The following is a 57,671-nucleotide window of genomic DNA, read 5'->3' as shown; positions in this document are numbered from 1 at the left end:
CAATAATTGATACAATTGCTTTGGCATTTTCATCAATTTCTGAAGTTATAATGGCATAAATAGTTTTACCGTTTTTATGGGTAAATTGTGTTTCGCTAATAAATTCTTTTTGGTTAGAGTAAACGGCAATTAATTCCTCTCTTAAAACTTTATAAGATACGCTGGTATTGGTTTGTTTTAATAGTTTATTTAATTCATTTAAATTGCTAACGCCTAATAAATTTAAGGTACTTTGATTTACTGATAGGGTTTTAATTTTATTTAAACATTCAACAAAAAAACCATGATTTTTTATAAAATAGGCATCTAAATCTTCGGATTTAATTCCTTTTTTAGCAATGTGTTTTTTTACTTCTTGAAAATCTTCTTCCCAAAGTGAAACCGGACTATTTTCAAATAAGTTTCTATACTTATTTTCACTATTTGCTAAGAGCTCATTTTTTTTAGAGAGCTCATTAGAAATAGTTTGTAATTCTTTGTTTTTAGTTTCTAATTTTAGCTGTGCTTCTTTTATTTTGTTAATGTTGGTAATAAGTGCAAAGGAACCAACAAATTGATTTTTTTTATTATAAATAGGAGAAGTTTTAAATAAGCAAGTAATTAAGTTTTGATTGTTCTTTAAAAGGTCTACTTCATAGGTGTTTGAAAGACCTTTTTGCCTGTTTATAAGTTCTCGTTTAAAAATTTCACTACCTTTTTTATCTACAAAATTAAAAATGCTTTTATTTATAATTTCTTGATGCTCTTTACCTAATATGGTACATAATTTATCATTTATATCTATAATATTTCCTTGCGGATTTATAATCCAATATCCTTCATTTGCTGTTTTTAATATTTTGGTTAAATAATCTTCTTTTTCTTTAATTATTTTATAAGCTCTTTTAAGTTCAGATTCTGCTTTTTTACGTACTGTAATATCTTCTTTTATAGCTAAATAATTGAGCGTTTCTCCCAAGCCATTTTTTATAGGTGTAATTGTTGCTTGTTCCCAATAAATTTGCCCATGCTTATTAATATTTTGGAATTCACCTTTCCAAATTTCTCCTTTTGTAATGGTTTCCCATAAAATTCGGTAATATTCTTTAGGCATATTTCCAGAGCTTAGGATGCTAGGGTTTTTACCTTTTACTTCTTCAAATGTATAGCCGGTTATTTTTGTAAACTTTGGGTTTACATACTCAATTTCACCTTTTAAATTGGTTATTAAAACAGTATTTTCGCTTTGTTCTACAGCTGTGGAAAGTTTATTATTTTCAGCTTCACGTATTTTTTTGTTAGTAATATCTTTAGCCAAACCAAAAATTAAATTTTGACCATCAATTTGTATAATTACAGCTCTAACTTCAACATTAAGAATTGTTCCATCTTTTCTCTTATGAAGTGTTTCAACGGTTTTGGGTTCGTTAGGCTTTAGGTCTCCCCAAAATTCTTGCATAGCTTCTAAAGAAGGCGCTTTTACATCTATGTCTTTAACATTCATTAAAAGCAGTTCTTCTTTAGTGTATAAAGTTTGCTCTGTTGATTTTTGGTTGATTTCTAAAATTTCTCCATTAAAATCAGATAAATACAAAGCATCACCTGTATGCTCCATTAATGTTTTAAACCTAAAATTGCTGTCTTTAATTTCTTTTTCTGCTTTCTTTTTAAAGGTTAGGTCTCTAAAAGCGGCTACTCTATTGTTGGTGTTTTTGTAAAAGATATTACGTGCTTCAATTTCTACTGGAAATTTCACACCGTTTTTTTTAATTCCTTCTACTTCATACGGTTCTAATAAACCAGTTTGGATTTTTTTTGTAAATATTTTTTGAGATTTTTTTGAGAACAATATTGGTTGAATATCTTTCCCTATAAGTTCTTCTTTTTTATAGCCAAACATTTTTTCAAATGCTTGGTTAACCTCAACTACAATACCGTTTTTATGTACTAAAATTCCTTCAAAAGTAAGATTTGATATTGTTGTTAATTGCTTTTCTTTTTGTTTTGTTATAGTTTCAAACGTTAAGTTTTCAAGTACCTTTTCAATTTTAAGCGCAATAATTTTAAGTAATATTTCAATGGTTTCTACCTGTTCAAATGGTTTGGTATCCATAAAAGCTATGAGGCCAATAGGTTCTTTATGTGAGTTCCATAAAGGAAATCCAATATAACTTTTTATATTATTGTCAACTATAAAAGAATCTTTAGAAAATGTTTTTTGTAGGTTGGTTGAATAATGACATAACGCTTTATTAATTACATTTTCACAAGGTGTATTTTTTAAATTATAATAAAATGATGGTTTAAAATTACCGTTGTTGTATAATATTATGGCTTCGGCTTGTGTGGGGTTTTCATTTGAATATTTATTAATTAAAACATAGTTAACATTTAATAATTGCGCTAAAAATGAAGAAATTTCTTTTAAGAATTCAAAGCTTGAAGTTTGGTAGCCTTGTGATGAAATAAAATCTAATGTTTTATGTACATAATTCTGATTAATTGACATTAGTAGGGCTTATTTTTAATAAATAAATGAAAGCAAAACGTGAAACTTTTTTGTATTTATTAGGGTTGTTATCTATCAAAAATATAAATTTTTTATGTGCAGTTTACTGATATTTATCAATGTTTAATTACATAAAGTTATTTATACTAGGTATTTACCGTATTTATTTTCAGCTTATTTGTGGTGTTATTAGTGTGTATTAATGCAAATATTATTGAAACTTAACCTTCAGAATATAACCAATTTAAGTACCTTAGCTATTCAAATTTATTTTATGAAAACAGTTTTTACAGTGTTATTTGTATTTATTTCACAAATTATTGTGGCACAACATGTACCACTTTATGTTGGTAGTTATACAAATACCGAGAGTGAAGGTATTTATTACTATAGTTTTAATACAAATACGGGAACATTAAGCAATAAAAAACTTGCCGTAAAAGCTGAAAATCCATCATTTATTACCTTTTCAGCAAATAAAGATTTTTTATATGCGGTGAGCGAATCTGACAAAGAAAGTACTGTTGCATCTTATGCCGTTACAGAAAATGGAACGTTAAACCTTTTAAATAAAGTAAGTAGTAATGGTAGTGGTCCTTGTCACATACAATTGAACCAAAGTAGTACTAAAGCTGTAGTTTCAAATTATGGAGGTGGAACCGTTTCTATATATAACCTTCAAAAAAATGGAAGTTTTATTAATGCATTTCAGGTTGTAAATAATAATATACCTGGTGTGCCAGCACACGCACATTCGGGAAAATTTTATAATAATGAATTGTTTGTTGCTGACCTTGGACGTAACTTTTTATCTCAATATGTTGAAAAAGACAATACATATGTTTTAAAAAAGAATTATATGATGGCTAAAAAAGCCGGTCCTCGCCATTTTGAAATTTCAAAGAATGGAAGCTTTATTTATGTAATTAACGAGCTAAATTCAACTATAACGGCTTTAAAAAGGGTAGAAGACACGTATACTGAAATTCAAACTATAAGTACCTTAAAAGACGGGTTTATTGGAATGAATGCTTGTGCAGATATTCATTTATCAAACAATCAACAGTTTTTATATGGATCAAATAGAGGTGAGAACACCATTGTTGTTTACAAACGAAATTTAGAAACCGGATTGTTAAGTAAAATTCAATCTATTTTTGTTGAAGGAGATTGGCCACGAAATTTTACGCTTTCTCCAAACGGAAAATTTTTATTAGTAGCAAACCAACGAAGTAACAATATAAGCGTTTACAACGTGCAAAAAGAGACCGGTAAGTTAACTTTTATGTATAGTGAAGCTTGTGTTTCACCAGTTTGTTTATTGTTTTAATACAAAGTAATAAATATTATCATTACTATTATACCTAAACGAAGTAAGGTATCCACTTCTATCTGAATCAAATTGAACACCTAATTCATCAAATTCAGAATTAAATTCTTGTGCTTTTATTGGAATTCCCCATCTATCATCAACTCGTTTTATTTTATAAATATTAAAATCTCCAACTTCTCTGTTCACTTTATCTATTGATATTTCACCCTTTTCATTTTTAACATAAACAACACCGGTAATTTCACCTTTTGAAATATTTGATGAAAAATAAATAGTGTTTTCGTCAAAATAAGTTGGGTTTATAATATCAAAATTTGGATTAGAAATATAAACAAGCCCTTTTTTAATCCATTTTCCAAGGTCATTTTTCATATATTCCATAATATGAATAACCGCTCTTTCAGTACTTACTACAAGTAAATTTTTTCCGTCTTTTGAAATACAAGGATCGGTATATGAAAAGTTTTTATTGCAAAATGCTAAAGGTTCAATAGCTGAAACTTTAAAATTATTGATTTTACCTTTGTAAATTGTAGAATTGTAAAAACCTTTAGCATCGGGTTTTTTTGAAATTCCTGTAAAATAAATAGTATTTTCAAAAGTAGTGGCTGCACCAAAATCAAATTTAGAACCTAAGCCTATTTTTTTTGGTTTTGACTGTAAATCTGAATAATATAAATTGTAGTTATTTTGTTTGTAATCAGACACATAAATAAGTCCATTGTTAAACGGCGTAGGAAATATATTTCCAGTAGAAATATTAGATAAATAGGTTTCAAAAAGTTGAATACTATCTGTTTCTTCAATTAAAAATTTCTCTTGTGCTTGTATTTGAAACGCAAAAAATAAGATGTATAAAAAGGTGTAAGTAATTTTCATTAATGCTTATCAATTAATTGATAATTCAAAGATAGTAAACATTTGCGTAGCATTACAATTGGCAAACTTGTTCTGCAAAAGCAGTTACTTTGTTCCAATTGGTATATTCAATTTTGGTATTTTTATTAGTTGGCCCTTTGGTAATCCACATAATAAACTGAATCATAAGCCTGTCAAAAAATGGATATTTTTTATAATCTAACATACCTGCAAAAACGGTTTTTACAGTAGGTTTCCAATCTATATTTTTAAAAAATTTAACCACATACGGATTGGTTTCTGGGGTGTTTTTTTCAGGTTTTCTGGCTACTAAATTTACTGAGAAAAAAGCTGTTTTAATATGGTCAAGCTCCTTTTTATGTGTATTTATAAAAGCAATTATTTGTTTGTTATGAAGCCCGTATCTAATGCTTGAACCAATAATAAATTTATTATAATCTTGAATGTTTTTGTTGAAATTATCAATTGAAAAAAGGTCAATTTGAAGGTTGTTTTTTTTAAATACAGCCAAAATTTCTTGGCATATTTTTAAAGTGTGACCATCTACAGTTGAATACAAAAGAGCTGTTTTATTACTCATATGCAATTGAGTTAAATTTTATATTTAACACTATCAAAGTTAAAAAAAAGTAGCTTACTTGTATAATTTATATGAAGTTAAAATTAAAATAAAGCATAAAAAAACGCCTCTAAAAAGAGGCGTTAGTTTTCTAAAAAGTTTTAAAATACTATAAATTATAGTACTTTCACGTTTATTGCGTTTAAACCTTTTTTACCTTCTTTAAGTTCAAATTCAACTACGTCACCTTCTCTAATTTCATCAATTAATCCTGAGATGTGAACAAAATAATCTGTGTTTGATCCGTCTTCAATAATAAATCCAAAACCTTTAGATTCGTTGAAAAATTTTACTGTACCTTTTTTCATTGTTAAAAAATAATATTGTTAAAATGCAAATGTACATTTATTATAACGCATTGTTCATTATTATTTGAAAAATATTGAAAATCAATGATTAATCTAATTGTTCAGTTAATCTTTTGAATACCGTTTTTGGGTTTTTATTTTGATATAATATGGCATAAACAGCATCAATAATTGGTGTTTTAGCCGGATTTATTTTATTTAATAATTGTGCACTTTTTGAAGCATAATAACCTTCAGCAATCATACTCATTTCCATCATAGCGCTTTTAACGGTATATCCTTTCCCAATCATATTTCCAAACATTCTATTTCTACTAAAAATTGAATATCCGGTTACTAATAAATCACCTAAATAAGCTGAATTATTGATATTTCGTTTCATTTTATGACGTTTTTTAATAAAACGTTTCATTTCACGAATAGAATTTGACATTAATACAGATTGAAAATTATCACCATAACCTAAACCATGTGCAATACCTGCGGCAATGGCAAAAATATTTTTAAGCATAGCGGCATATTCAGTTCCAATAATATCGTCTGAAGTTTTTGTTTTTATATAATGACTAGATAAGCAGTTGCTAATAAGTTCGGCCTTTTCAGTATCTCTACAAGCTATGGTAAGGTATGAAAGGCGTTCCATTGCAACTTCTTCAGCATGACAAGGTCCTGAGATTACACCAATATTATTTAATGGTACATTTAATTTTTGATTGAAGTGTTCACCTACAATTAATCCACTTTCAGGTATAATTCCTTTAATGGCTGAAAATATAATTTTTGAAGAATATTCTTCAGTAATCTTATCTAATTCAGTTTTTATAAATGCTGATGGTATAGCAAAAATTAATACATCAGCGTAAGCAACCATTTTGTTAATATCACTTGATAAATTAAGTTGCTCAATATTAAATTGAGCAGAACTTAAGTAATTTGGATTGTGTTCGTTTTCTTTAATATAGTCAATAGTGGTTTCATTGCGTACATACCAACCTACTTGATCTAAATTTTCACAGAGCATTTTTACAATTGCAGTAGCCCAACTTCCTCCTCCAAACACGGCAACTTTAGGGTATTTACTCATAATTTTATTTATTTTAGGCGGTAAAAGTAACCAATTTGGACAAATAGCTCTCTTAAAATTTAGTTATAATATCTTCTATACTTTTTAAGTATGGGTTTCCAAAAAGGTTTAAATGAACTAATAAAGGATACAAATTATAAAAGTTTGTTCTTAAGTTAAAACAAGGAGCTAAAGGATAAATTTCATTATATTTTTTATAAAATTGTTGTGGAAAACCTCCAAAAAGTTGGGTCATTGCAATGTCAATTTCTCTGTGTCCATAATACACAGCAGGGTCTATTAAAATGGCCTTTTCTTGTGCAGAACATATGTAATTTCCACTCCATAAATCTCCGTGAATAGCTGCAGGTTTTTCATCAGGAAATATAGCATTCAAATCAGTATATAAAATTTCAAATTGTGCTAAGTGTTTTTGTTCAATTTTATGTGAATCAAAAGCCAATTTTACTTGAGGTTTTAACCTGTTTTCAATAAAAAAAGTAGTAAAATCGTTAAAATGGCTATTGTTTTGATGTAATTGCCCCATAAAATTTGAATATTCTAGTCCAAATTGTGTTCCTTTTTGGGTATGCAAGTTGGCCAAGTTTTGAGCAAAATTATCCCAAAATAAGTTGCTTTCTTTGCCTTTCTCAATCCATTCTAAAATTAAGAAGATATCGTTTTGAAAACTGCCTTCAGCAATAATTTTTGGAATAAAAGCCTTGTTTTTTTCTAAAAATTGAAGGCCTAAAACTTCTTCTTTAAAACCATTTTTAAAAACAGCTATTGTGTTTGTTTTTATAAAATAAGTGTTGGTATTTGTGGTAATTTTATATGTTTTATTTATGGAACCTCCTGCAACAGGTTGCCATTTAAAAGTATTATTTGTTGAAACTAGAGATTGTAATTGGTGTTCAATATGTTGTTGAAGTTCTGTATTCATTGGTCAAAAATACAATATAATTCAATAAAATTTTATTGTTGTATTCCATGAATACTTTTGTACTTTTATGCATTAACTTTAGGCACTTTTGAGTACACTTAAACGATTTTTTCAAGACACCGTTATATATGGAATTGCAGCAGTTTTACCGCGTGTAATTAATTTTTTATTAGTGCGTGTGCATACAGATGCACTTGCTGCAGATAAGTATGCTGTAAATAGTGATTTTTATATTTGGGCAGCACTTTTTGCAGTGTTTCTTACTTTTGGAATGGAAACGGCTTTTTTTAGGTTTTACAATACAGAAAAGAAAAAAGATAAACTTATTTCTACAACGTTTGTAAGTATGCTGTTTTCTGCCACAGTTTTAATAGTTGTTATATCTGTTTTCTTTGACTTTTTTGAGCAATTTTTAGACTTTGAACATAACCCTTTACGATTAAAATTATTTGTTGGAATTTTAGCTTTAGACACTATTTCTATGGTACCATTTGCTTATTTGAGGGTTACAAATAGACCTATTAGATACGCTGCAATAAAATTGGTAAACGTAGGTGTAATTGTAGTTGTTAATTTGTTGTTTTTAAGATATATACCTTATTTTTTAAACAAAGGAATTGAGCTTCCTTTAGTTGTTAAAAACATATACAATGGTACAGCAACGGTTAATTTTATTTTTATAGCTAATATTTTAGGAAGTGCTATTTCGTTTTTATTATTACTGCCGTATTTAATGAAATTTAAGTTTCAATTTGATGTACAGTTATTAAAGAAAATTTTAGCATATAGTTGGCCAATTATGGTGGCTGGTTTAGCGTATGTTATTAATGAAAATTTAGATAAATTTTTAATCAAGCGAATAGTTGGAGAAGCCGAAATGGGAATTTATAGCGCGTGTTATAAATTGGCTATTTTTATGAATTTATACATAATGGCATTTCGTTTAGGAGCAGAGCCTTTCTTTTTCAATCAATCATCTAAAAAAAATGCCAAACATACTTATGCTTTAATTATGAATTATTTTATAATTATTGGCTCGTTGGTATTTATTGGTATTGTTGGTTTTATTGATATATTAAAATATTTTATCAATCCAAATTATTGGGCAGATTTGGCTATTGTGCCTATAATTTTATTGGCAAACTTATTTTTAGGAATTTATTACAATTTGGCTATTTGGTATAAATTAACAGATAAAACTAGATACGGCATGTATTTCTCTATTATTGGAGCGCTTTTAACTATTGTATTAAATGTTTGGCTTATTCCGATAATTGGTATTATGGCGGCTGCATATGCCACATTAATTGCGTACGGCTGTATGACAGTTGTTTCTTATTTATTTGGAAAAAAGCATTACCCAATACAGTATAACCTTCAAAAAATTGCAGTGTATTTAATAGCGTCAGTTGTTATTAGTTGGATTTCTTTTAATTATTTTAGAGGTAATTTTTGGGTTTCAACTTTATTAATTACGTGTTTTGCTGCAATTATTTATGTTAAGGAAAAAAAAGAATTAACAGCTATTTTAAAAAGAAGACGATAACCATAAAAATACTTTATAACATTAGATTATTATGAACATACAAATTATTAACAAATCTAAACACGAATTGCCTAGCTATGAAACCATTGCTTCTGCAGGAATGGATTTACGAGCAAACATTTCAGAATCAATTACATTAAAACCGTTAGAACGTACAATTGTAAAAACAGGTTTATTTATTGCCTTGCCTGTAGGAAGCGAAGCGCAAGTACGCCCGCGTAGTGGTTTGGCAGCTAAAAAAGGAATTACAGTTTTAAATGCTCCAGGAACTGTTGATGCAGATTATAGAGGTGAAATTGGTGTAATTTTGGCTAATATTTCTAATGAAGACTTTGTAATAAATGATGGTGAACGTATTGCACAGTTAGTAATAGCAAAGCATGAACGTGCAGTTTGGGAAGAAGTTGAGGTGTTGAGTGAAACTGAGCGTGGCGCTGGTGGATTTGGATCTACTGGAGTTTAATAAATCAAATAAAAAACCTAACAGATAATAAAATCTGTTAGGTTTTTTATTTCAAATAAGTATGAGATTCTGAAATTAAATTCAGGAATCTGATTATGAATTACAATGCTTCAATAGCATTATTTATTCTGTCAATGGTTGCTTGTTTGCCAATCATTTCAGCAATATCAAATAGGTGAGGACCTTTCATTGCTCCAACCAAACTTAACCTAAAAGGTTGCATTACTTTTCCAAAACCAATTTCTTTTGAAGTAATCCATTCCTTTACAATAGTTTCAATATTTTGAGAATTAAAATCGTTAACACTTTCAATAATTGTAACTAATTCTTTCATTAATTCAGGCGTACCTTCTTTCCATTGTTTTTTAGAAGCTTTTGCGTCGTATTCTGTAGGATTTTCAAAAAAGAAGTTTCCTAATTCCCAAAAATCAGCTACAAATGTGGCACGTTCTTTTATCAATGACACTACTTTTTCAGTATAAGCTAATTCAGAAGTAATTCCTTTTTCAACAAGTATATCATTAAAAATATCTGCTAATTCAGCATCACTTTTTGTCATCATATATTGTTGGTTAAACCACTTTGTTTTGTCTGGACTAAATTTAGCACCACTTTTACTTACGCGTTCTAGGCTAAATTCAGCACATAACTCTTCTAAATTAAAAAGCTCTTGTTCTGTTCCAGGATTCCAACCCAACAAAGCAAGCATATTTATAAAAGCATCGTTAAAATAACCATCTTCTTTATAACCACGAGAAATGTCTCCGGTTGCTTCATTTTTATATTCTAAAGGAAATACTGGGAACCCTAATTTATCACCATCACGTTTGCTTAATTTCCCTTTTCCTACAGGTTTTAAAATTAGTGGTAAGTGGGCAAATTTTGGTGCTTCCCAATCAAAAGCTTGGTACAATGCAACGTGTAGTGGAAGTGAAGGCAACCATTCTTCACCGCGAATTACGTGGCTAATTTGCATTAAATGGTCATCTACAATATTTGCCAAATGGTAAGTTGGCATTCCATCGCTTTTAAAAATAATTTTATCATCTAAAATAGCAGTTTTAAAGCTAACAGTTCCACGAATAATATCATTTGCTGAAATTACTGTTTCTTCAGTATCAGTGGCTGGATTGTGCATTTTAAAACGTACCACATATTTTTCACCGTTGGCAATTCGTTGTTCAACTTCTTCTTTTGAAAGCGTTAATGATGTTGTTAACTTTTCACGATTGTGCCAGTTATAAATAAATGTTTTTCCTTTTTCTTCGTGATCTTTTCTATGGAAGTCTAACGTTTCAGCAGTATCAAAAGCGTAGTATGCTTTTCCTTTAGCAATTAATTCTTCGGCATATTGCTTGTATATTTCTTTTCGTTCAGATTGGCGGTAAGGTCCAAACTTTTCGTTTTTCCCTGGCCCTTCATCAAAAGGAATGTTACACCAATTTAAGGCATCAATAATATATTGTTCGGCATTGGCAACATATCTAGTTTGATCAGTATCTTCAATACGTAACACAAAGGTTCCGTTGTGTTTTTTAGCAAATAAATAGTTAAAAAGTGCAGTTCTTACACCACCAATATGCAAAGGTCCTGTTGGACTAGGAGCAAAGCGTACTCTTACATTTTCCATTTTCTGAATAATTTTAGGCTGCAAAGATAATTGAACCTATGTAATAAGGAAGTTTTAACGTAAAAAAAAGGCTGTAATAAATTACAACCTTTTTGAAATTTGCCCAATTTCGATTTTAATATCCCTTAGAATGTAATTTAGGGATGTTTGGGGGACACCGTTTCTTTTATTGGTAAACCATCATGTTCCTGTCAACGCGTTCGTGTTGATCTACTTGTTCAGGCGAACCTGAGAATACCCTGTTTATTACGTATAAATTTATCACAACTAACACTCCTAACAGTAAAGTTATAAGTAGTAGTTTTAAGCTTTTTGCGTTTAAATTTCTTGTAATTTCCATTTTGCCGTACTTTTAGTGTTGTAAAAGTATATGATGTTTTAAATTTTTTATGAGGGAAAACACCTATTTTTTAAAGGGGATATTTCCCCTTTTTTATATTTTTCAAACTAAGTTTAAATAGTTAGCTTTATGCAGTACTAAAAAAAACATAAAAATGAAAAGAATTACACCAGAAGAGGCAAAAGAACTGAATCAAAATTTTGTAAAAACACGTTCTAAAAAATTAAATAAAATTGTTGAAGAAGAAGAAGGGCACCCGCACGAAAAAGATGCAATTTCTAGTTGGTTTTCTTTAGATGAAATAAAAGAATATATTGCCTATGTTGAAAAACAAGGAAAAGAAAAAGGAATTGATATAAACGGGTTACGTGTTTATTTTGGATCGTATGGTGCAAAAGATAAAAAAACGGCAAACAAAGGTTTGTCAACTGTGTTTTTTGTTCCAACAAAAGCTAGAGTAGGAGCTAAACTAAAAGGTGAATTAGTAAGTGTTGATGGGAACGCTGATGTTGATGGTATTGATGGAATGAATTCTGGTGGTTTAGGTCAACCACCAAGTGCAACTTATCCTCAATAATAAATAATGCGATACGTTTTTTTGCAACTTGTAACTTAATAAAGTAGCAGTTGCTTTTATAAAAATTCAATAAAATTTACAATTAGTATTTCCAATGTGGTTATTTATATATCCTTTAATTTACTTTATTACTATAGCTGTTGGGCTCATATTTTATTCAAAATATAAACATCAAAAGTCCTCGTTATTTTTTTTAGCTTTCTTAATTTATTCTTTTTTTACTGAAGTAATTGGGAATTATTGTTCACGCCTTTTAGCTATGAATACCTTTTATATTTATAATACGTGGCATTTAGTTAATCACTTGTTTTATATGCTTTTCTTTTTAAATTTAATGAAGGATTCTTTTAAGAGAAATTTTTTAAAATTGTTATTGGCTACGTATATTGTTATTGTGGCTATTGATGTTATTTTTATTGAAAATTTTATAACAGAAGGGCTTATTAATATTATGATTATTGGAAGTTTATTTGTTGTAATTTCAGTAATGTTATTTTTTGTTGAATTAATAAACAGAGACGAAATATTAGAGATTCAAAACAGTTTAATATTTTGGATTTCAATAGGTGTGTTATTGTTTAATATTGGCTTTATTCCCATAATTATTATTGCTGAATTTATTGCTTACAGAGGTGTTTTTAGCTACATAATTTTAACATTAAATATTATTATGAGTTTATGTTTTATTACGGGTTTTTTAGTGAGTAAAAAAGAGTTTAATAATTAGATTATGGATCAAACCGAAATACAATTATTGGTTTTTGTAATTACAATTATTGTTTTAATATTGGCAATAACATTAATTGTTTTCTTTTTTTATTTTCAACAAAAAAAGACAGCGTATTTAATAAAACAGCGCGAAACTCAAAAGCGTTTTCAAGAAGAAATAAACAAGTCGCGTTTAGAAATTCAGGAACAAGCTTTGCAAAATATAAGTTGGGAAATTCACGACAATGTTGGGCAATTGTTATCTACTGCAAAAATGCAGCTAAATATGGTGCAATTTGGTTTGCCCGAAGAACATCAGGCAAGTATTCAAGAACCTAGTGATATTGTTGGAAAAAGCTTACAAGAGCTGCGAGGTCTTGCAAAGTCATTAAACCCTGAAACCATAAAAAATAAAGGTTTAATTACTTCAATAACGCAAGAAATAGAACGCTTTAATCGTTTAAATTTTATCAATGCTTCTGTTGAAGTTGTAGGTGAATATTATGATTTAAGCAATGAAAAAGAAATTATTTTATTTCGAATTTTACAAGAATTTTGCAATAACACTTTAAAATATGCAAAAGCTAAAGATTTATCTATTTCACTTAACTTTAATGAAGATGCATTGCTTATTACTGCAAAAGATAACGGTATTGGTTTTGATGTTACAGATACTTCAAAAAATACAGGTATCGGTTTAGTAAATATGAGAAGTAGGTGTGAACTTATTAATGCAAAAATTGAGTTAGAATCATCCAAAAATAATGGAACGAAGTTATATATTAGTTGTCCCAAATAAAGCTTATGAATAAAATAGATGTTATAATAGTAGACGATCATATGTTGTTTTCTCAGGCGCTAAACAGTTTGGTGTCTAAATTTGATGAATTTAATGTTATTAAAGTTCTAAATGATGGGGCTGAAGTGGTTGATTATTTTAAGAACAATAATCCAGCTCCTGATGTAATTTTAATGGATATTCAAATGCCAATAATGAATGGTATTGAAGCTACAAGTTGGTTAAAAAATAACAAACCTGCTATGAAAGTAATTGCACTTTCTATGGAGTGTGAAGAAGAAACTATTTTAGCAATGTTAAGAGCTGGTGCTAAAGGTTATTTATTAAAAGATATTCATCCTTCCGTTTTAAAACATGCAATTTGTGAGGTACATAAAAACGGATTTTATTATACTGAAAATGTTACAAGTACGTTGTTAAACGCAAATACTATTTCAAGCACAAAAAACACGATTGTTTTAAAGGAACGAGAATTAGAATTTTTAAAATTAGCTTGTTCAGAATTAACATATAAACAAATTGCTGAAAAAATGTTTTTAAGTCCAAAAACCGTTGAAAATTATAGAGAAGCTTTGTTTGAAAAGTTAGAAGCAAAAACACGTATTGGTCTAGTTTTATACGCAATAAAACAAAAGATAGTTATACTGTAATCAATTTTCGTTAATTTTAGCCAATCTATAACGGTAAAATAACAAATTGAACAATTATAAACACATACAACACAAACTACACCAATTTATTCAGAAATATTATGTGAATGAATTGATTAAAGGGGTTTTGTTGTTTTTTTCAATAGGTTTACTATACTTTATTTTTACACTTTTAGTTGAGTATTTCTTTTGGCTAAAACCTTTAGCCAGAACGGTGTTGTTTGTACTTTTTATTGGGGTAGAAGTAGCCTTGGTGGTGTTTTATATTTTGTTTCCTATTTTTAAATTATGGGGTTTAAAAAATGGAATTAATGAACTTGAAGCTTCTAAAATTATTGGTAATCATTTTCCTGAAGTGAATGATAAGTTACTGAATATGATTCAGTTAAAAAACAATAAGCAAGGTTCAGAATTAATTGAAGCAAGTATTGAACAGAAATCTAGTGAATTAAAATTAGTACCCTTTAAACGCGCTGTAGATTTTTCAACCAATACAAAATACATTAAGTACGCATTAATTCCGGTGATTATTTGGTTGCTTTTTTTTATAACTGGTAACATTACCATTTTTAATGATAGTTTTTCGCGGGTTGTTCATTACAACAAGCAATACCAACCACCAGCACCGTTTTCTTATCATATTTTAAATACTTCATTTGATGTTATAGAAGGGGAGTCTTTTACAGTTCAAATAGAAACAGTTGGTGATGTTGTACCAAACGACGCTAAAATTTATTTTTTAAATGAAAATTACTTTTTAGAAAATGTAGGCTTCGGTAAATTTCAGTATACTTTTTCTAACATTCATACTTCTTTAAATTTTTATGTTGAAGCCAATGGAGTAAGTTCTAAAACTTATCAAATTAATGTAATTCCAACTCCAATAATTACCAATTTATCCATGGCTTTAAAGTATCCTAGTTATACTGGTAAATCAAATGAAGTTATTACAAATACCGGAAATGCAATTGTTCCACAGGGAACAGTGATAGAGTGGGAGATTAAAACACACCAAACCAATGAAGTTTCTTTTTTAGAGAAAGACACCGTTTTTAGTTTTAAGAATTCAAATACAGATTATTTTAATTTTCAAAAAAGAATGCTTCATTCTGTAAATTATAAAATTACCACATCTAATCAACAATTAAAAAATCATGAAGCTTTAGATTTTTCTGTTGAGGTTATAAAAGACGAATTGCCAAAAATTATAGTGCAATCAAATATTGATTCTGTAAGTAGCGGTCCTGTGCAATTTATAGGGCAATTAAGCGACGATTATGGTGTTGAAAAACTTCAGTTGGTGTATTATGATAAAAACAGTCCAAAAAATGCTAAAAAGCACAATATTTTAATTTCAAAGTCTTCATTTACAGATTTTTATTACATTTTTCCTGAAGGAATTACTCCTGAAGAAGGTGTTGCTTACGAGTTTTATTTTGAAGTGTTTGATAACGACCGAGTAAACGGTTCAAAAAAGGCAAAAAGTAGAACGTTTAGTTATTATAATAAAACAAACAAAGAACTAAATGAAGATTTGTTGAAAGAGCAAAAGGAAACAATTAATACTATTTCTAATTCCTTAGAAAATTCGAAAAAGGAAAATGCTGAATTGAAAAAGTTTCAGAATGAAATGCAGCGAAAAGCTGACATTAATTGGAATGATACTAAAAAATTAGAGGAATTTGTGAAGCGACAAAATCAGTATCAAGAAATGTTTGAAAAACAAACTGAACAATTAGAAAATAATTTAAATGAAAAGGAAGTTAGTGAAGATTTACAAGAGAAAAAAGAAGCACTTCAAAAACGTATAGAAGAAACAAAAAAATTAGCTCAACAAAAAAAGTTATTGGATGAATTAAATAAGTTGTCTGAAAAAATTGAGAAAGAAGATTTAATTGAAAAGTTAAAAGATATTGCAAAACAGAATAAACAAAATGAGCAAAGTTTAGAACGTATTTTAGAATTGACCAAACGTTTTTATGTTGAACAAAAAGCGAATCAAATTGCTGAAAAATTATCAAGTTTAGGTGAAGAAGAAGCGGAGCTTTCAAAAGAAAATGAAGATACAAATACACCTGAAAAACAAAATGAGTTAACAGAAAAGTTTAACAATATAAAAGAAGAATTGAAGGAGTTGAATGAAATGAACAATCAATTAAAACGTTCCATGAAACTTCCAGACTCTGAAGATATGTTAAATGATATTGACGAAGATTTGGATAAAGCAATGGATGCTTTAAAAAATAAAGATGCTAATTCTGCTCAAAAAAATCAAAAGCAAGCTTCAAATAAAATGAAGCAACTTGGAAAATCTATGGAGTCTTCAATGGAAGCTATGGAAGGTGAAATGATTGATGAGAATATTGAAGATTTACGTAAAATTGTTGAAAATTTAATTGAGTTTTCATTTCAGCAAGAGGCTGTTTTAAATAAATTTTCAAACAATGATTTAAATAATCCTGAGTTTGCAAAAAACCTAAAAGATCAGCATACGCTGAAAGAATATTTTGAGCATATTGATGATAGTTTGTACGTGTTGTCTTTACGCTTGGTAAAAATGGGTAGTGAAATTCAAAAAGAAGTTTCAGATGTGCATTACAATATGGATCGTTCTTTAGAAAGTTTATCCGACAATTATTTAGAGCAAGGAATTTCACACCAACATTTTGTGTTAACTGGCGCAAATAATTTAGCTAATAACTTAAGTGATTTGTTAGAGAGTTTAATGAATGCTTCTGCCAATATGGGAAAAGGAAATCAGTCTCAGCCAGGTTTTTCACTTCCAGATATAATTAAAAAGCATGGTGAGCTTAGTGATAAAATGAAGGAGGGAATGAAAAAAGGGAAATCTCCTAGTGAACAAAAAGGAGGTGAAGATGGCGAAAAGGAAGGTGGAAATGGTGAAGGTACAAGTGAGCAAATGAGTGATGAGTTGTATGAAATATATAAACAACAAGAACAATTGAAACAGGCTTTAAAAGAAATGATGGGTGGGGAACAAGGCAATTCAAAAAATGGAAATGGTGATGCTGTAAAACAAATGGAAGAATTGCAAAAGGAAATGTTAGAGCAAGGTTTTACAAAAGAGGTGGTTGAAAAAATGGAGCAATTACAGTATGAACTACTAAAATTGGAAGAAGCTGAATTAAAGCAAGGAAAAGATAAAGACCGTAAATCTGAAACAAATATCCAAACTTTTGAAGAACGTACAATTCAAAAATTGAAACTCCAAAATCAGTATTTTAATTATAACGAAATATTAAACAGACAATCATTACCTTTGCGCACTATTTATAAAAAGAAAGTGCAGGATTATTTTAAAACTGTTCAATAATATTATGATTCAATTTAACTACGAAACCGATTTTAATTTAGAGAATGAAGAAGCTATGGAAGCTTGGATTTCTTCTTGTATTACAAAGTATGATTTTACTGAAGGTGAAATTAATTATATTTTTTGTGATGATGCATATTTATTAAAATTGAATGTTGAGTTTTTAGAACATGATACATTTACGGATATAATTAGCTTTGATTATACACTTGGTAAACTAATTAGTGGGGATATTTTTATTTCTGTTGAAAGAGTGCGTGAAAATGCTAAAAAATTTAGTCAACCATTTGAGAATGAGTTAAATAGAGTTGTTATTCACGGTATTTTGCATTATTGTGGCTTTAAAGATAAATCTGCTAGTGATAAGGAAGTAATGCGTGCTGAAGAAGATAATTGTTTGAGTTTATTTAAATCTTAATTTAACGTTCCACGTGGAACACAATACATATTTTTATGTTTAATACTGTTTATGATGTTATAGTTGTTGGTGGAGGTCATGCAGGTGGTGAAGCAGCTGCCGCTAGTGCCAATATGGGTGCAAAAACATTATTAATTTCAATGAGTTTGCAAAATATAGCACAAATGAGTTGTAATCCTGCGATGGGTGGAATAGCCAAAGGACAAATTGTTCGAGAAATTGATGCTTTGGGTGGTTATAGTGCAATTGTTACTGATGAAACTGCTATTCAATTTAAAATGTTGAATAAATCTAAGGGTCCTGCAATGTGGAGTCCAAGAGCGCAAAGTGATCGTATGCGATTCGCTGAAACTTGGAGAAATATGCTTGAGAAAACTGATAATTTAGATTTCTTTCAAGACATGGTTAACGGGTTGTTGTTTGATGGTGATAAAATTGTTGGGGTAAAAACTACGCTAGGAATTGAAATAAAAGCTAAGGCTGTTATTATAACTGCTGGTACTTTTTTAAATGGATTAATTCATATTGGTGATAAAACTTTTGGTGGTGGTAGAGCAGGGGAAAGTGCTTCTGTTGGTATTACAGAAGATTTAGTAAAAGTTGGGTTTGAGGCTGGTAGAATGAAAACTGGAACGCCTCCAAGAGTTGATGGAAGATCGTTAGATTATTCTAAAATGATAGAGCAACCTGGTGATGAGAATCCTGAAAAGTTTTCATATTTGGAAAGTACAAAACCATTGGCTAAACAACGCTCTTGTTATATGAGTTATACTTCTTTGGAAGTGCATGATTTGTTGCGTACTGGTTTTGATCGTTCACCAATGTTTAATGGTAGAATACAAAGTATTGGTCCTAGATATTGTCCGTCTATTGAAGATAAAATTGATCGTTTTGCAACGAAAGAAAGACATCAGATTTTTGTTGAGCCTGAAGGTTGGAACACAGTTGAAGTGTATGTGAATGGTTTTTCAACATCGTTACCTGAGGATGTTCAAGACAAAGCTTTGCGAAAAGTTCCTGGCTTTGAAAATGTGAAGTTCTTTAGGTTTGGTTATGCTATTGAATATGATTTTTTCCAGCCTACACAATTACAACATACATTAGAAACAAAGTTGATTAAAGGGTTGTATTTTGCTGGTCAAATTAATGGTACAACAGGTTACGAAGAAGCCGCTGCTCAAGGTTTAATGGCGGGTATAAATGCTGCTTTAAAAATTCAAAATAAAGAGCCTTTTATTTTAAAAAGAAACGAAGCTTATATTGGTGTTTTAATTGATGACTTAATTACAAAAGGAACTGAAGAGCCGTATAGAATGTTTACATCAAGAGCTGAATATAGAACTTTATTACGTCAAGATAATGCTGATTTAAGATTAACACCTTTATCTTTTGACTTAGGTTTGGCGTCTAAAGAAAGAATGGATCGTGTTATTGAAAAGCAACGTAAAACAGATTTGTTTGTGAAGTTTTTAATTGAAACTAGTGTGAAGCCTGAAGTGATAAATCCTATTTTAGAAGAGAATAATACTGCGGTGGTTTCACAGTCTATGAAGATGTTTAAAATTGCTGCACGTCCGCAATTAGACTTTCAAGATTTACAAAGAATTCCTGCTGTTGCTGATTTTATTTTACGTGAAGATATTGATCATGAAATTATTGAGCAGACTGAAGTTCACGTAAAATATGCAGGTTATATTGAGAAGGAAAAGAATCAAGCAGATAAATTAAATCGTTTAGAGAATGTTTCAATTCCTCCTAATTTCGATTATTTTAAAGTGGCGTCATTATCAATTGAAGCGCGTCAAAAATTAACAAAAATTAAGCCGGTTACTATTTCACAAGCGAGTAGAATTAGTGGAGTTTCTCCTAGTGATATTTCTGTTTTATTGGTGTATATGGGTCGATAATTTTTAAGCGTTCCACGTGGAACATTTAAAATAGTTGATTTATTTTACCTTGAAATTAAGCTAAAATCTATTGGGAATTTTAAGTGCTCGCTACGTAGCGTAGAAGTGAAAACGGGAATACAAACTAAGGTGTTATTTGTAATAAAAAATAAATATAGAATCCTGTTTACGTAGGTGTAAAAACCATTAATATTTTTTAAATGAATTCTGAAAAACAACCTTTTTTTACCTGTGTAGATTATACAGTATCTCATCAAAAATTTGATTTATTGTATAATGCTAATTATAGAATGTTAGAAACTTTTCCGAAACCAGAAGGAGAAGAGTTGGCTAAATATTACGAAAGTTCAGACTATATTTCGCATACAGATTCAAAAGCATCTTTTACAGATAAATTATATCAAGCGGTAAAAAGTGTTGCCTTAAAAAATAAATTGAAGCTTATTAATTCTTTTCAAACAGAAGACAAAAAGTTGTTAGATGTTGGTTGTGGTACCGGTGAATTTTTATTAACGTGTAAACATAATGGTTGGAATGTATTAGGTGTAGAGCCAAATAAAAATGCGCAAGCATTGGCAATTTCAAAATTAGCTCAACATAATTCTACAGCTGTTGTTGATGAGCTTCAAGAAATTTCATCTGAAAAATTTGATGTAATTACTTTATGGCATGTGTTAGAACATGTACCAGATTTAAATAGTTATATTTTTAAACTGAAATCATTATTAAAACCAAATGGTGTTTTAGTGGTAGCTGTTCCAAATTATAAAAGTTTTGATGCTACTTATTACAAACAGTTTTGGGCTGCTTTTGATGTGCCAAGACATTTATGGCACTTTTCTAAAAAATCAATTGAGTTGATATTTTCAGAATTTGATATGAAAGTAGATACAATACTTCCAATGAAGTTTGATTCGTTTTATGTTTCTTTGTTAAGTGAAAAGTACAAAACTGGAAAATCTAATTTTTTAAAGGCATTTTATGTTGGTTTGCTTTCTAATGTAAAGGCAATGCGAACTAAAGAGTATTCTTCTTTAATTTACGTGCTTAAAAACAGCTAAAAAGCATTTTAAAGCGTTTTAACGCATTTTTTAAAAGTAAGCATAAAATATATGTGGAAATTTTTAATTCAGCCTTAAAACAAGCTTATTTTAATCCTTTTTCAATAGAGTATTTTTATTTTTTAGTTGTAAATTATAAATAAAGCTAATACTTATAAATATTATAACCTTCTTTAATATTTGTTACTATATTCGCAGTTAAAATAAAAATCAACCTTAAAATTTAAAACATGAAAAAACTTATACTAGTTGCCTTTGCAATTGTATTATCATCTTGTACTCAAACTAAAATTGCTTACATTGATGTTGCTGATGTAATGAGTGAATATAAAGCAATGATTGCTTTAGAAGAAGAAATGACTACAAAGCAACAACAAATTGCAGGAGAGTTACAAGGTGCTCAAAGTGCTTTTCAAGCAAAAGTACAAGAGTATTACAAAAATGCTCCTAAAATGTCTTCAGCAAAAAAACAAGCTGCAGAACAAGCATTGCAACAAGAAGGTCAAATGTTACAAGGACAGCAACAACAAGCTAGTCAAATGTTAGAGCAAGAAAACCAAGCTAAAAGTGAGGTTTTAATTAAAACGATTGATAGTATTGTTGCAAATTATTCAAAATCTAAAGGTTTAGGTATTGTTTTAGGAACTCAAGGAAATGGTACTGTAATGTATGGAGATGATGCTTTAAATGTTACAGCTGATGTAATTGAAATGTTAAATGCAGATTACGATAAAAAAGAACCTGTTGTGCCTGCTGAAGAAACTGAAGCGAAATAAGTGTAATTCTTTTCAATAAATTAAAAAGCCTTTAACAAACGTTAAAGGCTTTTTTTTATTTAGATTTTGCACCTGAAAATTGATGTTCTTTAAGTTTAAATAATACATTAAAAGTAGTGAGGCTACCATAAATTCTTGTAATATATTGTTGCAAATCTACTTTGTCTTGATCGTCTAATAATTTACTAGCATTTATTTTTTGTTCCATTACACGAACACGATCTCTAACCATAACAATTTTATGAAAAAAAGTATCAATCGGAATTTCTTTGCTTGCTAGGTTGGTGTCTTTTGGTTCTATAATTAATTTTCCACCTTTGTAACGATCGGCAATTGGTATAATTTCTGAAATATCAGACCATTGTTTCAACATATTTTTTAAAATGGTTTCTACTTCATAAAAGCTAACACTATCTACTTCGTCTTCAACAGCTTCAATAACTTCAAATTCGTTATTAATTTCAATAGTTTCTAATCCGGTTTCAATAAAAGTAACCCAATAATGTTTTGCAGTTACATTGGTTACAACTCCTGCACCAAATTCTGGGTGATTTATACGTGAACCTATACCTAATAGTTTCATAATCAATAAATTAAGTTAATAAATAAATGCCTATAATGTTTAATATAAAGTATACTGTAATGTTCATTGCGCCAGGATAATCTTTCGCTATTCGTTGTCCTGCTAAAAATTGAAGTAATGTTAAAGCAGACATTTCTAATCCAATTAATGCAATAGTTGAAGTGTTTTCTTTTACCAAAAAATACAATCCTAAACTTATAAAAATGAGTGTTGCTATTTCAGAAATAACAATCTGTAACAATAGTAAAGAAATCATTTTATGTAAAATGGTTTTTTTGAAATGCGCTTCATAATACGCTACAGTTCCTTTCCAATCACTTAGTTTTTCTAATACCGACATAAAGTAAGTAATTATAAAAAAAAGTAAAATTAGTATTTGTGCAGAATTTTGATTGAATAAAGACATTTATGCTTGTTCTTTTGTATGCAGTAATCTGGTTAGTTTTATAGATAAATCTAATAATATAATCTTCGGATTTCCATTTCTTTCAATATGGTAAATTGCATCATTCAACTCTTTGTTAATTTCAACAATATTTCTGCTGTGAATATAAGGAGCAAAATTTTCTAGCTTAAAACTAGGAGATGTTGGCTCTAAAAACACCAAAGAATCTGCATTGTAATTTAGCAATAATGCTTGTCTAAAAAACTGCAAACAATAATTTAAAAAACGTTTTTGAGTTTCTCTACCGCTTTTTGCAATGGTTTCACTCCATTCAATTAATTCTTGAATAACGGTGGCATTTCCTTTTGCTTTAAATGCGGCTCTTACCCAAACAATAAACCATTGCTCAAATTGTTTGTCTGAATTATCGTTGTGTAATAAATGCAATGCTTTATTAAAATTACCGTCTGCTTGTTGTGCAATTTGTGCAGCTATTGGCGGATCGGTGCCTTCAAAATCTACTAAACCTTTTACAATATGAGCTTCAGAAAGCAATGGAAATTGCAGAATTTGACACCTTGATTTTATGGTTGAAATAATTTGCTCTTCGTTTTCAGCAGTTAAAATAAAAACAGTTTTTTCAGGCGGTTCTTCTAAAAGTTTCAACAATTTATTTGCTGCAGATGTGTGCATTTTTTCGGCCATCCAAATAATCATAATTTTGTAACCGCCTTCAAAGCTTTTTAACTTCAAACTTTTTACAATATCTTCAGCTTCATCAACACCAATTTGCCCTTGTTTATTTTCAATACCTATTGATTGTAACCATTCAAATAAATTACCATACGGAGTTGTATTTACAAAAGCTCTCCATTCTTTTAAAAATAGCTTGCTTACAGGGTGACTTTTAATTTTATCATTTGAAGCAACCGGAAACGCAAAATGCAAATCGGGGTGCATTAATTTCTCACATTTTAACGCGCAGCTTTCTTTATTGTCACTTGTGCTGCATAAAATGTATTGCGCATAGGCAATTGCCATTGGTAATACTCCAGAGCCTTCTTTACCTACAAATAATTGTGCGTGTGAAATACGACCGTTATCAGTAGATTTTATTAAATGATTCTTTAAATGCTGTTGGCCTAAAATGTTAGAAAAATTCATAAAAACAAAGATAGTACAAATTTAGTTTTAATTGCTATTTTGCTAGGTGCAGCTTGTATTGCGAATCTTTGAGTGTGTAAAGGCTTTTTCAATCTTTTAATTTTGAAGCTATTAATTCTATGTATATGAAATCGCTTTCGTAAAAAACTAAAAGTGTTTAATGATTTTAGTTATATTTGTACAACAAAATATATAATGATGAAAACAATACAAGACATAGATTTTAAAGGTAAAAAAGCGTTAATTCGTGTAGATTTTAATGTTCCTTTAGATGAAGATTTTAATGTAACGGATGCAACAAGAATTCAAGCTGCAAAACCTACAATTATTAAAATTTTAGAAGATGGTGGTGCGGTTATTTTAATGTCGCATTTAGGAAGACCAAAAGGAGTTGAAGACAAATTTTCTTTAAAACATATTGCAGAAAAAGTTTCTGAAATAATTGGCGTTGACGTAAAGTTTTCTTCAAATTGTGTTGGTGAAGAAGCTGAAACTGCTGCTGCTAACTTACAAATGGGAGAAGTATTATTATTAGAAAATTTACGTTTCCATGCTGAAGAAAAAAGTGGTGATGTTGACTTTGCTGAACAATTATCTAAGTTAGGTGATGTTTATGTAAACGATGCTTTTGGTACTGCGCATAGAGCACACGCTTCAACAACTATTGTAGCTCAATTTTTTCCAGAAAATAAATGCTTTGGAAACCTTTTAGCACAAGAAATTATTAGTTTAAAAAAGATTTTAGAAGAAGGTGAAAAACCAGTATTAGCTATTTTAGGAGGTGCAAAAGTATCTTCAAAAATTACTGTTATTGAAAACATTTTAGATAAAGTAGATCATTTAATTATTGGTGGAGGTATGAGTTTTACTTTCATTAAAGCACAAGGTGGAACTGTAGGAGATTCTATTTGTGAAGATGATAAACAAGAATTAGCTTTAGAAATTTTAAAACAAGCCGAAGCAAAAGGTGTACAAGTTCATATTCCTGTTGATGTAATTGCTGCTGATGCTTTTAGTAATGATGCAAATACACAAGTATGTGATATTACTGCAATTCCTGATGGATGGCAAGGTTTAGATGCAGGACCAAAATCAAGAGAAATTTTTGATAAAGTGGTAAACGAATCTAAAACTATTCTTTGGAATGGTCCTTTAGGTGTTTTTGAAATGGAAACATTTGCTGGTGGAACAATTGCTTTAGGAAACTCTATTGCAAATGCTACTAAAAACGGAACTTTCTCACTTGTTGGTGGTGGAGACTCAGTTGCTGCTGTAAAACAATTTGGATTTGCTGATAAAGTAAGTTATGTTTCTACTGGTGGAGGAGCAATGTTAGAAAGCTTAGAAGGTAAAACATTACCAGGTATTGAAGCTATTTTAAAATAAATTTAGATCACAAAGTTGAAGTGTTTAAATTTTAAACACTTCACTATTTAATATAAAAACCGTCTCAATTTTTGAGACGGTTTTTTTTATTCACATCTTTGTTTACTTTTACGCTACGCCGTAATTTAATATGCTAAAAGCTATTAAAATTTTATACAGTTAAACTATTTATTCAATTAAAAATGAAATATTCAAACATACCAAATACCAATATAAAAGTTAGTAAAATTTGTTTAGGAACCATGACTTTTGGTCAGCAAAATAGTGAGCAAGAAGCGCACGAACAATTAAATTATGCCGTTGAGCAAGGTGTAAATTTTATTGATACTGCCGAAATGTATTCCGTTCCGGCAAGTAAAGAAACACAAGGGAATTCTGAAAAACACATTGGTTCTTGGTTAAAAAATCAACAAAGAGAAAATTTAGTTGTAGCAACAAAAGTAACAGGTCCAAATCCTTATTTTAGCTATTTACGTGATAATTTAGGCTTTTCAAAACCTGTAATTTTAGATGCTTTAGATAAAAGTTTAAAACGCTTGCAAACAGATTATGTAGATGTTTACCAATTGCATTGGCCAGACAGAAATACACCTATGTTTGGGCAACGTAATTACAAACATAATGCAAACGAGCAATGGGAAGATAACATACAAGAAGTTATTGAAACATTAGACGGTTTGGTAAAAGCAGGTAAAATTCGTCATTACGGCGTTTCTAATGAGAGTTCTTGGGGTGTAATGCATCATTTAGCCAAAAGTACGCAGCATAATTTAACGCGCTGTAAAACCATTCAAAATCCATATTCATTACTTAATAGATTGTTTGAAGTGAATTTAGCTGAAGTTGCTATGCGTGAAAATGTGGGTTTACTAGCGTATTCACCGTTGGCGTTTGGAGTGCTTTCAGGAAAGTATTTAAATAATCAATTACCAGAAAAATCTCGTATCAAATTGTTTCCTCAATACAACAGGTATAGCAGTGCACAAAGTTCTTTTTTAGTGCAAAAATATTTAGAATTAGCACAAGAGTTAAATATAACGCTTACAGAATTATCGTTGGCATTTGTGAATCAACAACCATTTTTAACTGGGAATATTATTGGTGCTACAACTCTAAAACAATTAAAAGAAAACATTGGAAGTATCCACGTGGAACTTTCCAGTGAAACGTTGGAAAAAATAGATCAAATTCACGAATTACAACCCAATCCGGCACCATAATAAACTGTATGCATATGCGACAAATGAGTTTTAGATTTTTATTAGTAGTGTTTTTAGTACTAACCAATTCAACTATTTTTTCACAAAGCCAAAATGTTCACATTTATATATGTTTTGGACAATCAAATATGGAAGGGCAAGGAAAAATTGAAACGAAAGACACAATTATTGATAATCGTTTTCAAATGGTACAAACAATTGATTGTCCTAATTTAGGTAGAAAAAAAGGAAATTTTTATCCGGCTATTCCTCCATTAGCGCAATGTTATACAGGTTTATCACCAGCCGATTATTTTGGTAGAACAATGATTCAAAAATTACCAGACAGTATTACGGTTGTGGTAATTAATGTAGCTGTTGGAGGTTGCGATATTCGCTTGTTTGATAAGGATTTGTATACAAATTATACCAAAACATATAACGAATCATGGTTTTTAGATAAGATAAAAAACTATAGTGGAAATCCGTATTTACATCTAATTGAATTGACAAAAATAGCGCAACAAAAGGGAGTAGTTAAAGGAATATTACTGCATCAAGGAGAAACAAATAATGGAGATATTAATTGGCCAACATATGTAAAAACTATTTACAATAATGTAATCACAGATCTTTCATTAGATGCAAATTTGGTTCCTTTATTGGCTGGAGAGGTGGTGCATAAAGATCAAGGCGGAAAATGTGCTGAGATGAATTCAATAATTGCAACCTTGCCAAAATTCATTGATAATGCATATGTAATATCTTCAAATGGTTGTGCTATTAAAGACGATAAAATACATTTTAATGCTAAAGGTTACAGAGAACTTGGAAAACGATATGCCTTAAAAATGCTTGCGTTATTAGAAAATTAGTTTGTTTAAATATTTAGCAGACAAATAAAATGTTAAACTAAATAAGTGGTAAGATTTAGCACAATAAATTGGAATTAATTTAACTGAAAATAAGCCTTTTTAACAGCTTAAATTTAATTGTTTAATCATTATCCCAACCAATGGTAGTTTGAAAGGTATAATCACCTTTTGTAGCTCCTTCTGCAGGTTGATTGTCAAAATTGTAAGTTACTTCAGCTTTTAAGTAAATATTTGAAGTAATATCATATTTTAAACTTAATTTATAATCAAAACGAACCCTTTCTTTTTCAGTTAAACTGGGAGATAAAGTTGCTGAAGTAAGAATACTAAAATCGCCTATGTCATATTTGTTTAATTCTGCTGCAAAATAAGACTCCAAACTGCTTTTACTATCTATTGAATTGGTGTAACGCTCGTTGTTGTAAGCTAAACCTGCACCTGTACCAAAGTAAAGGCTGTTGGTTTTTGTAATAAAATAACCCGCACCTAAACTACCGGTGGTACGTAATTTTAATTGCTGATCACTATTTGATAAAAAATCTAATCCGCTAGATAAAAACCAATCATTTGGTAAAAAGCGTTGAATTTTAATATTTGCTTCATACCTTCTAATGTCATCGGTATCGTCTTGTCTGCTATATACTAAGCTAAAAGAGTTTAAATAATTCCATTTAGAAACTTTATAATTTGCGCTAGCATTTACGGTGAGCTGTTGAAAATTATTAGCTTTTGTCAGTGAAAAACCCGTGTCAAAAGCCAATTCTAGTTGTTTTAAAAAAGAACCACCAGTAAACGGATCTAATGATGTTATTTTGTTTAAGTTAGTTTTAGTGGTATCTCCAGAGTGAATTAAATTCACATTTTTTTTGTTAATGGTGTCTGTGTTTATAGATGTAGTAAATCTTTTTCCGTTTGTTAAAGTTACAATAAAGTGTCTTCTACTGTAAATTTCATTTACTTTCCACCATTTAATTTTAAAATCGCTATCGCTGAACGGAGTTTTAAAAACAAGAATACTTTGGTCCATACTTTTAATTTCTCCTATTAAAACTTGATTACTAGCAAGTTTTATGGAATCTTTTTGTGAAAACCCAGTAAAACCAAGTATCAAAAAGAAACCTAAAATAAGGAGATTTTTAAAAGTATTTTTCATGATTATTTTTTTTTGATGGATAAAAATACATTTTTTTTGAGAAAATTAGGCTTAATTTTTTTTTTGAAAATGAAGTCTAATTATTTGTAGTTTAGGTGTTAAACATAAAATCAGTCTTTGGTAATTTACCAAAGACTGATTTTATAAGTTATAGTTGTAAATGATTATAAATTAATAACCAACTTTAGCTCTCACTCTTTTTAAAACATCAGCAGCTACTACCTTTGCTTTTTTAGCGCCAATTTCTAAAGCTTTATCTACTTCATCTAAGTTTTCCATAAAGTAGTTGTAACGTGCTCTTTCTTCAGAAAATTTATCAATTAAAAGTTCAAAAAACGCTTGTTTTGCGTGTCCATAGCCATAATTTCCACCTTCATAATTCGCTCTCATTTCAGCAATTTGAGCTTCAGTTCCTAATAATTTATAAAAGGCAAATAAATTACACGTATCAGGATTTTTTGGATCTTCTAACGGAGTAGAGTCTGTTTTAATTTTCATTATTTGTTTACGCAGTTGTTTGTCTGGTAAAAATATGTTGATGATATTTCCTTTTGATTTACTCATTTTTCCACCATCAGTACCAGGAACCCACATAGAACCTTCTTGTATTTTTGCTTGTGGTGCAACTAATGTTTCTCCCATTTGATGGTTAAACCTATTGGCAACATCACGTGTAATTTCTAAGTGTTGTAATTGATCTTTTCCAACAGGAACAACTTCAGCATCATACAATAAAATATCTGCAGCCATTAACATTGGATAGCCAAATAAACCAGCATTTACATCTTCCAATCTGTCTGATTTATCTTTAAAGCTATGCGCTAAAGTTAAGCGCTGGTAAGGAAAAAAGCAGCTTAAATACCAAGAAAGCTCAGTTGTTTCAGGAATATCACTTTGTCTATAAAAAACAGTCTTTTCAAAATCTAATCCACAAGCAAGCCAAGTTGCAGCTGTGCTGTATGTGTTAGCTCTTAATTCTTCGCCGTTTTTTATTTGTGTTAAAGAGTGCATGTCTGCAATAAATAAAAACGATTCATTTGCAGGATTATTCGCCATTTTTATTGCCGGAATAATTGCTCCTAATAAGTTTCCTAAGTGAGGTGTTCCTGTACTTTGTACTCCTGTTAAAATTCTTGCCATTTAATTGTTGTTTACTTTTCGCAAAAGTACATATTTCAACCACATAAAAAAAGAAGTGTGAGCTGCATTCAATTTTTTAAAAAAATCTATTTTTTCTTAACAGCTCCAGCAATTGCTAAAATTATTACAGCTCCAATAACGCCTTCTAATAAATCTCCTAAAAAACCATTTAGAATTATAACACCTAAAAAATTAAAAACCCAACCACCAACTAGGCCGCCAATAATCCCTAGCAAAATATTCTTCAATATTCCATAGCCGCCACCTTTCATAATATTGCCTGCCAACCAGCCTGCAAAACCACCAATAATAATAGAGTAAATCATAATTTTAAATGTAAAAAGTTAATAAAAAATGAAATTAGTAAAATAAAAATGAAAAGTTCATCTAAATCTTTACTTTTGATACGTATGAAAATTTTTAAGTCTATTTTTTATATTGCTTGGCGTTGCTGGTTTTATGCTTGGGTACTATGTACAATAATTGCTGTTTTTCCAGTATTGCTTGTGGTTACTTCTTCTGAAAAATTTTATCCATTATTTTTTAAAATGGCAAAAGCGTGGGCAAATACGTTGCTTTTTGTAATGGGTTTTAAAGTAAGTTTAACTCAAGAGCAAAAATTCGATGCAACTAAAAGTTATATGCTGTGTCCAAATCATACTTCAATGATTGATATTATGTTAATGCTTTCCGTAGCAAAATATCCTTTTGTTTTTGTTGGAAAAGCTGAATTGACGAAGATTCCAATTTTTGGTTTTTTTTACAAACGAACGTGCATTATTGTTGATAGAAATAATAACCACAGTAGAAAAGCTGTTTTTGATGAAGCTAGACGAAGGTTAAGCAACGGATTAGATGTTTGTATTTTTCCTGAAGGTTTGGTTCCTGATGATGAATCTGTTGTGCTTAGTGATTTTAAAAAAGGTGCTTTTAGATTGGCTATTGAACATCAAATACCGGTTGTTCCAATTTCATTTTACGATTGTAAAAAACGTTTTTCGTATACTTTTTTTAGTGGAAGTCCTGGAAAATTACGAGTTAAAATTCATAAATTTTTAAGTACAGACGGTCTTTCCTTAAAAGCGTGTGATACGCTAAAAGATGAGACGTATAATTTAATTTACAACGATTTAATTTTAAACGAAAAATCACAACAAAATAGTAATTAAATTCGGTAAAATACGTTGTTTAAATATGGAAAAAGAAGCTGTTAAGTATTACACTCCAAAAGAAGAAAAATTAAATGTGATTTCGCATTTTGTAGGGTTGTTATTAAGTGTTGTTGCGCTTGTATTGTTAGTGGTAAAAGCAAGTTTATTTGGAGGCGTATTGCATATAGTAAGTTTTAGTATTTACGGATCTAGTTTAATTGTTTTATATGCGGCTTCTACATTATATCACAATTCAAAAACACCCAAATTAAGACAGCGTTTAAATATTTTTGACCATGCAGCTATTTACATTTTAATTGCAGGAACTTATACACCTTTTACCTTGGTAGTTTTAAACGGTTGGGTAGGTTGGACAATTTTTGGAGTTTCTTGGGGATTGGCGTTGTTGGGCGTTATTTTCAAGTTGTTTTTTACGGGTAAGTTTGATAAAATTTCAACCATAGCCTATGTGTTAATGGGTTGGTTAATTGTTTTTGCTATAAAACCTTTACTACATAATTTACCAACTGCAGGATTATTTTGGTTGTTAGCTGGCGGACTTTTTTATACAGTTGGAGCCGTATTGTATAGTTTTAAAAGTATAAAATACAATCACGCTATTTTTCACATTTTTGTTTTGTTAGGCAGTTTCTCTCATTTTATGGCTGTATATTTTTATGTGTAAGCTGTAATAAAATTTAAGTACTACTTTTTGAATTTCTTGTTCGTTTTTTTAGTAATTTCATTCAAAATTTGCTAATTCCTTAAAACACAGCTCATGAAATTTCGTTTTTTAATTGTATCTCTTGTATTGAGTGTGGTATTGTTTTCTTGTAAAAAAGATACGCCACAAGCTTCAACCAACAATTTATTTAAGTTTAAAGAGTATATAAATTACACCACATCTGGCGTGGTTTCTATAGTCGAACCTATTAAAATTGATTTAGCTAAAGAAGTTGAATCTTGGGAAGCAAATCAAGAGATTTTAGAAAATATAGTAAGCATTAGCCCGAGTATTGACGGGAAACTTTTAGCATTAAATACACGTAGTTTAATATTTCAACCTTCAAAAAATTTACAAGCAAATACAGAGTATACAGTTACGGTAAATTTGGGTAAATTGTATTTAAATATACCTTCTGAATTTAAAACATATACGTTTAAGTTTAAAACTATTGAACAAAACTTTGCAGTTACTACCACCAATTTTCAATCGTATGATAAGGAATGGCAATATGTTGAAGGAAGTATAAAAACAGCTGATATTTTAGCACTTGAGAAGGTAAAAACAATTATTTCAGCCAAACAAAACGGTAATAATTTGCCTATTAAATGGAAAAATTCAGATTCTATAAGTACTCGTTTTAGTTTTAAAATAGATAGCGTTCAGCGGTTTGAAGAGGACTCTAAAGTAGTATTTTCTTGGAATGGAAGCTCTATAAATGTTGATAATAAAGGAACTTCTTCTTTACGAATTGCAGGGAAAAATAATTTTTCAATATTGAATATTGATGTTATTCAAACTCCTGAACAATTTTTAAGAATTAATTTCTCTGATCCTTTAAAAAAGCAACAAAATTTTAATGGATTGGTAGCTATAAAAAATGCAACTAATTTAAAATTTGTGGTGAATGGTAATGTTTTAAAAGTATACCCAACTTCTAGAATTGCAGGAAATGTTTTGGTAGATGTTTTTCAAGGAATAAAAAGTGTAGACGGTTATAAACTCAAAAAATCTCTTTCTGAAACCGTTGCTTTTGAACAATTAAAACCAGGAATTAGGTTAATTTCAAACGGCGTTATTTTACCAAATTCAAAAGATCTAAAATTGAGTTTTGAAGCGGTAAATTTAAAAGCGGTTGATGTACGGGTAATTAAAATTTTTGAAGACAATGTTTTACAATTTTTACAGCAAAATAGTTTAGGAAGTAATGATAGTTATGGAGTTAGAAGGGTAGGTAGAAGAGTTGCTAAAACAACCAAAACTTTAGTAACCAATGAAATTGAAAATAATGGAAAATGGAAAGCCTACGTAATTGATTTATCAAAAATGATAAAAGCTGATCCTGGCGCTATTTACAGAGTTGAATTAAGTATGAAACCTGCGTATTCATTATTTAAATGTGAAGGCACAGAAACTGATAATTCAGCAACTTTTTTTGAAGATGATTTTATTGAAAGCGATGCAAATTTAACTGCTGCCGAAGAAGAAAAAGAAGAGCTGTATTGGGACAATTTAATGTATAGTTACAATAATAATTATTATAGTTGGAGAGATAGAGATAATCCGTGTAAAAAAGCCTATTATTACAATAATAATAGCGTGGTTTCAACCAATATTTTAGCTTCTAATTTGGGAGTTATTGCTAAAAAAGGCACTGATAAATCATACTTTTTTGCGGTTACTAATATTTTAACAACTGTTCCTGAGGCTGGCGCAACTGTAACCCTTTATAATTTTCAACAACAAGAAATTGCCAAAGCAGTTACAAATAATGAAGGAATTGTAAATTTAAACGTTGGGAAAAATGGTTATTTCGCAATTGTTTCTAAAAATAAGCAAAAAACATATTTAAAACTAGATGACGGACATTCACTTTCCTTAAGTAAATTCAACGTTTCTGGAAAAAAATTACAGAAAGGTTTAAAAGGATTTATATACGGTGAACGCGGTGTTTGGCGTCCGGGAGATTCTATTCATTTAATGTTTGTTTTAAATGATAATGCCAACAAATTACCAAAAGAACACCCTATTAAATTAGAAGTAACTAATGCAAGAGGAAAACTAGTTTTTAAACAGATTACAACCAATCACGTAAACGGTATGTATAGGTTTGTAGTGCCAACTTCAAGTACTGATCCTACAGGAAATTGGAGTAGTGTTATAAGCGTTGGTGGTGCACAATTTAAAAAACCTCTAAAGGTAGAGACCGTAAAACCAAACCGTTTAAAAATTGCCATTGACTTTAAAGAAGAGGTGCTTTCAAACAAGCAACCAATCAACGGAAATTTAAGTGTAAATTGGTTGCATGGTGCACCAGCAAAAAATATAAAAGCCGAAGTAAATGCTAAATTTATGCCGTTTACATCTGCATTTAAAAAACAATTTCCTACCTATATTTTTAACGATCCTACACGTGAATTTTCTTCAGAAGAAATGAAAGTTTTTGATGGAAAAGTTGATATAAATGGAAAAGCTATTTTCAATAAAAAAGTAAATTTAAAAGGAAGAGCTCCCGGAATGTTAAAAGTAGCTTTTTTAACAAAAGCATTTGAAAATGGCGGCGATTTTTCTATAGATGTTGTGTCTAAAAATTATGCGCCTTATTCCTCTTTTGTTGGTTTACAATTACCCAAACCAAAAGCCTACAGTGCTTATGATACAGATGAAAATGTTGAGTTTAATGTTGTTTCAATTTCTGCGGAAGGTAAATTAAAACCTGTAACTAAAGTTGAAGTTGAAGTGTATAAAATTGAATGGCGCTGGTGGTGGAGTTCAGATTATGAAAACCTTTCAACTTACATTGGAAATAGTTACAATAAACCTTATAAAAAATTAAAATTAACCACAAATTCAAACGGAAAAGCAAACTTTAATTTAAATATTTCAGATGCTGATGGTGGTCGTTTTTTAATTAGAGTTGTAGACACCAAAAGTGGTCATGCAACAGGAACAACAACGTATTTTTATAAAAACTGGTGGAAACGTCCAACTAACAATCCTGAAGCTTCAAAAATGTTGGTTTTTTCTTCAAATAAAGACAAGTATAATGTTGGTGAAACAGCTATTATTACGTTTCCTTCAGGAACAGAAGGTAGGGCATTAATTAGTATTGAAAATGGTACTGAAGTTTTAAATACTATTTGGAAAAAAACACAAAAAGGTGAAACAAAGGTTGAAATTCCTATTACAAAGGAAATGACACCAAATGTGTTTATCAACATTTCATTAGTACAACCACACGCATCTACAGCAAACGATTTACCAGTGCGTTTATACGGAATTATTCCGTTACTAGTTGAAGACCCAACAACGCGGTTAGCACCTCAAATTTCAATGCCTGAAGTGTTAAAGCCTGAAGAAGAATTTACGGTGAAAGTTAGTGAGAAATCAGGGAAACGAATGTCATATTCAATTGCTGTTGTTGAAGAAGGCTTGTTAGATTTAACACGTTATAAAACACCAAAAATTTGGGATTCATTTTACACACGTGAAGCTTTAGGTGTAAAAACTTGGGATATTTTTGACGATGTAATTGGTGCTTACAGCGGTAAATTGGAGCAGGTTTTTGCAATTGGTGGTGATGGCGATGCGGCGGCTGGTAAAAAGAAAAAAGCTAATAGGTTTAAACCCGTGGTTCGTGTGTTAGGGCCGTTTACGTTAACAAAGGGAAAAACAGCAAAACACACTATTAAATTACCAAAATATATAGGTTCTGTTAGAACTATGGTAATTGCTTCAGACAATTCAAAAGGTGCTTATGGAACTGCAGAAAAAACAACTCCTGTTCGTAAACCTTTAATGGTATTGGCTACATTACCTCGTAAATTAAGTCCGGGAGAAAAAGTAACCTTACCAGTTACTGTTTTTACTATGGAAAATAAAGTGAAAAATGTTGAGGTAAGTTTAAAATTATCAAAAGGAATTAAAGTAATTGGAGCAACTACCAAACAATTATCATTTTCAAACCCCGATGAAAAAATGGTTTATTTTGAGTTAGATGTTTCAAATGCAAAAGGAATTGGAACTGTTGAAGTGTTAGCCGCAGGAAATGGCGAAAAATCATTGTATAAAGTTGAGGTTGACGTGGTAAACCCTAATCCTATTTCTTCAAAAAGAATTGCTTTAGAATTAGAACCAAATGCTACACAAACGCTTGATTTTTCAACCTTCGGAATTAAAGGAAGTAACGCAGCAACTATTGAGTTTTCTACATTGCCGCCTATGGATTTTTCAGGAAGATTACAGTATTTAATTCAATATCCACACGGATGTGTTGAACAAACTACTTCAAGTGTTTTTCCGCAGTTGTATTTAAATGACATTATGGAACTGCCTGTTCAGAATAAACAAAAAATCACAAAGAATATTGAAAAAGGTATTGAGCGCTTAGGTAATTTTCAAATACCAAATGGCGGATTAAGTTATTGGATGGGGCAAAATTCAGCCAATGATTGGGGAACAAGTTATGCAGGTCATTTTATGATAGAAGCTTCAAAAAAAGGATTTGTATTGCCACTAACTTTTATGACCAATTGGTTAAAATATCAAAAGCAAGCAGCTAGTAGTTGGAGGCCAAGTTATAGGCAAAACAATTCAGATTTAGCGCAAGCGTATAGGTTGTATACTTTGGCGTTGGCTGGTTATCCAGATTTGTCAGCCATGAACAGGTTGCGAGAGTTTAGTGAACTATCAAACAATGCAAAATGGCGTTTGGCAGCGGCGTATGCGTTGGCTGGTCAAAAAGAAGCGGCAACTAAAATTGCAAACACTGCAAATATTACTTTTGAAACTAAAACCAACAATTATTACACCTATGGTTCGGTAGATAGAAATAGAGCAATGGCAATGGAAACAATGTTGTTAACAGGTGATTCGCAAGCAAAAGAATTGGCAAAATACATAGCGAAAAGATTATCATCTAAAAGTTGGATGAGTACACAAACCACCGCATATAATTTATTAGCAATGGCTAAAATGGTTGCATTAAATGGAGGGAAATCTATTAAATTAAATTACACTTTAAATAATGGAAAATCTAATTTGGTAACATCAAAGTTTGCCATTGCTCAGCAAGATTTAAACATAAATGATGGTGAAAATTCAATTTCAATTACAAATAAAGAGAATAACTTGGTGTTTGTAAATGTAGTAAGCAGTGGTATTTTACCTTTGGGCGAAGAAATTTCAGAAAAAAGAGGATTAGGTGTTCAAGTGGTTTATAAAGATACGCAGGGTAAAATTATAAACGTAAATAGTTTAAAGCAAGGAACCGAGTTTGAAGCTGAAGTTACTGTAACAAATTTAAAATTAGAAACAGTTCACAATATTGCTTTAACAGAGATTTTTCCTTCGGGATGGGAAATTGTAAATACTCGTTTTACAGATTTTGGAACTACTACAACCGGCAGTGCTAATTATACTGATATAAGAGACGATAGAGTTAGCTTTTATTTTGATTTAGAGAAGAGTTCAACAAAAACATTTAAAGTGCTTTTAAACGCTTCGTATTTAGGAAATTATTATTTGTACGGTTTACAAGCTGAAGCAATGTATGACAATGATTATTTTACAAGAACAAAAGGACAATGGGTTGAAGTGGTAAAGTAATAAATAAAATGTCATTCTAAATGAAGTGCTATGAAATGAAGAATCTCACTGTGTAGCGTGGATTCTTTACTATCGCTTTGAATGACAAGTAAAATGAACAAGTTAAAAAAACATAAAATCAAATTAATAATAGCCGTTATGTTACTAACGGCTTATTATTTTGCCTTACCAAAAGAATTATTTAACAAGCCAACTTCTACTGTAATTGAAAGTGCTGAAGGTGAATTATTAGGCGCAAGAATTGCTGATGATGAGCAATGGCGGTTTCCTCAAAATGATAGTATTCCTAATAAATTTAAAACGTGCATTGTGCAATTTGAAGATGCTTATTTTTTTAAACATCCTGGTTTTAATCCGGTTTCAATTTTAAAAGCTTTTTACGGTAACCTAAGCAAAGGAAATGTAAAAAGAGGTGGAAGTACTTTAACGCAGCAAGTAATTAGGTTGTCAAGAGACAATCCAGCTAGAACATATTGGGAAAAATTAAAAGAAATAATTTTAGCAACACGGTTAGAGTTTAGGTATTCTAAAGAAAAAATATTGGCTTTATACGCGTCAAATGCGCCATTTGGGGGAAATGTAGTTGGTTTAGATATGGCTTCTTGGCGTTATTTTGGACGTTTACCAAGCGAACTTTCTTGGGCTGAAAGTGCAACCTTGGCGGTTTTACCAAATGCGCCAAGTTTAATTTACCCTGGAAGAAATCAAGAAAAACTAATAGTAAAAAGAAATAGATTACTTAAAAAGCTATTCAAAGAAAACTATATAGATACAATAACATACCAATTGGCATTATTGGAACAGCTACCTCAAAAACCGTATAGTGTTCCGCAAACAGCACCTCACTTGTTACAAAGAGTTGCAAAGAGTCAAAAAGGAGAAAGGGTAAAAACTTCTTTAAACATAAGACTACAACAACAAGTTAATCACATTGTAAAAAACCAATATGCGGTATTAAGCCAAAATCAAATTCATAATATGGCTGTTTTGGTGTTAGATGTAAAAACTAGAAAAGTTTTGGCGTATGTTGGAAATTCACCAACCACCAAACAGCATCAAAAAGATGTTGATATTGTAAGTAAACCAAGAAGTACAGGAAGTATTTTAAAGCCTTTTTTATATGCTGCTATGTTAGATGCTGGAGATTTGCTACCCAACACATTGGTGGTCGATGTACCAACGCAAATAGGAAGTTATAAACCAGAAAATTTTAGTAAAAAATTTGATGGAGCAGTGTTTGCAAGTGAAGCTTTGTCAAGATCATTAAATGTTCCAGCTGTTAGAATGTTGCAAAGTTTTGGGTTAGATAGGTTTCATCATTATTTAAAAGCCCTACATTTAAAAGATATAAAATACAACGCCAATCATTACGGACTGTCGTTAATTTTGGGTGGAGCTGAAAGCAATTTGTGGGATTTATGTAAAAGTTATGCTTCTATGGCTTCCACCATCAATCATTACGACGATACACAAGGGAAATATTATTTAAATGAGTTTTTAGAACCTTCGTATTTAGATGATTTTGAACCTGATTTTGGCGAAATTTCAAAAGAAAAAACCATTTTTGACGCAGGATCACTTTATTTAACTGCAGAAGCTTTAAGTAAAGTGCATAGACCAGAAGGCGATGAGAACTGGGAATATTTTAACTCGGCCAATAAAATTGCTTGGAAAACAGGAACAAGTTTTGGATATAGAGATGCTTGGGCAATTGGTACTACTAAAGATATTGTTGTAGGTGTTTGGGTTGGAAATGCTGATGGAGAAGGGCGTCCTGGTTTGGTAGGAATTTCAACAGCTGCTCCCATTTTGTTTGAAGTATTTAATATTTTACCAAATAGTACTTGGTTTCAAAAACCTTTTGATGAATTAGCGGAGGTTGAAATTTGTACTGAAAGCGGTTATAGAGCTAATGAATATTGCAACAATAAAGAGTTGGTTTTTGTACAGCAAGCAGGATTAAAAACAAAACCATGTCCGTTTCATTTTTGGGTGCATTTAGATGAAAATGAGGCATTTCAAGTAAATACATCTTGTGAAAACTTACAAAATATAATTCATAAATGTTGGTTTGTATTACCTCCATTAATGGAGTTTTATTATAAAACCAAAAACCCTTTTTATAAGAAATTACCAAATTTCAGAAAAGATTGTATTGTAGAAAGTGCTTCGGTAATGGAGTTTATTGTTCCCAAGGAAAACACAACATTTTATTTAACCAAAGATTTTAATGAACAACAGCAGGGTATTGTATTAAATTTAGTGCACTCAAATTCTGAAGCTATTGTTTTTTGGTATTTAAACAATAAATATATTGGCACAACCAAAAACCAACATAAAATTGAAGCCAAACCTGAAAAAGGAATGTATAAATTAACGGCTGTAGATACTTTTGGAAATGAAATTAGTAGAATTATTGAAGTTAAATAATATCTGTTTGAACATCTATTCAAAATTTGTATCTTGCAGAAAAAAATAATCTAACATCACCCAGAGACTATGCTACAGATATTATTAGTAGATGACGAAAATGATGCTTTAGAAGCGCTTGAATGGAAATTGAATAACTATATTGATAATGTTGAGGTTACAACGTGTAACTCGCCAATTAAAGCAATTGAGATTATTAATCAAGGAGACTTAGATGTTGTATTCTTAGATATTCAAATGCCAGAAATGGATGGCTTCACAATGATTGAAAAGCTTGAAAATAGAGATTTCAATTTAATTTTTACAACTGCTCACGATGAATTTGCTTTAAAAGCAATTAAAGTTTCAGCTATTGACTACTTGTTGAAACCTGTTGATAAGGACGAGTTGCTTGAAGCAATGGATAAAATTAAGAAACCTGAGAAAGGAGATTTATTAGGAAATAAATTAGAGTTATTGTTAAGTAATTTAAATGACAATAATAATGATAAAATTAATATTTCTGCTGATGGTAAAGTGTATTTATTAGATAAAGATGATGTTGTAATGTTAAAATCTGATAAAAGTTACACAACTATCTTTTTAAAATCAAATCAAGAAATATTAGTTTCAAAAACTTTAAAAGAAGTGGAGAAAAAGTTTATGTTTCCGCAATTTTTTAGAGTACATAATTCATATTTAATTAATTTAAATCACGTAAAAGAATATTTAAAAGGTCTTGGAGGTGAATTAATTATGACAAATGGTTTAACTGCTAGTATTAGTAGAAATAGAAAAGCCGAGTTATTTAAAAAACTTTATTTAGACTAAAAGAATGTTATTAGATTTTCATTCTGAGGTATATTCGTGGATAAGAGGAGGCGTATTTATCTTGTTCGTTTATCACTTATTAATATATTTTCAGAATAAGAATAATCTATATTTATTTTACAGTTTATACCTACTTTTTATAACGTTATTTCTTTGCCAATCTTTTATAGAAGATCTAATTCCTGGATACTCTAATTACGCTAATTTTTCGATGCAGTTTTTGGCTTATGGATCTTATATTGCTTTTGCTAGAGAATTATTAGATTCTCGTAACAAATTGTTAATGTGGGATAAATACTTTGAAATTGAAATTAAAGTTTTATTGTTGTTAGCACCAGTGTTTTTGCTAATTCAATTCTTTTTTGGGTATGATTTTCAGGTTAAAGCTTTTATTGTTTTAGCACCAGTTATTACACTTTTTACATTCTATATTTTTTATGTAATTATTACTAGAATTAATAATAGCGCAACAATTAATTTTGTTATTGCCACTTTATTTTACGTAGTTTTTGCAAATATTAGTTTCTTAGAATTGGTGTTTGGAAAAGATATTTTTATTAGCTCAGGTGTTAAACCTATATTTTTTATATACGTTGGAGTATTATTTCAATGTTTAATATTATCTGTTATTATTGGTTCAATTATTAAAAAAATTGAACAGAAAAGTAAAAATGCCGAAGTTAGTTTAGCGGTTAAATTAAAGGAAATGGAAGAGTTAAAAATGACAGCATTGCAAAGTCAAATGAACCCTCATTTCTTGTTTAATTCATTAAATTCTATCAATAATTTTGTAATTAAAAGTGAAGTTGAAAAAGCATCTGATTACATTACTAAATTTTCTAGGTTAATCCGTGTAATTTTAAATAGTTCATCAAGTCCAACTTCAACATTATCTGAAGAGTTAGGAATTTTATCATTGTATGTGAAACTAGAGCAAATGCGTGTAAACGGTGGTTTTAGTTATACAGTGAATATTCAAGAAAATATAAATTTAGAAGCCATTAAGGTGCCTACTTTATTTTTGCAACCATTTATTGAAAATTCAATTTGGCATGGAATTATGAAAAAAGAGGGCAAAAAAAAGATTGAATTATCTATTCAAAAGCAAGATAATACAGTAATATGCATTATTGAAGACAATGGAATTGGAATTAATAAGGCAAAATCAATAAACCATATGTCTCAAAAAAGGAAGTTTTTTGGGGCAAAAGCAACAGAAAATAGAATTAGAATATTGTATAAAAACAAAGATGTTCATATTGAAACAAAGGACATTTCTTCAAGTACAAAAACAGGAACTCAAGTTTCTATTAAGTTTCCTTTTGAGTAGTTTCTCCAACTATTTATAAATTCATTCCGTTTATATATTTTTTACATTTCTACATAAATTTCATCAAATTTTTATTGAAAACCTTCCTATATTGCTGAAATTCATTTGAATAAACTGTAAATGTCAGCACTTAAATTTACTTTTCCGTCAGATACTAAAATACTTCAAGATATTGATAGTACAAGTTGTGTGGTTAAATTTATAGGTACACCAAGTGTAAATCAAAGCTTAGATAAACAGGTTTTTACTAGAATTATTCGTTTTAATAATGAAAATGTAACTAAAAAAGTAACCTATATAAAAAGAGGTTACAATTGGGGTTTTCAAAATTTAGAAGTAGTGAAATTGTAGTATTTTACCAATTTTGCGTTGTATTTAACCTTTTTGTTTTACCGTTTAGATTGCAAACCCTACCATTTATATATTTTTATACTTCGTTTGTGAAATAGCTTAATTTGTTTAAGATAACACATGTATATTTGTATAGTAATGACGTCAAGAGGGGTTTTGACTCATTCATTTTAAAACATTAAATAAGTCTTTGGGGTTGATTTATTTATTCCTTGAACATTGTAAGAACGTATTACAATGTTCAAGGTTTTTTTTTGTTCAAAACTTTCTTGTAGATCTTTCAATTTTTTTTTGTTACAAAAACCGTAGTGCAATGTTTTGTTTACTCATTTGCAATAAGTTAGGGGTTTAAATTTTCATTTTTTTATGTAAATAAGCTAAAATTTATACTATAAAATTTACGTTTATCATTTAAAACGTACCATTTATATATTTTTCGTATTCATTTATAAATTCACTTTAAAAGTATGGAAAAACACTTGTATATTTGTATAGTAATGCTGTCAAGAGGGGTTTTGACACTTACATTTAAAACATTAAATAAGTCTTTGGGGTTGATTTATTTATTCCTTGAACATTGTACGAACGTAGTATAATGTTCAAGGTTTTTTTTGTTCAAAAAAGTTAGAATAATTCACTTTTCATTTTTTAATAGATATATTTGAATAATTTACAACCAAAATAAAGAAACTAGTTTGAGCGCAGTTTGTACACTATTTTTTATGCAATTTATTATTTGCTATGATTGAAACAACCAAAGCAATTGTGCTAAATACAATTAAGTATGGCGATACAAGTTTAATAACTAACTGTTATACTGAGCAATGTGGTGTAAAATCATATATGCTAAAAGGTGTTTTAAAATCTAAAAAAGCTAAAATAAAGCCTGCATATTTTCAACCTTTAATGCAATTAAATTTAACGGCAAATCATAATAATAAAGGAGCTTTAAATTCTTTACGAGATGTTGAGGTACTTCATTTTTATGGATCATTACATTCAAATATTAGGAAACAAAGTATTGCTTTGTTTTTGGGTGAAGTTTTAAATCAAGCTATTAAAGAAGAAGAAGCTAATTTTGCATTGTTCACTTATTTAGAAGCATCGTTTTTATGGTTAGATATGCATAATGAGGTTGCTAATTTTCATTTACTATTTTTATTGAATTTAACCAAGTATTTAGGGTTTTACCCAGAATTAAATAAGACTCATGAAACTTATTTTGATTTGCTTGAAGGACGTTTTACTTCAAGAAAACAACACCATACGGTTTCAGGAGAAAATTTAGATCAGTTTAAAAAGCTTTTAGGCATAAATTTTGATAATCTAAATCAAGTTATTTTTAATGCTACTAGTAGGCAAGGTGTTTTATCCATTCTTATTCAATATTTTGAATTACATTTGAGTGGTTTTAAAAAACCTAAATCTTTGGCAATTTTAAAGACTGTATTTGGTTAATTATGAGGGTTTTAGTATTTGTTTTTTTTATTGTTTTTTCTGTTCAAGCACAGCAAGTTAAAGTATTAGAGCTTGGATTGAATGTACCTATTGAAAACGTCACCATTTATAATGATACTAAAGAAGTAATTGTTTTTAGCGATAAAGATGGAATTGCAGATTTATCAGCATTTAATGATACCGATGTAATTTCATTTTATCACATTGGTTATTTTGAGTATGAAATTTTAAAAAGAGAACTTGGTGTTATTGAGTTTATTGTTCCGTTGGTAAAAAAATCAGAACAATTAGATGAAATTGTTTTATCTGCTTCAAAAGGAAATGAAAAAAGAAGTAGAATTGCCGAGCAAATTGAAGTTGCATCAGCAATGGAAATCAAGAAAATTTCGCCACAAACTTCAGCAGATTTATTGTCAACTTTCCCCGGAATTAAAATTCAAAAAACCCAATTTGGAGGAGGAAGTCCTGTACTAAGAGGAATGGAAGCCAACCGTGTTTTATTAGTAGTTGATGGTGTTAGAATGAATAATGCTATATATAGAATGGGGCATTTGCAAAACTCAATCACTGTATCTCCTAATATTCTTGAAAGAACCGAAGTTATTTTTGGTCCATCATCTGTAATTTATGGATCTGATGCGCTTGGTGGTGTTATACATTATTACACTAAAACCCCTAAAGTTAGTGCAACTAATAAAGTTGAAGGAAGCGTTTTTTCAAGATATAATACCGTAAATAATGAAGTAACAGCACAAGGTAATTTAGAGTTGAGGTTTAAAAAATGGGCTTCATTTACCAGTGTTTCCCATAGTGATTTTGGAGATTTACGAATGGGGAAAACTAGAAATCATGGCTTTGAAGATTGGGGAAAGGTGTATGAGTATTCAAATAATACAGACACGTATTACAATGCAAACCCTGTTCAAAACTCAAATACTTCTATTCAAAAAAATACAGGCTTTAGTCAAACAGATGTTTTACAAAAATTTGCCATACCGTTTTCAGAAAATACCGATTTTACATTAAATTTTCAATATTCTACTTCTTCAAATATTCCAAGGTTTGATAATTTAACGCAATATTCAGATGGTAGCTTAAAGTTTGCAGAATGGTATTATGGACCACAAAAAAGATTGTTAATTTCGCCGCAATTAAAAATTAATCCTTCAAAAAATTGGTTGGAATATGGAACCATTACTTTGGGATATCAAAATATGAAGGAATCTCGTGTTCAGCGAAAATTTTCGAGTTTAGAGCGTTCATATAGAAATGAAAATGTAGATGTATTTAGTTTAAATGGTGATTTTTTTGTGCCTTTAAAAAAGGATAATAATCGCATACTTTCTTATGGAGTTGAGGCTACGTATAACAATGTAAATTCAGAATCAATAGGAAAAGTTTTAGATGTAGAAGGTAATACAGTTGTTGGTTTTAGTGATGAGTTTACGGTACAATCAAGATATCCTGACGGAGGTAGTTCATATACAAGTGCTGCGGTTTACGTAAATTACCGACAAGATATAAACGAAAAATCAACCTTAAATACCGGAATTCGTTATATCAACACACAATTAAATGCTAAATGGATTGACGATACTTTTATTACCTTACCTGAAATGGATATTTCATTAAATAATTCATCGTGTACAGCAACCATAGGGTATATTTACAAACCAACCACAAATTGGCAAATAAACGGTATTGTTTCTTCAGGTTTTAGATCGCCTAATATTGATGATGTTGGTAAAATTAGAGAGAAAAATGGAGATGTTACAGTTCCAAATATTTATTTAAAGCCAGAGTATGCATATAACTTTGAAGCAAGTGCAGTAAAATATTTTTACAATAAAAGGTTTCATATGGGTTTAGATGTGTATTACACCTTACTTCATAATTATATAACTAGAGATTATTATGAAATGGATGGGTCTTCAACCATTATTTATGATGGTGAAGAAGCCAATACAATGGCAAATGTAAATAAAGGGAATGCTTATATTTATGGAAGTACTTTTAGTTTTAGTGGTAATTTTAATCCAATGTGGTATACAAAAGGATCGCTAACCTACACTAAAGGTGAGGCGTATGACACAAAAAATAAATTATCATCTATTCCGCCATTATTTGGAATGTTAGAAGTTGGTTTTGAAAAAGATAATTTTCAAGTTGGGTTAAATTGGACTTTTAACGGTGAAAAAACATTAGAAAACTATAATTTGGTAGAAGGGATAGATAATATTGAAGAAACACCTTATAACGCATCTTTAGACACTTATTATGGAAGTCCTAGTTGGAGTATTTTTAATGTGAATGCAAATTACCGATTGAATAAGAATTTTAGCTTTTTTGTAAACGTAGATAATATTTTTGATATTCATTACAAAGAGTTTGCATCTGCAATAAGTGCTCCAGGACGAGGTTTATCAATGTCTGTATTACTAAATATTTGATTTTCAAGACTGTTTGTTGTTGAAAACAAGCCGTTTATTAAATATATTTAATTAAACAATTTGTTTTTTATGAAAAGAAGTAGTACTTTAGTGAGTCCTAAAAACCCCTGTAAAATGAAAATAAAAATTTCTCTTTTGTACTTTTAATCAAGTTATTTATTTAAAATATACAGAGTAAGAATTACTCAATATTGTTGTTAAAATTTATCATAAACCCCTCAATATGATACTCAACCAATCTTTATTTAAATTTAGTTTATTATTATTTGTTTTAACAATAGCATTTCCTGCAGTTTCTTTTTCACAAACTACTATTTGGGAAGAAGATTTCTCTAGTTATGCTGATGGGACAATTGTGGGTACAGGAAATAAATGGACAGTTACTACAACTGCTGGTATAAATTATTTTGAAGTTGTAAATCAAGAGTTTCAAGCCAAAGATACAGATGCAAAAGAACAAGTTTTTACTACTGAACAAATTGATATTTCGTCATATTCTAATGTGAATTTAAGTGTAGATGCATCTAAATTTGCAGGAACAATGGAATTGGCTGAGGATTATGTTAAAGTAAGTTATATTCTTGATGGAGGTACAGAAACATTAGTTGAAACTAACGGTGAAAACCTTGGGGAATTTGGAAATGTAACCGCTTCTCAATTGGGTTTAAGTGGCTCAACAATTCAAATTATTATTCGCGTTTTAAACGGTACAGGTAATTGGGAAATTTATAGTTTTGATAATATTTTAGTTACGGGTACACAAACTCAAACTGAAGATTTTTATGACAGTGATAACGACGGAATTTTAGACAATATTGATGTAGATGATGATAACGACGGAATTTTAGATACCATTGAAGAGAGTGATTGCAAAAGATCTTCTGTTGCAAAAAGAACTAATTATAAGTATTTAAATGAAACCTTTGGTACAGGAACAAATAGGGTTGAAATTAATGAAGTAAATGAAGGTGCACAAACCACTTATGGTTTTAAAAATTCAGGAGATTTAGGTGATGGGTATTATACCGTAGGAACTTCTGCACAAATTGCTTCTTGGGCAAATGATTATTGGTACAAAGGTGGTGACCACACAGGAGATACTAATGGTAGAATGGCAATATTTAATGCTAGTTTTGATCCAGGTTTATTTTATTCTGCAACTATTAAGGGCGCTTTACCAAATATTCCAATTTCATATAGCTTTTGGGTGCTAAATATTGATAGAACTGATGCTCCTGGAATTGCTACAAGGCTAAGACCTAATATTTTGGTTGAATTTAGAGATGCTTCAAATACACTTTTAACATCTATAACAACAGGTGATATTGCACCTACAAGTGCCTCAAATTTAGATGGAGATTGGATCAATTTTCAAGCAGATTTAGTTTTAAATGTAGATGAGTTTTATGTTTATTTTTATAATAATGAAACTGGTGGTTTAGGAAACGATTTGGCTATTGATGATATTGTTATTTCTCAAACATTATGCGATACAGAAGGAGATGGCGTAGCAAATGTTTTTGATTTAGATAGTGATAATGACGGAATTCCAGATGCGGTTGAAGCGGGCTTAGGAATCTATACGTATGGTGAAGCAAAATTCCCTCCGGCTTTTTGGTTAGATTCAGATAGTGATGGTCATCATGACAACGCTGAAAATACAAACCCTTTAGATTCAGATGCTGATGGAGTTCCAAATTATATAGATTTAGATAGTGATAATGATACTGTATTTGATGTTGATGAATCTGGAGCAACAAATAGCAATTTTGCTTTAGGCTATCAAAATGGAGATGGTGATATTAATGGAGATGGCGTAGGAGATGGTTTAGATTCTGATGCGGTAAGAGAAACAGATATTGATGGCGATGGAGTTTTAGAATATTATACTGATGGAATTTTAGATATTTACGATGCAACTAAACTTGATTTTGAAAATGATGGTGCTACTATGGACGATTCTTATGGTAACCTTGGTCAAGGAATAGAGTGGTCATTGTATGTGGCCGATTCTGATTTAGATGGGTTGCCTAATTATATTGATGTAAATTCCAACGGAGGAAATGATTTTGATGCAACTATTTATAAACAAATAGAACCAACAATAGATACTGATTTTAATGGAATAATTGATGGAACTACAGATACTGATGGCGATGGAATTTTAGATGGTTTTGATACCGATAATACCGTTTTTGGATCGCCAAGAGATATCAATAATAAGTTGTTATTATATTTTGATGGAAGAAATGATTATGTGGAAGATGCAGCAATTTTAAGTGGGGAAGCATCTATAATGGGATGGATAAAAATTGAAGAAGCTCCAAATGGAACCCAACGTATTTTAGGACAAAATAATTTTTACATTCAAATTAATTCAAGTAAAAAAATTGCGGTTGTTGCTAATGGAACATCACAGGAGTATAATACTGCAATTGAATTAAATAGATGGGTGCATATTGCAGCAACTTATGGTGCAAGTGATTTTAAATTGTATATAAACGGAGTTGAGCTTGGTAATGGTATTTCAGGCGGAACCTTGTCTGCAGATGCTTCGCCTTTTACAATAGGAAGAATTTCAAATATAGATTCTGGCTATTTTAAAGGGTATATTGATGAAGTTCGAGTTTTTAGTAAAGCATTAACTGAAAATGAATTTCATAAAATGGTGTATCAAGAATTAGAAAACAATGGAGGAGTTGTAAAAGGAACAGAAATACCTTTAAACATTCAAGATTATAGTTATGATAGTGCATCAGGTATTGAAACAAGTGTAGATTTATCTTGGTCAAATTTACTTCGATATTTTAGAATGGATACGTTTAAAGATGACATTACAGATGATTTGACAACAGCTACGGTTGATGTTGTTTCGGGAGCAAAAATGTACAATATGAAAATTATTGATGTACAAACTGCACCTTTACCATTTGTAACACAAAGTGGTGGAACTATGGCAAGTCCTAAAAACTTAACAACAGCTTTAAATACTTCAAATGGAGTAAACGGTGAAGATGCTATTAATTCTCCGGCTTCTATTGTAAAAATTGAACATGATTTTATTTATTCTGATGAAGATCAAAGTCATATTGGGTTGTTTTTGTCAAGTAATATGTCGTATACTTTAAATGGAATTACAGATATAAATAATGGCACAGGTACCGGAAATGAACTAAATGTTTCATGGTATTTAAGCTTAAATGGAGTATTAGATTTAAATGGCGAATCTCAGTTAGTTCAAAGTATGGAGAGTGTATTAGATGTAAGTAGTAGTGGATATATTGAACGCGATCAGCAAGGTACGGCCAATGTATATTCATACAACTATTGGGGTTCTCCAGTCGGAATTATTAATACTACTACAAATAATAGTGCTTATACATTGGCTGATGTTTTATATAGCGGAACAAGTAAAGTGTATTTTGTAGGTGGATATGATGGTAATGATACTACAACGCCAATACAAATAGCTAATTATTGGTTGTTTAAATACGCAAATTTAACAGGTACTTATGCCGAATGGCAGCACGTTGGTAGTACCGGAAGTATAAAAGCAGGTGAAGGATTTACAATGAAAGGCGGAGGAGCAGGACTTATTGATACGTTTCAAGATTATACATTTAAAGGAAAGCCAAATAATGGAACTATTACTTTAAATGTAAGTGCTAACAATATTTATTTAGTTGCTAATCCATATCCTTCTGCTATAGATGCGTATAAATTTATTTCAGAAAATGGAGAAGATACTTTATTAACGGGTACCCTTTATTTTTGGGAACAGTACAAAGGAACAAGTCACGTTTTAGCGCAATATGAAGGTGGTTATGGCGCAATGACACAAGGAGGAGCTGTAGCAGCTGTTATACCCGCAGGAATATCTCCAAATGCCAACGCTTCACAGTCTTTAAAAATTCCGAAACAATATATTCCTGTAGCGCAAGGTTTTTTTGTTCAAAGTGTAGATAAAACAGGTGTTGAAATTAAATTTAAAAACAGTCAACGTGCTTTTGTAAAAGAATCTGAATCTGTATCAGGGCAACCTATTTCTGTTTTTATGAAATCATCAAATGAAAAAGAGGTTTCAACTGATGAAAAGAATTCTAAAGGTGATTTCCGACCAAAAATTAGATTAGGGTTTGAAGCGCCAAATGTATATCATAGGCAATTGTTATTAACCGTTGATGAAAAAGCAACAGACAGCGTAGATTGGGGGTATGACGGTAAGGTTTTAGGAATGTTAGATGATGATATGTATTGGAATATTTCAAATGAAAAATATGTGATTCAGGTTATTCCTAAAATTACTTCCAATAAAGAAATTCCGTTGGTAATAACAATGAAAGAAACCGGCGCTGTTTTAATACAAATAGATACCTTAGAAAATGTAGATGAAAATTTAAAATTGTATATAAAAGACAATTTAACAGGTACAAAACATCAAATAAATAATGAGCCGTTTAAAACAACTTTAGATGCTGGCTCTTATTTTGATAGGTTTTCTTTAACCTTTAAAAGTGGTAATAACAGTGAAGGTGGAGTTACTTTAATAGAGGAAATAATTGAAAATATAAATTTATCTAACAAAGGAATTTATGTTTTTATGAATAATAGATCTTCTAAATTAATTATTAGAAATAGGCTTCAAAAAACTATAAAACGTGTTGTTTTGTATAATTGTTTAGGTCAGGTAGAGCATAGTTGGACAAAGAATTTAACCGGAACTCAAATAAGCTTACCAGTAGCAAAGAGATTAAGAGGCTTGTACTTAATTCGTGTAAAAACAACTTCTGGTATTGTGTTTAAAAAAGTATTTATTAAATAGGTAATTTATAGCTAAAAAGCTTTTATAGTTTTAGTTGATTGTGGTGTGAATTCGGTTTAAAAACAACCATTTAAAGTTAAAAACCATCCATTTGTTTGAAAAAACGTGTATTTTGTTTTTTTATTATGGTTTTTTGATGTACTTTAGATGTGTCGATAAACCCCACGATTATGAAAAATATTAGACACCTTTTACTAGTTGTTTATTGTATAACAACAAGCATGTTTGCATCTTCATTTACGGAGAATTTAAACGAAAGTTATGATCATATAAATCAATTCTCTGGAGATACACGTCCAAAGTATAGAATTGGATTTGATGCACCTCAAATTAACCATAGACAGTTATTGTTAACAATTGATAAAAATACCACTGATGGCGTTGATTGGGGGTATGAAGGAGGAATTCCTGAAGTATTACCAGATGATATGTATTGGTTAATAGAAGATGGAAAGTATGTAATTCAAGCAACAGATTCTATAAACGTAGGGAAAGAAATTTCGTTAGGTGTAGTTACAACTAACGGAGGGCTTGTTACTATAAAAATAGATGAGATAAAAAATCCAGTTGAAGGATTAATAGTTGCTCTATTGGACAAAGAAGAAAATGAGGTTTATAATTTGGAAGAAAATGAGTATCAAATAACACTTCCGGCAGGTGAGTATCATAATAGATTTTATATCACTTTTTTAAGTACAGAAGCTTCAGAAGACACAGTTGCAGATACCACTACTGAAACAACAGAAACTAGTGAAGAAAGTACTGATCAAACTACTGAAGATACTAGTAATGATACTTCAGAAGATTCAAGTGAAGAAACATCAAGTGAAGAAACAGGTGACACTACTTCCGATGAAACTACAGAAGATACAAGTGAAGAAACAGATGATGCTACTTCCGATGAAACTACAGAAACTTCAGAAGAGGATACAACAAATTCAACTGATGAAACTGAGAGTGATGAAAATGAAGATGATGAAGAAGACAACAATCAAAATAATCGTGATTATGGTTTCAATCAAAAAGAAAAGTTAGTTATTTATGTAAATAACGGGCAAGGTATTTTGAATATTAAAAATAAAGATGCTGTTACTATTAAAAACGTAATGCTTTTAAATAAAAACGGACAACAAGTTAGAATTTGGGTACAAGACTTAAATACGGAGAGTGTACAGTTACCAGTGCATGTTCAAAGAGGTGTTTACTTTGTGGTTGTAAAAACCAATCAAGGGCAAGTATTGAAAAGAGTTTTAATTCAAAATTCATAAACGTAACAATAAGTAGCGAAATTTAAAATGGTAAACGTTAAAATTAATAGAGAAATGAAGGTGTTTTAATTTAATAGAAGGATAGAAAAATTAAAGGTTTTCTAATAATTTAAAAGCTAGGATTGTTGGTTTTTTTATAAAAAAAGGTTAATATTCAGTAGGTTAAGGTGTTTTGTTTGAAAATTATATTATTTTTGCGCGAAATTTGGTATATTTAAATTTATATGGGGTTTATTAAATTTGTTTGTAGGTTCTCTTTTGTTATTAGCATTTTGTTAATGACAGGGATGAGCTATGGGCAGACAACTCTAAATTCTGAAGATTTCAATTCTGATTACGGAACTTGGGAAGATGGAGGAGATAATTGTACGAGAAGAAATAATAGTGATTTAAATAATACATATGTAGTTGAATTAAAAAATGGAACTAATTCTTCTTTAACAACATTAAGTAATAATATAAATTTAACAACGTATAATTCGGCTAGTTTTCAATTTGATTTTAGAACTGATAGCATGGAGCCAAGTGACCATTTTGAAATTCAATTTTCAAGTAACGGAGGAAGCAGTTGGGAAACTATTAAAACATATGTTAGAGGTACAGATTTTAATAATGATACGAATTATACTTCACAAATAATTTATATTAGTAATAGTTCCTATTCTTTTAGTGCAAATTCTAAATTTAGAATACGTAACTACGGAAATAATGGGAATGATAGAATATATATTGATAATATAGAAATTATAGGTCATGAATATTGTACATCAAGTGCTTATGATGCATATGGTAATTACAATGATGATATAAGATTAGTGAATTTTAATTCAATTAATAACCCAACTCCAAACTATCAAAGTGGTTATTCTGATTTTACGAATATATCTACAGATGTTACAATAAATAGCTCATATGATTTGTCAGTTTATATTAATACAGCTGCAGAAAGAGGTAATTGGAGATATCATGTATGGGCTTGGATAGATTGGAACCAAGATGGTGATTTTGATGATAATCAAGAAGCATATGATTTAGGAGATATAAGAAATGAGTTATATGATCAACCTTCATTATCACCAAAAACAATAACTATTCCTAGTTTTGCTGTTATAGGGTCTACTCGTATGCGGGTTACTAGTCGGTATAATAATAACCCTTCTTCTTGTGATAATAATTTTGATGGCGAAGTAGAAGATTATACAATTAATGTTATACCATCAGTATCAGGATTTTCAGAGGTAATAGCTTCAGTTGATTGGCCATTGTACTCAACTGAAAATAGAGTTGAGATATATTCTCCTTTAGGAGTATTAATAACCACTATAGACAATGGTTTTGATAGCAGTGTGCCAAATCCAGATGTACCGTATTCAACTACTGTAAATTTAGGTTGTTTAGAGAATGCTTCTAATTATTATGTGATTATGTACGATAGAGGAGCAGGAGTAAATGGACCAGGAGATGGATGGGACCGTAATCTTCCTAGTACATTATCTAATATAACTATTACTTCAGGAGGAACTACTGTGCTTTCAAATGATGGTTGGACTGCTCGCAGTGGAGGTGTTAGAGTCGATTTTGATGTTAGTGGTGGTGGAGTATGTGATGATCCCGAAGCTCCTGGAGGTGTTAGCTCAAATTTAAATTTATGGTTAAAAGCAGATATTGATGTTTTAAATGGAGGAAGTGACGCATCAAATGGAGATGTAGTTGATAACTGGAATGACCAAACAACAAATGCAAATAACGCTTCTAAAGCTGGTTCAAGTAATAATGCTATTTATGCAGAAACACATCATAATTTTAATCCTTCAGTTAACTTTATAAATGGAGATCAAGGTTATTTTGATGTAAATCTTGATGGAATTAAAAATTCCAACTATAATTTAATAGCAATTGTTGAGAGGTCAACATTAAATAACGATAGAAATTATTTTTTAGGAACTGCAAATTCAAGTTCAAATAGAGGTTTACATTTTGGGTATAGAAATAATACGAGCGCTACATTGGCCCAATATGCCAATGATATTGATGTTACGGTGAATTCTTATGATAATCCAAATCAATCAGTAGCTTTGCTTCGTGGTCAACTTAATACTTCTTCTGGGAAAATAATTTATGAGCTTAGAGATGGTACCTCAGTGAGCAATAGTCATGGAAATACTGCGGAACTAACAGGAACGGGTCAAGGAGTTTTAGGAAGAGGTTACACCAGTACTGGTTTTGAAGGTTATGTTTCTGAAGTAATTGCTTATAATAGAACTTTAAGTGATGCTGAATTACAACAAATATTTACCTATTTAGCAGTTAAATATGGAATGACCTTAGATAAAGGAACAAATGGGAACTATACATCTTCAAATGCTACCTTATTATGGGATGCTACAGCTAATGATGTTTACCACAACAATGTTACAGGTATTGGAAGAGATGATAATTCAGTGTTAAATCAAAAGCAATCTAAATCTGAAAATGCTAGTAATTTAGGTGATGCATCAGATGATATTACAATAGGTTTAGGTTCAATTGAGACAACAAATAATTTAAACCTTCATACATTTTCTACAGATGAATCATTTTTATTATGGGGTCATAATAACTCAGGTATTAGTGCAGGAACGCCACTCACCGATGATTTGAGTACTGATATTTCAGGGATAATAACAAATGTAGCTGTTACACCTATTGAACGTGTTTGGAAAGTGGTTGAAACAGGAACGGTTGAAACAACAAAAATTTCAATTCCAGAAACAATGCTTAGTGCTGTATCAGGTGTTAGTGGTGATTATTTTATGCTCGTTTCTAATTCAGAAACATTTGACGCTTCTTCAACAGCAGTTAAATTGATTTTAAATGGATCAAACTTAGAAACTGATTTTGATTTTACTGGAGAACAGTTTATTACTTTTGGGTATGCTCCTTACACAGTAGTTGAAGAACGTGCACTTAAGTTAAATGATATAGGTGGTGCAGCTAGTACAAAAAAATACTATGTAAATATGGGTGATGTTCTGAATTTAAATACTTCAGCATATACAATCTCTGTTTGGATTAAAGGAGATGCAGCGTTTGATGCAACCACAATATTGTCAAAAAGAGACAATCCATACACGCAAGGATATGAATTGAAAAAAAGCGGAACAGGTTCTGGGAGTAAAATAAATTTTGAATATTATTACAGTTCAACCAATAAGTTACAGTTAATTTCAACAAATGTTATCCCAGTTGGTACTTGGCATCATATTGCTATAATTCATGATGGTTCTAATGTAAGTATGTATATAGATGGAGTTTTAGAAAACTCTGAGTCTACATCTGGTAAAGCAATTGTTTCAACAAATGATGATTTTTTAATTGGAGCTGCAGGTACTACAACTCCAAACTCAGATAGTTATTTCCCTGGTTCTGTTGATGAATTACGTATTTGGAATGTGGCACTTTCTACAGAACAGTTACGGTATATTATGAATCAAGAAATTGAATCGCATTCTGATGGTACAGTTACAGGAGTGCTAATTCCACAGGATCTTGATAAAAACGAAGTTAACACACTCAACTGGGCAACAGATTTAGCAGCTTATTACCCAATGTCTACTTATGCATATCCAAACTTGTTAATAGATGATTCTGAAAATGAAAATCATGGTGTTTTAATGAACGGAATGAAAAGTGTTGATGTTCAAACTGCTCCTTTGCCATATGCTTCAGTAACAGCAGGAAATTGGGATACAAAATCTACTTGGTCAACTTCAACTGTACAGTATGTTCCAAATAGTACAAGTCTTGATGGAACTGAAATAGATTGGAATATTGTAAAGCTTACAAATACCGGAAGTGTAACTTCAGGAAGAGGTGATGGAAATGGAATTACTCTTTTAGGTTTATTGTCTGAGGTTGATAGTAATTTAACTATGGATGGTGAGACAGATCCGGGAATTGATTTAGATGTAAACCCAGATCAAGGAACAGGAACAGGAACAGGTGAAAGTTTAACTATATCTCATTATTTAAAACTGGATGGTACTATAGATTTAGAAGGTGAATCACAATTAATTCAAACAGAAAATAGTACATTAAATGTTGGGGCTTTAGGTGTTTTAGAACGAGATCAACAAGGAACTGCTAGTAATTTTTCATACAATTACTGGGGCTCACCAGTAGGTGTTACAAAAGTATCAGGTGATGATTTAATAAACGATTTTAGCTATAGTTTAGGAGATGTATTGTATGATGGTTCAAATAAAGTAACTTTTACCTCTAATTTAGATGCCAATCCAGGAAGTACTCTTACCATATCAACACGTTGGTTGTATATTTATACCAATGCTAATGGAGATTACGCTAAATGGAGTCATATAGGAAATTCGGGGTCTGTTAAGGCAGGAGAAGGTTTTACCATGAAAGGATCTGGAAACTATAATGGTAATTTAGAGCATTTTCAAAACTATACATTTAAAGGAAAACCAAATAATGGTACAATTACCTTATCTCCTTTGTCAAGTAATAATATTTATTTAGTTGCTAACCCTTATCCTTCATCAATTGATGCCGAAAAGTTTGTTGATGAAAATGGTGAAACGGTTCTAAAGGATGGAGCACTTTACTATTGGGAGCAATATGAAAGTACGAGTCATGTGTTAGCTCAGTACCAAGGAGGTTATGCCGTATGGACTAAAGGAGGAAGTGTTCCTGCTGCTATACCTGATGGGATAGCAAATTCAGGTGGTACCGTTCCTACTGATGCAAAAATACCAAAACGATATATTCCTGTAGCGCAAGGATTTTTTGTTAAAAGCGCTGATGAATCATCAGATGTTGCAATTAAATTTAACAATTCACAACGTATTTTTGCAAAAGAGTCTCATATAGATAATATGGGAGAAGTTGTATCTACTTTTATGAAATCTAGTAGTACAAAAGAAAACTCTTCTGAAGAATCTAATTTCAATAATAATAGAGTGAAAATCAGATTAGGTTTTGAAGCGTCTCAAGTAGGGCACAGGCAGTTGCTATTAACTATTGATGAAAAAGCAACTGATAGTGTTGATTGGGGTTATGATGCCCAAATGTTAGGTGTTTTAGAAGATGATATGTTTTGGGATTTGGCCGACGAAAAGTATATTATACAAGCAACAAATAGCATAGCTGATGACAAAGAAATACCTTTAGGTATTGTGATGGGTGAATCAGGTTTGGCCATTATAAAAGTTGATGACCTAGAAAACATTGATGAAAATGTTGAATTGTATATAAAAGATAAAAATACTTTACGATTTTATAAAATTAATGAGGAGCCGTTTGAAATGAATTTAGAAGCTGGTGAGTATCTAAATCGTTTTTCATTAACTTTTAAATTAAACAATGCTGAAGAGATTATTGAAGAGGAAGGTGAAGTTGGTGGAGTAGAAGTGGTTGAACCATCATATTTAACTGTTGTTATGGATAATAATGCAGGTGAATTACAAATTAGAAATACAACTAATTCAGAAATTACCGAAGTAAAACTATTTAATAGTTTAGGACAATTAGTGGGAGCTTGGAAT

At 30.3% G+C, this 57,671-nt stretch carries 41 protein-coding genes (2 of these 41 running past the window's edge); 27 read left to right on the top strand and 14 right to left on the bottom strand.

Annotation, left to right across the window (positions count from 1 at the left end; translation table 11 throughout):
• On the bottom strand, positions 1-2,488 hold the 5' portion of the coding sequence (locus tag ACFQ5N_RS03455; protein WP_386807771.1) for a PAS domain-containing hybrid sensor histidine kinase/response regulator. It extends 1,601 nt beyond the left edge of the window; 2,488 of the gene's 4,089 nt are visible here — the first part of the coding sequence; its start codon is at positions 2,486-2,488; its stop codon lies beyond the left edge, outside the window.
• Positions 2,489-2,762: 274 nt separating this feature from the next.
• Here ACFQ5N_RS03455 and ACFQ5N_RS03450 point away from each other — a divergent pair, with 274 nt between their 5' ends.
• Complete coding sequence (locus ACFQ5N_RS03450; RefSeq protein WP_386807770.1) at positions 2,763-3,818, top strand: lactonase family protein; 1,056 nt, start codon at positions 2,763-2,765, stop codon at positions 3,816-3,818.
• On the opposite strand, the gene ACFQ5N_RS03445 is transcribed toward ACFQ5N_RS03450, so the two are convergent.
• From ACFQ5N_RS03445 to ACFQ5N_RS03425, 5 genes are all read right to left on the bottom strand, one after another.
• Positions 3,807-4,700, bottom strand: coding sequence for a hypothetical protein (locus tag ACFQ5N_RS03445; protein ID WP_386807769.1), 894 nt, complete (start codon positions 4,698-4,700; stop codon positions 3,807-3,809). The genes ACFQ5N_RS03450 and ACFQ5N_RS03445 overlap by 12 nt on opposite strands.
• A gap of 52 nt (positions 4,701-4,752) precedes the next feature.
• Positions 4,753-5,280: a menaquinone-dependent protoporphyrinogen IX dehydrogenase gene (gene hemG, locus ACFQ5N_RS03440; RefSeq protein ID WP_386807767.1), complete on the bottom strand. Its 528-nt coding sequence runs from the start codon at positions 5,278-5,280 to the stop codon at positions 4,753-4,755.
• 155 nt (positions 5,281-5,435) lie between these two features.
• Positions 5,436-5,627 carry a cold-shock protein gene (locus ACFQ5N_RS03435; protein WP_386807766.1) on the bottom strand — a complete coding sequence of 64 codons (192 nt, stop codon included), beginning with the start codon at positions 5,625-5,627 and terminating at the stop codon, positions 5,436-5,438.
• A gap of 88 nt (positions 5,628-5,715) precedes the next feature.
• Positions 5,716-6,711 carry an NAD(P)H-dependent glycerol-3-phosphate dehydrogenase gene (locus ACFQ5N_RS03430; protein WP_386807765.1) on the bottom strand — a complete coding sequence of 332 codons (996 nt, stop codon included), beginning with the start codon at positions 6,709-6,711 and terminating at the stop codon, positions 5,716-5,718.
• A 52-nt stretch (positions 6,712-6,763) separates the two neighbouring features.
• On the bottom strand, positions 6,764-7,633 hold the full coding sequence (locus ACFQ5N_RS03425) for a fructosamine kinase family protein (protein ID WP_386807764.1): 870 nt from the start codon (positions 7,631-7,633) through the stop codon (positions 6,764-6,766).
• Between the two features lie 88 nt (positions 7,634-7,721).
• Here ACFQ5N_RS03425 and ACFQ5N_RS03420 point away from each other — a divergent pair, with 88 nt between their 5' ends.
• Together ACFQ5N_RS03420 and dut are read left to right on the top strand one after the other, a co-directional pair.
• Positions 7,722-9,179 carry an oligosaccharide flippase family protein gene (locus ACFQ5N_RS03420; protein ID WP_386807763.1) on the top strand — a complete coding sequence of 486 codons (1,458 nt, stop codon included), beginning with the start codon at positions 7,722-7,724 and terminating at the stop codon, positions 9,177-9,179.
• Positions 9,180-9,210: 31 nt separating this feature from the next.
• Complete coding sequence (dut, locus tag ACFQ5N_RS03415; RefSeq protein WP_386807761.1) at positions 9,211-9,642, top strand: dUTP diphosphatase; 432 nt, start codon at positions 9,211-9,213, stop codon at positions 9,640-9,642.
• A gap of 100 nt (positions 9,643-9,742) precedes the next feature.
• Here dut and gltX read toward each other — a convergent pair whose 3' ends face one another.
• Positions 9,743-11,272 carry a glutamate--tRNA ligase gene (gene gltX, locus ACFQ5N_RS03410; protein WP_386807760.1) on the bottom strand — a complete coding sequence of 510 codons (1,530 nt, stop codon included), beginning with the start codon at positions 11,270-11,272 and terminating at the stop codon, positions 9,743-9,745.
• Between the two features lie 166 nt (positions 11,273-11,438).
• Positions 11,439-11,612: a hypothetical protein gene (locus ACFQ5N_RS03405; protein ID WP_386807759.1), complete on the bottom strand. Its 174-nt coding sequence runs from the start codon at positions 11,610-11,612 to the stop codon at positions 11,439-11,441.
• Between the two features lie 154 nt (positions 11,613-11,766).
• Between ACFQ5N_RS03405 and ACFQ5N_RS03400 the strand changes: the two genes are divergently transcribed.
• From ACFQ5N_RS03400 to ACFQ5N_RS03360, 9 genes are all read left to right on the top strand, one after another.
• Entirely contained in the window at positions 11,767-12,189 is a 423-nt protein-coding gene (locus tag ACFQ5N_RS03400) for a hypothetical protein (RefSeq protein ID WP_386807758.1), read from the top strand.
• A gap of 334 nt (positions 12,190-12,523) precedes the next feature.
• Positions 12,524-12,916, top strand: a complete 393-nt coding sequence (locus ACFQ5N_RS03395; protein ID WP_386807756.1) for a hypothetical protein — start codon at positions 12,524-12,526, stop codon at positions 12,914-12,916.
• Positions 12,917-12,919: 3 nt separating this feature from the next.
• Entirely contained in the window at positions 12,920-13,696 is a 777-nt protein-coding gene (locus ACFQ5N_RS03390) for a sensor histidine kinase (protein ID WP_386807754.1), read from the top strand.
• 5 nt (positions 13,697-13,701) lie between these two features.
• Positions 13,702-14,346, top strand: coding sequence for a response regulator transcription factor (locus tag ACFQ5N_RS03385; protein WP_386807753.1), 645 nt, complete (start codon positions 13,702-13,704; stop codon positions 14,344-14,346).
• Positions 14,347-14,392: 46 nt separating this feature from the next.
• Complete coding sequence (locus ACFQ5N_RS03380) at positions 14,393-17,680, top strand: DUF4175 family protein (RefSeq protein WP_386807752.1); 3,288 nt, start codon at positions 14,393-14,395, stop codon at positions 17,678-17,680.
• A 4-nt stretch (positions 17,681-17,684) separates the two neighbouring features.
• Positions 17,685-18,098, top strand: a complete 414-nt coding sequence (gene ybeY, locus ACFQ5N_RS03375; protein WP_386807750.1) for an rRNA maturation RNase YbeY — start codon at positions 17,685-17,687, stop codon at positions 18,096-18,098.
• Between the two features lie 35 nt (positions 18,099-18,133).
• Positions 18,134-20,005, top strand: coding sequence for a tRNA uridine-5-carboxymethylaminomethyl(34) synthesis enzyme MnmG (mnmG, locus tag ACFQ5N_RS03370; RefSeq protein ID WP_386807748.1), 1,872 nt, complete (start codon positions 18,134-18,136; stop codon positions 20,003-20,005).
• A gap of 200 nt (positions 20,006-20,205) precedes the next feature.
• Positions 20,206-21,066: a class I SAM-dependent methyltransferase gene (locus ACFQ5N_RS03365; protein ID WP_386807747.1), complete on the top strand. Its 861-nt coding sequence runs from the start codon at positions 20,206-20,208 to the stop codon at positions 21,064-21,066.
• 230 nt (positions 21,067-21,296) lie between these two features.
• The gene (locus tag ACFQ5N_RS03360; protein ID WP_386807746.1) at positions 21,297-21,842 is read left to right on the top strand and encodes an OmpH family outer membrane protein; all 546 of its coding nucleotides are present in this window, start codon (positions 21,297-21,299) and stop codon (positions 21,840-21,842) included.
• A 55-nt stretch (positions 21,843-21,897) separates the two neighbouring features.
• Here ACFQ5N_RS03360 and ACFQ5N_RS03355 read toward each other — a convergent pair whose 3' ends face one another.
• The 3 genes from ACFQ5N_RS03355 to ACFQ5N_RS03345 form a co-directional block, all read right to left on the bottom strand.
• Positions 21,898-22,425, bottom strand: a complete 528-nt coding sequence (locus ACFQ5N_RS03355) for a hypothetical protein (RefSeq protein ID WP_386807744.1) — start codon at positions 22,423-22,425, stop codon at positions 21,898-21,900.
• 10 nt (positions 22,426-22,435) lie between these two features.
• Entirely contained in the window at positions 22,436-22,765 is a 330-nt protein-coding gene (locus ACFQ5N_RS03350; protein WP_386807743.1) for a DoxX family protein, read from the bottom strand.
• Positions 22,766-22,831: 66 nt separating this feature from the next.
• Entirely contained in the window at positions 22,832-23,974 is a 1,143-nt protein-coding gene (locus ACFQ5N_RS03345; RefSeq protein WP_386807740.1) for a DNA polymerase III subunit, read from the bottom strand.
• Positions 23,975-24,172: 198 nt separating this feature from the next.
• Between ACFQ5N_RS03345 and ACFQ5N_RS03340 the strand changes: the two genes are divergently transcribed.
• The 3 genes from ACFQ5N_RS03340 (at position 24,173) to ACFQ5N_RS03330 (ending at position 27,434) form a co-directional block, all read left to right on the top strand.
• Complete coding sequence (locus ACFQ5N_RS03340) at positions 24,173-25,360, top strand: phosphoglycerate kinase (protein WP_386809019.1); 1,188 nt, start codon at positions 24,173-24,175, stop codon at positions 25,358-25,360.
• A 182-nt stretch (positions 25,361-25,542) separates the two neighbouring features.
• Positions 25,543-26,580 carry an aldo/keto reductase gene (locus ACFQ5N_RS03335; RefSeq protein WP_386807738.1) on the top strand — a complete coding sequence of 346 codons (1,038 nt, stop codon included), beginning with the start codon at positions 25,543-25,545 and terminating at the stop codon, positions 26,578-26,580.
• Between the two features lie 23 nt (positions 26,581-26,603).
• On the top strand, positions 26,604-27,434 hold the full coding sequence (locus ACFQ5N_RS03330) for a sialate O-acetylesterase (RefSeq protein WP_386807736.1): 831 nt from the start codon (positions 26,604-26,606) through the stop codon (positions 27,432-27,434).
• Positions 27,435-27,555: 121 nt separating this feature from the next.
• Here ACFQ5N_RS03330 and ACFQ5N_RS03325 read toward each other — a convergent pair whose 3' ends face one another.
• From ACFQ5N_RS03325 to ACFQ5N_RS03315, 3 genes are all read right to left on the bottom strand, one after another.
• On the bottom strand, positions 27,556-28,587 hold the full coding sequence (locus ACFQ5N_RS03325; RefSeq protein ID WP_386807734.1) for a DUF481 domain-containing protein: 1,032 nt from the start codon (positions 28,585-28,587) through the stop codon (positions 27,556-27,558).
• Between the two features lie 171 nt (positions 28,588-28,758).
• The gene (trpS, locus tag ACFQ5N_RS03320; protein WP_386807732.1) at positions 28,759-29,727 is read right to left on the bottom strand and encodes a tryptophan--tRNA ligase; all 969 of its coding nucleotides are present in this window, start codon (positions 29,725-29,727) and stop codon (positions 28,759-28,761) included.
• An 86-nt stretch (positions 29,728-29,813) separates the two neighbouring features.
• Positions 29,814-30,053, bottom strand: coding sequence for a GlsB/YeaQ/YmgE family stress response membrane protein (locus ACFQ5N_RS03315; RefSeq protein ID WP_386807731.1), 240 nt, complete (start codon positions 30,051-30,053; stop codon positions 29,814-29,816).
• 84 nt (positions 30,054-30,137) lie between these two features.
• Here ACFQ5N_RS03315 and ACFQ5N_RS03310 point away from each other — a divergent pair, with 84 nt between their 5' ends.
• The 12 genes from ACFQ5N_RS03310 to ACFQ5N_RS03255 form a co-directional block, all read left to right on the top strand.
• Entirely contained in the window at positions 30,138-30,896 is a 759-nt protein-coding gene (locus tag ACFQ5N_RS03310; RefSeq protein WP_386807729.1) for a lysophospholipid acyltransferase family protein, read from the top strand.
• A 25-nt stretch (positions 30,897-30,921) separates the two neighbouring features.
• A complete protein-coding gene (gene trhA, locus ACFQ5N_RS03305) occupies positions 30,922-31,563 on the top strand; it encodes a PAQR family membrane homeostasis protein TrhA (protein WP_386807728.1) in 642 nt (213 codons plus the stop codon).
• A gap of 93 nt (positions 31,564-31,656) precedes the next feature.
• Positions 31,657-37,209 (top strand): MG2 domain-containing protein, encoded by a 5,553-nt coding sequence (locus tag ACFQ5N_RS03300; RefSeq protein WP_386807726.1) that lies wholly within the window; start codon positions 31,657-31,659, stop codon positions 37,207-37,209.
• Between the two features lie 93 nt (positions 37,210-37,302).
• The gene (gene pbpC / locus ACFQ5N_RS03295; RefSeq protein WP_386807724.1) at positions 37,303-39,639 is read left to right on the top strand and encodes a penicillin-binding protein 1C; all 2,337 of its coding nucleotides are present in this window, start codon (positions 37,303-37,305) and stop codon (positions 39,637-39,639) included.
• Between the two features lie 69 nt (positions 39,640-39,708).
• Positions 39,709-40,449, top strand: coding sequence for a LytR/AlgR family response regulator transcription factor (locus ACFQ5N_RS03290; RefSeq protein ID WP_386807722.1), 741 nt, complete (start codon positions 39,709-39,711; stop codon positions 40,447-40,449).
• A gap of 4 nt (positions 40,450-40,453) precedes the next feature.
• On the top strand, positions 40,454-41,779 hold the full coding sequence (locus ACFQ5N_RS03285) for a sensor histidine kinase (protein ID WP_386807720.1): 1,326 nt from the start codon (positions 40,454-40,456) through the stop codon (positions 41,777-41,779).
• Between the two features lie 120 nt (positions 41,780-41,899).
• Positions 41,900-42,130, top strand: a complete 231-nt coding sequence (locus ACFQ5N_RS03280; protein ID WP_386807718.1) for a hypothetical protein — start codon at positions 41,900-41,902, stop codon at positions 42,128-42,130.
• A gap of 741 nt (positions 42,131-42,871) precedes the next feature.
• Positions 42,872-43,588, top strand: a complete 717-nt coding sequence (recO, locus tag ACFQ5N_RS03275) for a DNA repair protein RecO (RefSeq protein ID WP_386807716.1) — start codon at positions 42,872-42,874, stop codon at positions 43,586-43,588.
• A 2-nt stretch (positions 43,589-43,590) separates the two neighbouring features.
• On the top strand, positions 43,591-46,038 hold the full coding sequence (locus ACFQ5N_RS03270) for a TonB-dependent receptor plug domain-containing protein (protein WP_386807715.1): 2,448 nt from the start codon (positions 43,591-43,593) through the stop codon (positions 46,036-46,038).
• Positions 46,039-46,261: 223 nt separating this feature from the next.
• Positions 46,262-50,860 carry a LamG-like jellyroll fold domain-containing protein gene (locus ACFQ5N_RS03265; protein WP_386807714.1) on the top strand — a complete coding sequence of 1,533 codons (4,599 nt, stop codon included), beginning with the start codon at positions 46,262-46,264 and terminating at the stop codon, positions 50,858-50,860.
• Between the two features lie 170 nt (positions 50,861-51,030).
• On the top strand, positions 51,031-52,128 hold the full coding sequence (locus ACFQ5N_RS03260; protein WP_386807713.1) for a T9SS type A sorting domain-containing protein: 1,098 nt from the start codon (positions 51,031-51,033) through the stop codon (positions 52,126-52,128).
• Positions 52,129-52,415: 287 nt separating this feature from the next.
• Positions 52,416-57,671, top strand: the 5' portion of a protein-coding gene (locus ACFQ5N_RS03255; RefSeq protein ID WP_386807711.1) for a LamG-like jellyroll fold domain-containing protein. 117 nt of this gene lie beyond the right edge of the window; 5,256 of the gene's 5,373 nt are visible here — the first part of the coding sequence; its start codon is at positions 52,416-52,418; the stop codon falls past the right edge of the window.

Origin of the sequence: Lutibacter holmesii, from assembly GCF_042679665.1 — a bacterium.
GTDB classification, from domain to species: Bacteria; Bacteroidota; Bacteroidia; order Flavobacteriales; family Flavobacteriaceae; genus Lutibacter; species Lutibacter holmesii.
This window is presented reverse-complemented; position numbering and strand designations above follow the sequence as displayed.

What these genes read in the sequence shown, in the direction of transcription:
- ACFQ5N_RS03450 (WP_386807770.1), top strand. Translation starts at nt 2,763, where the DNA reads ATGAAAACAGTTTTTACAGTGTTATTTGTATTTATTTCACAAATTATT.
- ACFQ5N_RS03445 (WP_386807769.1), bottom strand. Translation starts at nt 4,700, where the DNA reads ATGAAAATTACTTACACCTTTTTATACATCTTATTTTTTGCGTTTCAA.
- hemG (WP_386807767.1), bottom strand. Translation starts at nt 5,280, where the DNA reads ATGAGTAATAAAACAGCTCTTTTGTATTCAACTGTAGATGGTCACACT.
- ACFQ5N_RS03435 (WP_386807766.1), bottom strand. Translation starts at nt 5,627, where the DNA reads ATGAAAAAAGGTACAGTAAAATTTTTCAACGAATCTAAAGGTTTTGGA.
- ACFQ5N_RS03430 (WP_386807765.1), bottom strand. Translation starts at nt 6,711, where the DNA reads ATGAGTAAATACCCTAAAGTTGCCGTGTTTGGAGGAGGAAGTTGGGCT.
- ACFQ5N_RS03425 (WP_386807764.1), bottom strand. Translation starts at nt 7,633, where the DNA reads ATGAATACAGAACTTCAACAACATATTGAACACCAATTACAATCTCTA.
- dut (WP_386807761.1), top strand. Translation starts at nt 9,211, where the DNA reads ATGAACATACAAATTATTAACAAATCTAAACACGAATTGCCTAGCTAT.
- gltX (WP_386807760.1), bottom strand. Translation starts at nt 11,272, where the DNA reads ATGGAAAATGTAAGAGTACGCTTTGCTCCTAGTCCAACAGGACCTTTG.
- ACFQ5N_RS03405 (WP_386807759.1), bottom strand. Translation starts at nt 11,612, where the DNA reads ATGGAAATTACAAGAAATTTAAACGCAAAAAGCTTAAAACTACTACTT.
- ACFQ5N_RS03400 (WP_386807758.1), top strand. Translation starts at nt 11,767, where the DNA reads ATGAAAAGAATTACACCAGAAGAGGCAAAAGAACTGAATCAAAATTTT.
- ACFQ5N_RS03395 (WP_386807756.1), top strand. Translation starts at nt 12,524, where the DNA reads ATGAAGGATTCTTTTAAGAGAAATTTTTTAAAATTGTTATTGGCTACG.
- ACFQ5N_RS03390 (WP_386807754.1), top strand. Translation starts at nt 12,920, where the DNA reads ATGGATCAAACCGAAATACAATTATTGGTTTTTGTAATTACAATTATT.
- ACFQ5N_RS03385 (WP_386807753.1), top strand. Translation starts at nt 13,702, where the DNA reads ATGAATAAAATAGATGTTATAATAGTAGACGATCATATGTTGTTTTCT.
- ybeY (WP_386807750.1), top strand. Translation starts at nt 17,685, where the DNA reads ATGATTCAATTTAACTACGAAACCGATTTTAATTTAGAGAATGAAGAA.
- mnmG (WP_386807748.1), top strand. Translation starts at nt 18,134, where the DNA reads ATGTTTAATACTGTTTATGATGTTATAGTTGTTGGTGGAGGTCATGCA.
- ACFQ5N_RS03365 (WP_386807747.1), top strand. Translation starts at nt 20,206, where the DNA reads ATGAATTCTGAAAAACAACCTTTTTTTACCTGTGTAGATTATACAGTA.
- ACFQ5N_RS03360 (WP_386807746.1), top strand. Translation starts at nt 21,297, where the DNA reads ATGAAAAAACTTATACTAGTTGCCTTTGCAATTGTATTATCATCTTGT.
- ACFQ5N_RS03355 (WP_386807744.1), bottom strand. Translation starts at nt 22,425, where the DNA reads ATGAAACTATTAGGTATAGGTTCACGTATAAATCACCCAGAATTTGGT.
- ACFQ5N_RS03350 (WP_386807743.1), bottom strand. Translation starts at nt 22,765, where the DNA reads ATGTCGGTATTAGAAAAACTAAGTGATTGGAAAGGAACTGTAGCGTAT.
- ACFQ5N_RS03345 (WP_386807740.1), bottom strand. Translation starts at nt 23,974, where the DNA reads ATGAATTTTTCTAACATTTTAGGCCAACAGCATTTAAAGAATCATTTA.
- ACFQ5N_RS03340 (WP_386809019.1), top strand. Translation starts at nt 24,173, where the DNA reads ATGAAAACAATACAAGACATAGATTTTAAAGGTAAAAAAGCGTTAATT.
- ACFQ5N_RS03335 (WP_386807738.1), top strand. Translation starts at nt 25,543, where the DNA reads ATGAAATATTCAAACATACCAAATACCAATATAAAAGTTAGTAAAATT.
- ACFQ5N_RS03330 (WP_386807736.1), top strand. Translation starts at nt 26,604, where the DNA reads ATGAGTTTTAGATTTTTATTAGTAGTGTTTTTAGTACTAACCAATTCA.
- ACFQ5N_RS03325 (WP_386807734.1), bottom strand. Translation starts at nt 28,587, where the DNA reads ATGAAAAATACTTTTAAAAATCTCCTTATTTTAGGTTTCTTTTTGATA.
- trpS (WP_386807732.1), bottom strand. Translation starts at nt 29,727, where the DNA reads ATGGCAAGAATTTTAACAGGAGTACAAAGTACAGGAACACCTCACTTA.
- ACFQ5N_RS03315 (WP_386807731.1), bottom strand. Translation starts at nt 30,053, where the DNA reads ATGATTTACTCTATTATTATTGGTGGTTTTGCAGGCTGGTTGGCAGGC.
- ACFQ5N_RS03310 (WP_386807729.1), top strand. Translation starts at nt 30,138, where the DNA reads ATGAAAATTTTTAAGTCTATTTTTTATATTGCTTGGCGTTGCTGGTTT.
- trhA (WP_386807728.1), top strand. Translation starts at nt 30,922, where the DNA reads ATGGAAAAAGAAGCTGTTAAGTATTACACTCCAAAAGAAGAAAAATTA.
- ACFQ5N_RS03300 (WP_386807726.1), top strand. Translation starts at nt 31,657, where the DNA reads ATGAAATTTCGTTTTTTAATTGTATCTCTTGTATTGAGTGTGGTATTG.
- pbpC (WP_386807724.1), top strand. Translation starts at nt 37,303, where the DNA reads ATGAACAAGTTAAAAAAACATAAAATCAAATTAATAATAGCCGTTATG.
- ACFQ5N_RS03290 (WP_386807722.1), top strand. Translation starts at nt 39,709, where the DNA reads ATGCTACAGATATTATTAGTAGATGACGAAAATGATGCTTTAGAAGCG.
- ACFQ5N_RS03285 (WP_386807720.1), top strand. Translation starts at nt 40,454, where the DNA reads ATGTTATTAGATTTTCATTCTGAGGTATATTCGTGGATAAGAGGAGGC.
- ACFQ5N_RS03280 (WP_386807718.1), top strand. Translation starts at nt 41,900, where the DNA reads ATGTCAGCACTTAAATTTACTTTTCCGTCAGATACTAAAATACTTCAA.
- recO (WP_386807716.1), top strand. Translation starts at nt 42,872, where the DNA reads ATGATTGAAACAACCAAAGCAATTGTGCTAAATACAATTAAGTATGGC.
- ACFQ5N_RS03270 (WP_386807715.1), top strand. Translation starts at nt 43,591, where the DNA reads ATGAGGGTTTTAGTATTTGTTTTTTTTATTGTTTTTTCTGTTCAAGCA.
- ACFQ5N_RS03265 (WP_386807714.1), top strand. Translation starts at nt 46,262, where the DNA reads ATGATACTCAACCAATCTTTATTTAAATTTAGTTTATTATTATTTGTT.
- ACFQ5N_RS03260 (WP_386807713.1), top strand. Translation starts at nt 51,031, where the DNA reads ATGAAAAATATTAGACACCTTTTACTAGTTGTTTATTGTATAACAACA.